Source organism: Bifidobacterium sp. LCP19S3_E9 (assembly GCF_052121135.1).
Taxonomy (GTDB): Bacteria; Actinomycetota; Actinomycetes; order Actinomycetales; family Bifidobacteriaceae; genus Bifidobacterium; species Bifidobacterium thermacidophilum.
Genome location: NZ_JBQKEV010000012.1, coordinates 1 through 57,671, shown reverse-complemented (window position 1 = coordinate 57,671; position 57,671 = coordinate 1). Strand labels below are relative to the sequence as shown.

General features: G+C 60.4%; 40 protein-coding genes, 3 tRNA genes and 1 pseudogene (1 of these 44 running past the window's edge). 19 read left to right on the top strand and 25 right to left on the bottom strand.

Translation table 11 applies throughout. From position 1 onward, the window contains the following. The 5 genes from ACTQYB_RS07140 to ACTQYB_RS07120 all read left to right on the top strand — a co-directional run. Window positions 1-1,079, top strand: partial view of an ABC transporter substrate-binding protein gene (locus ACTQYB_RS07140; RefSeq protein ID WP_033507516.1) — the 3' portion only. 538 nt of this gene lie to the left of the window's left edge; only the last 1,079 of its 1,617 coding nucleotides appear in the window; the start codon falls outside the window, past its left edge; its stop codon occupies window positions 1,077-1,079. Window positions 1,080-1,231: 152 nt separating this feature from the next. Continuing rightward, the gene (locus tag ACTQYB_RS07135) at window positions 1,232-2,245 is read left to right on the top strand and encodes an ABC transporter permease (protein WP_015449596.1); all 1,014 of its coding nucleotides are present in this window, start codon (window positions 1,232-1,234) and stop codon (window positions 2,243-2,245) included. Further along, window positions 2,245-3,204, top strand: a complete 960-nt coding sequence (locus ACTQYB_RS07130; RefSeq protein ID WP_321047048.1) for an ABC transporter permease — start codon at window positions 2,245-2,247, stop codon at window positions 3,202-3,204. Before ACTQYB_RS07135 ends, ACTQYB_RS07130 begins: the two co-directional genes overlap by 1 nt. Then, the gene (locus ACTQYB_RS07125) at window positions 3,201-4,946 is read left to right on the top strand and encodes an ABC transporter ATP-binding protein (RefSeq protein WP_441482281.1); all 1,746 of its coding nucleotides are present in this window, start codon (window positions 3,201-3,203) and stop codon (window positions 4,944-4,946) included. Before ACTQYB_RS07130 ends, ACTQYB_RS07125 begins: the two co-directional genes overlap by 4 nt. Continuing rightward, the gene (locus ACTQYB_RS07120; RefSeq protein WP_441482282.1) at window positions 4,943-6,061 is read left to right on the top strand and encodes a peptidase C39 family protein; all 1,119 of its coding nucleotides are present in this window, start codon (window positions 4,943-4,945) and stop codon (window positions 6,059-6,061) included. The genes ACTQYB_RS07125 and ACTQYB_RS07120 overlap by 4 nt, the downstream gene beginning before the upstream one ends. 282 nt (window positions 6,062-6,343) lie before the next feature. Here ACTQYB_RS07120 and ACTQYB_RS07115 read toward each other — a convergent pair whose 3' ends face one another. The 5 genes from ACTQYB_RS07115 to ACTQYB_RS07095 form a co-directional block, all read right to left on the bottom strand. Further along, complete coding sequence (locus tag ACTQYB_RS07115) at window positions 6,344-8,119, bottom strand: trypsin-like peptidase domain-containing protein (RefSeq protein ID WP_441482283.1); 1,776 nt, start codon at window positions 8,117-8,119, stop codon at window positions 6,344-6,346. Window positions 8,120-8,409: 290 nt separating this feature from the next. Further along, entirely contained in the window at window positions 8,410-9,435 is a 1,026-nt protein-coding gene (locus ACTQYB_RS07110; RefSeq protein WP_441482284.1) for a threonine aldolase family protein, read from the bottom strand. 580 nt (window positions 9,436-10,015) lie between these two features. Beyond that, window positions 10,016-10,098: transfer RNA gene (locus ACTQYB_RS07105), tRNA-Leu, on the bottom strand. A gap of 340 nt (window positions 10,099-10,438) precedes the next feature. Next, window positions 10,439-11,740: a tRNA guanosine(34) transglycosylase Tgt gene (gene tgt / locus ACTQYB_RS07100; protein ID WP_033507002.1), complete on the bottom strand. Its 1,302-nt coding sequence runs from the start codon at window positions 11,738-11,740 to the stop codon at window positions 10,439-10,441. Window positions 11,741-12,325: 585 nt separating this feature from the next. Then, window positions 12,326-12,700 carry a DUF3073 domain-containing protein gene (locus ACTQYB_RS07095; RefSeq protein ID WP_033507000.1) on the bottom strand — a complete coding sequence of 125 codons (375 nt, stop codon included), beginning with the start codon at window positions 12,698-12,700 and terminating at the stop codon, window positions 12,326-12,328. 136 nt (window positions 12,701-12,836) lie between these two features. Between ACTQYB_RS07095 and trpS the strand changes: the two genes are divergently transcribed. After that, window positions 12,837-13,925 carry a tryptophan--tRNA ligase gene (trpS, locus tag ACTQYB_RS07090; protein ID WP_044092729.1) on the top strand — a complete coding sequence of 363 codons (1,089 nt, stop codon included), beginning with the start codon at window positions 12,837-12,839 and terminating at the stop codon, window positions 13,923-13,925. A 177-nt stretch (window positions 13,926-14,102) separates the two neighbouring features. Here trpS and ACTQYB_RS07085 read toward each other — a convergent pair whose 3' ends face one another. From ACTQYB_RS07085 to ACTQYB_RS07075, 3 genes are all read right to left on the bottom strand, one after another. Then, on the bottom strand, window positions 14,103-14,525 hold the full coding sequence (locus tag ACTQYB_RS07085) for a sterol carrier family protein (protein WP_033506998.1): 423 nt from the start codon (window positions 14,523-14,525) through the stop codon (window positions 14,103-14,105). A 447-nt stretch (window positions 14,526-14,972) separates the two neighbouring features. Next, window positions 14,973-17,438, bottom strand: coding sequence for a glycogen/starch/alpha-glucan phosphorylase (locus ACTQYB_RS07080; RefSeq protein ID WP_033506997.1), 2,466 nt, complete (start codon window positions 17,436-17,438; stop codon window positions 14,973-14,975). Between the two features lie 726 nt (window positions 17,439-18,164). Next, complete coding sequence (locus tag ACTQYB_RS07075) at window positions 18,165-18,389, bottom strand: hypothetical protein (protein WP_033506996.1); 225 nt, start codon at window positions 18,387-18,389, stop codon at window positions 18,165-18,167. 160 nt (window positions 18,390-18,549) lie between these two features. Between ACTQYB_RS07075 and ACTQYB_RS07070 the strand changes: the two genes are divergently transcribed. Together ACTQYB_RS07070 and ACTQYB_RS07065 are read left to right on the top strand one after the other, a co-directional pair. Beyond that, window positions 18,550-19,281: a rhomboid family intramembrane serine protease gene (locus ACTQYB_RS07070; protein ID WP_441482285.1), complete on the top strand. Its 732-nt coding sequence runs from the start codon at window positions 18,550-18,552 to the stop codon at window positions 19,279-19,281. Between the two features lie 639 nt (window positions 19,282-19,920). Continuing rightward, on the top strand, window positions 19,921-21,174 hold the full coding sequence (locus tag ACTQYB_RS07065) for a THUMP-like domain-containing protein (RefSeq protein ID WP_441482286.1): 1,254 nt from the start codon (window positions 19,921-19,923) through the stop codon (window positions 21,172-21,174). 189 nt (window positions 21,175-21,363) lie between these two features. Here ACTQYB_RS07065 and crgA read toward each other — a convergent pair whose 3' ends face one another. Further along, window positions 21,364-21,789: a cell division protein CrgA gene (gene crgA / locus ACTQYB_RS07060; protein ID WP_412171267.1), complete on the bottom strand. Its 426-nt coding sequence runs from the start codon at window positions 21,787-21,789 to the stop codon at window positions 21,364-21,366. A gap of 64 nt (window positions 21,790-21,853) precedes the next feature. On the opposite strand from crgA, the pseudogene ACTQYB_RS07055 reads away from it, so the two are divergent. From ACTQYB_RS07055 to ACTQYB_RS07045, 3 genes and pseudogenes are all read left to right on the top strand, one after another. After that, window positions 21,854-22,609 (top strand): annotated as a pseudogene (locus ACTQYB_RS07055) (DUF881 domain-containing protein); the annotation flags it as partial. A 252-nt stretch (window positions 22,610-22,861) separates the two neighbouring features. Continuing rightward, window positions 22,862-24,133, top strand: coding sequence for a class E sortase (locus ACTQYB_RS07050; RefSeq protein WP_152570395.1), 1,272 nt, complete (start codon window positions 22,862-22,864; stop codon window positions 24,131-24,133). A 114-nt stretch (window positions 24,134-24,247) separates the two neighbouring features. After that, entirely contained in the window at window positions 24,248-24,898 is a 651-nt protein-coding gene (locus ACTQYB_RS07045) for an anthranilate synthase component II (RefSeq protein WP_412171265.1), read from the top strand. Window positions 24,899-26,699: 1,801 nt separating this feature from the next. On the opposite strand, the gene pknB is transcribed toward ACTQYB_RS07045, so the two are convergent. Genes pknB through ACTQYB_RS07010 form a run of 7 tightly spaced genes read right to left on the bottom strand, consistent with a single transcriptional unit; the run spans window position 26,700 to window position 35,992 of the window. After that, window positions 26,700-28,763 carry a Stk1 family PASTA domain-containing Ser/Thr kinase gene (gene pknB, locus ACTQYB_RS07040; protein WP_441482287.1) on the bottom strand — a complete coding sequence of 688 codons (2,064 nt, stop codon included), beginning with the start codon at window positions 28,761-28,763 and terminating at the stop codon, window positions 26,700-26,702. Next, on the bottom strand, window positions 28,760-29,791 hold the full coding sequence (locus tag ACTQYB_RS07035) for a serine/threonine-protein kinase (RefSeq protein ID WP_441482288.1): 1,032 nt from the start codon (window positions 29,789-29,791) through the stop codon (window positions 28,760-28,762). Before ACTQYB_RS07035 ends, pknB begins: the two co-directional genes overlap by 4 nt. After that, a complete protein-coding gene (locus tag ACTQYB_RS07030) occupies window positions 29,788-31,260 on the bottom strand; it encodes a peptidoglycan D,D-transpeptidase FtsI family protein (RefSeq protein ID WP_441482289.1) in 1,473 nt (490 codons plus the stop codon). The genes ACTQYB_RS07035 and ACTQYB_RS07030 overlap by 4 nt, the downstream gene beginning before the upstream one ends. Next, window positions 31,257-33,041 (bottom strand): FtsW/RodA/SpoVE family cell cycle protein, encoded by a 1,785-nt coding sequence (locus tag ACTQYB_RS07025; protein ID WP_441482299.1) that lies wholly within the window; start codon window positions 33,039-33,041, stop codon window positions 31,257-31,259. The genes ACTQYB_RS07030 and ACTQYB_RS07025 overlap by 4 nt, the downstream gene beginning before the upstream one ends. Continuing rightward, window positions 33,038-34,735, bottom strand: coding sequence for a BofC C-terminal domain-containing protein (locus ACTQYB_RS07020; RefSeq protein ID WP_441482290.1), 1,698 nt, complete (start codon window positions 34,733-34,735; stop codon window positions 33,038-33,040). The genes ACTQYB_RS07025 and ACTQYB_RS07020 overlap by 4 nt, the downstream gene beginning before the upstream one ends. A gap of 6 nt (window positions 34,736-34,741) precedes the next feature. Beyond that, window positions 34,742-35,266, bottom strand: a complete 525-nt coding sequence (locus ACTQYB_RS07015; protein WP_441482291.1) for an FHA domain-containing protein FhaB/FipA — start codon at window positions 35,264-35,266, stop codon at window positions 34,742-34,744. A gap of 24 nt (window positions 35,267-35,290) precedes the next feature. After that, the gene (locus ACTQYB_RS07010; protein ID WP_015449566.1) at window positions 35,291-35,992 is read right to left on the bottom strand and encodes an FhaA domain-containing protein; all 702 of its coding nucleotides are present in this window, start codon (window positions 35,990-35,992) and stop codon (window positions 35,291-35,293) included. Window positions 35,993-36,713: 721 nt separating this feature from the next. Here ACTQYB_RS07010 and ACTQYB_RS07005 point away from each other — a divergent pair. The 3 genes from ACTQYB_RS07005 to ACTQYB_RS06995 all read left to right on the top strand — a co-directional run bounded on the left by ACTQYB_RS07005 (window position 36,714) and on the right by ACTQYB_RS06995 (window position 40,807). Further along, window positions 36,714-37,004, top strand: coding sequence for a hypothetical protein (locus tag ACTQYB_RS07005; RefSeq protein WP_033506976.1), 291 nt, complete (start codon window positions 36,714-36,716; stop codon window positions 37,002-37,004). Next, entirely contained in the window at window positions 37,001-39,634 is a 2,634-nt protein-coding gene (locus ACTQYB_RS07000; protein ID WP_441482292.1) for an alpha/beta fold hydrolase, read from the top strand. The genes ACTQYB_RS07005 and ACTQYB_RS07000 overlap by 4 nt, the downstream gene beginning before the upstream one ends. Window positions 39,635-39,751: 117 nt before the next feature. Then, window positions 39,752-40,807, top strand: a complete 1,056-nt coding sequence (locus tag ACTQYB_RS06995) for an alpha/beta hydrolase (protein ID WP_321046432.1) — start codon at window positions 39,752-39,754, stop codon at window positions 40,805-40,807. A 213-nt stretch (window positions 40,808-41,020) separates the two neighbouring features. Here ACTQYB_RS06995 and ACTQYB_RS06990 read toward each other — a convergent pair whose 3' ends face one another. The 5 genes from ACTQYB_RS06990 to ACTQYB_RS06970 all read right to left on the bottom strand — a co-directional run bounded on the left by ACTQYB_RS06990 (window position 41,021) and on the right by ACTQYB_RS06970 (window position 46,036). Further along, window positions 41,021-41,191, bottom strand: coding sequence for a hypothetical protein (locus ACTQYB_RS06990; protein WP_239646933.1), 171 nt, complete (start codon window positions 41,189-41,191; stop codon window positions 41,021-41,023). 65 nt (window positions 41,192-41,256) lie between these two features. Beyond that, window positions 41,257-42,459 carry a MalY/PatB family protein gene (locus ACTQYB_RS06985; RefSeq protein ID WP_441482293.1) on the bottom strand — a complete coding sequence of 401 codons (1,203 nt, stop codon included), beginning with the start codon at window positions 42,457-42,459 and terminating at the stop codon, window positions 41,257-41,259. A 370-nt stretch (window positions 42,460-42,829) separates the two neighbouring features. Continuing rightward, entirely contained in the window at window positions 42,830-43,411 is a 582-nt protein-coding gene (dcd, locus tag ACTQYB_RS06980) for a dCTP deaminase (protein ID WP_015449560.1), read from the bottom strand. A 137-nt stretch (window positions 43,412-43,548) separates the two neighbouring features. Further along, window positions 43,549-43,890: a hypothetical protein gene (locus ACTQYB_RS06975; protein WP_441482294.1), complete on the bottom strand. Its 342-nt coding sequence runs from the start codon at window positions 43,888-43,890 to the stop codon at window positions 43,549-43,551. Between the two features lie 346 nt (window positions 43,891-44,236). Further along, window positions 44,237-46,036: a threonine/serine ThrE exporter family protein gene (locus ACTQYB_RS06970; protein WP_441482300.1), complete on the bottom strand. Its 1,800-nt coding sequence runs from the start codon at window positions 46,034-46,036 to the stop codon at window positions 44,237-44,239. 411 nt (window positions 46,037-46,447) lie between these two features. On the opposite strand from ACTQYB_RS06970, the gene ACTQYB_RS06965 reads away from it, so the two are divergent. Then, entirely contained in the window at window positions 46,448-49,204 is a 2,757-nt protein-coding gene (locus tag ACTQYB_RS06965) for a phosphoenolpyruvate carboxylase (protein WP_441482295.1), read from the top strand. Between the two features lie 1,178 nt (window positions 49,205-50,382). On the opposite strand, the gene ACTQYB_RS06960 is transcribed toward ACTQYB_RS06965, so the two are convergent. Both ACTQYB_RS06960 and ahpC read right to left on the bottom strand, forming a co-directional pair. Continuing rightward, window positions 50,383-52,146 carry an FAD-dependent oxidoreductase gene (locus tag ACTQYB_RS06960; protein ID WP_441482296.1) on the bottom strand — a complete coding sequence of 588 codons (1,764 nt, stop codon included), beginning with the start codon at window positions 52,144-52,146 and terminating at the stop codon, window positions 50,383-50,385. 151 nt (window positions 52,147-52,297) lie between these two features. After that, on the bottom strand, window positions 52,298-52,861 hold the full coding sequence (gene ahpC / locus ACTQYB_RS06955; protein WP_029576242.1) for an alkyl hydroperoxide reductase subunit C: 564 nt from the start codon (window positions 52,859-52,861) through the stop codon (window positions 52,298-52,300). 291 nt (window positions 52,862-53,152) lie between these two features. Here ahpC and ACTQYB_RS06950 point away from each other — a divergent pair, with 291 nt between their 5' ends. Continuing rightward, complete coding sequence (locus ACTQYB_RS06950; protein ID WP_412171177.1) at window positions 53,153-53,920, top strand: carbonic anhydrase; 768 nt, start codon at window positions 53,153-53,155, stop codon at window positions 53,918-53,920. Window positions 53,921-54,020: 100 nt separating this feature from the next. After that, window positions 54,021-55,400, top strand: a complete 1,380-nt coding sequence (locus ACTQYB_RS06945; RefSeq protein WP_412171176.1) for a hemolysin family protein — start codon at window positions 54,021-54,023, stop codon at window positions 55,398-55,400. Between the two features lie 52 nt (window positions 55,401-55,452). Here ACTQYB_RS06945 and ACTQYB_RS06940 read toward each other — a convergent pair whose 3' ends face one another. Continuing rightward, entirely contained in the window at window positions 55,453-56,208 is a 756-nt protein-coding gene (locus ACTQYB_RS06940) for a M48 family metallopeptidase (protein ID WP_441482297.1), read from the bottom strand. 62 nt (window positions 56,209-56,270) lie between these two features. Continuing rightward, window positions 56,271-56,957, bottom strand: a complete 687-nt coding sequence (locus tag ACTQYB_RS06935) for an SOS response-associated peptidase (protein ID WP_441482298.1) — start codon at window positions 56,955-56,957, stop codon at window positions 56,271-56,273. A 137-nt stretch (window positions 56,958-57,094) separates the two neighbouring features. Here ACTQYB_RS06935 and ACTQYB_RS06930 point away from each other — a divergent pair. Both ACTQYB_RS06930 and ACTQYB_RS06925 read left to right on the top strand, forming a co-directional pair. Beyond that, a tRNA-Ile gene (locus tag ACTQYB_RS06930) sits at window positions 57,095-57,168 on the top strand. Between the two features lie 44 nt (window positions 57,169-57,212). Further along, a tRNA-Ala gene (locus tag ACTQYB_RS06925) sits at window positions 57,213-57,285 on the top strand. Window positions 57,286-57,671: the final 386 nt, after the last annotated feature.

Genomic DNA, 57,671 nt, shown 5'->3' with positions numbered 1-57,671 from the left:
TGTTCGTCACGTCGAAGAAGTTCTTTGATTCGGCGGGCTCGAATTACGGCTCATCCAAGAAGCTCATCGTCGGCACCGGCCCGTACAAAGTCACCGAATTCGACCCGTCCAGCCATGTGACGCTCACGAAGTTCAAGGATTATTGGGGCAAGAACAATGGTCCGCAGACGGTCCGCATCGATTTCGTGACCGAGGATTCAACCCGTCAGCTGGCGTTCACCAGCGGCAAGGTTGACGTGTCGTTCAACGTGCCGGTGACGAGTGTCGCCCAGTGGAAGACGAACGGCGGCTCGACCACCGCGTATTCCGACCGCTCCTACTACGGTCTGACTTTCGACCCGAATGTCGCTCCGTTCAACGACATCCACGTGCGTAAGGCCGTCTCGTACGCGGTGGACAAGAAATCCATTGTTTCCGGCATTCTCAAGGGCTACGGCGAGGTCGCCACGGGCATCGATTCCCCGGAGCAGCTCGCCGGCTGGACCGACAACGATGCGAGCAAGGCGTCCAAGCAGACAGCCAAGCTTCCCGCCATCAGCTACGACCTGAAGAAAGCGAAGTCCGAACTCAAGCAGTCTTCCAAACCGAACGGCTTCACCGCGACACTCACCTACCCGACCGGCTACGCGCAGGTTGGCAAGGCGTCGCTCGCCATCGCGCAGAATCTCAAGAGTCTAGGCATTACGCTCAACGTGAAGGAAATCCCGCTTGAGCAGTGGCTGAGCGAAATCGGCAACGGCAAGCAGGGCGTCGGCTGGATGATTTACAACCCGACCACCCCGCAGCCGAACGAAATCACGTCCTGGCTGCTCGCGGCGGGCGGTTCCGGCACGAACCCGGCAAACTGGAACAACGCCGAAGTCGCAGCGGAAACCGAGAAAGTCGGCACGCTGGATCAGGAGTCCGACAAGCTGGCGCTCGTGCTCAAGAGCACCACCACCGCACTGGACGAGGACATCTACTCGCCGATTTACTGGGGCAAGTCGGTGGTCGCCACGGCAAAGGGCGTGAAGCTCGCGAAAATCGGCACGTATTGGCTCGGCACGAATTGGGCAGCGGATTTCAGCAAGAACGCGTAGCCTGATACTGGCATCCGCATCCGCAGGCCCCTGCGATCGAGCAGTCCGGCGATTGACGTCTTGTCGCCCGTGGCGGATTCCATCACGGGCGACAAGCCGTTCGCATCGCACCGGCACACCGGCGCTTCGGCGGGCCCAGCCCAGATGCGTATATGACGAAAGGCGGATTTGTGAAAGTCGCGAAGTTCATAGGCAGACGCCTCGCCAATCTGGTGATTCTGCTATTCGTGCTGTCGCTGGTCACGTTCGGTCTGCTGTACCTGACGAACAGCGACCCGGCACGCACATTGGCCGGCGCGAAAAAAGTCAGCGCTGCACAGCTTGCGGCGATCCGCCACCAGTATCACCTTGACGAACCGTTGTGGAAGCAGTACATGATCTGGCTCAGCAACGCGGTTCACGGGGATTTCGGCACGTCAATCCGCACGCAACTGCCGGTGTCTCAGATGATCGGGCAGCGCGCATGGGTCACGTTGACGTTGGCCTTGCTGGCTCTCGCGATTGCGCTACTCATCGGCTTGCCGCTTGGTGTGGTCGCCGCAAAACGACATGGCACATGGCGTGACGGGCTGATCACCGCGCTGGCCGTCGTCGGGCTGAGCGCACCGAGTTTCGCGGTCGGCCTGCTGTTACTGTACGTGTTCGCGGTCAAGCTGGGCTGGTTCCCCGTGTACGGGCTGGGCGACGGGAGTTTCGCCGACGCCTTGCCGCATCTGCTGTTGCCGGCGATCACGCTTGCGGTCGGCTTATTCGCCGCGGTAATCAAGGTGTCGCGCGCTTCGCTGCTCGAACAAGTGGAGTCAGATTACACGTTGTTCGCCCAGTCGCGCGGCGTTCCCCGCGGCACAATTACCCGCTGGCAGTTGCGCAATGCGGCGTTGCCGATTATGACGTCGTCGGGCTTGCTGATCGCCTCGCTGATTTCCGGCACGGTGATCGTGGAAACGACCTTCTCGATTGGCGGGTTGGGCACGTTGCTGCAGGAATCGGTGACGTTCAAGGATATTCCGGTCGTGCAGGCGGTGACGCTGCTGCTGGCGACCGTCATCTGTGTGACGACGGCAATCATCGACGCGTTGTATGCGCTGGTTGATCCACGGTTGCGTCCGAATGGCGGACACCGTAATTCCGCAGACACGCCGACGAACAAGGAGGGTGAGGCGTGATGTCCGATACGACACAAACTTCGGCACCGGGTCAAACCCCGCAGGACCCGCAGGTGTCAGTGCCTCAACCGGCATCCCAGCCCGCAACACTGCAACCCGCCACAGCACCACGGCACCCGCGACTGCTACCGCTGCCCGCCCGCATCCGCCGCGCGATGAGCGGCTCGTGGGCCATGCTGATCGCCACACTGATTCTTCTGGCCACCGCTGTTATCGGCTTGATTCCATCGTTCAATTCGCAGGCGTTGAAGCAAGATATCGTGCTCGGTACCGTTCCTGCCGGCACGGATGGCCACATATGGGGTACTGACGCGCTGGGCCGTGACGTATTCATGCTGACCATCGCCGGCGCCCGCACAGCCATCGCCGGCCCGGTAGTGATCGCCGTCGGCGCGATGGCGATCGGCCTCGTATTCGGCCTGCTCGCCGCATATACGGGCGGCTGGGTGGATTGGCTGATCTCCCGCGTAGTGGAACTCATGCTTTCCCTGCCGACGCTGCTGCTCGCCATTGTGCTCGCCGGTCTGATTGGCGGCGGCTACTGGGTGAACGTGCTCGTGTTCATGCTGCTGTACGCGCCCTACGAAATCCGCCTGGTGCGGTCCGCCGCGCTCTCGCACCTGCACGACCCGTTCCTCGATGCCGCGCGACTGTTGGAACTCAGCCCGGCGCATATCCTCGCACGCCACGTATTCCCGGTGATCCGGCCGGTGGTCGGGGCAGCCATGTTCCTCGACATGAGCAATGCGCTGGTATCGTTGTCGTCGCTGTCGTTCCTCGGCCTCGGCATCTCCCCACAGGCCGCCGATTGGGGCCGACAGCTTTCGGATGCGCGCGACCAGCTGTTCAACAATCCGATGACCGCAATCGCGCCAGGCATCGCAATCATCGTGGTCTCGGTAGCAATGAACATCGTGGGTGACTGGATCACCGCTCGTGCGGATAGGGGTGAACGATGAGCATCATGAACAACAGCCTGCAATCGACCTCGAAGCAAGGCCAGAATCCGCGGAACCCCGCCATCACGCTTCGTGGTCTCAAGGTGCGCATCGGCGACACTGAACTGTTGCACGGCGTCGATTTGGATATTCCGCGCGGCGATACCACGGCAATCGTCGGCGAATCCGGCTCGGGCAAATCGTTGACCGCGAAAGCCCTCGCCGGCCTGCTGCCGCGATATGCGACTGTACAGGGTTTATACAGCCTACTTGACGACACCGTGGATTTGGCTGGCGGCGAGCGCTCATGGCGTGCGTTGCGCGGCGGCGCGATTGTGTGGCTTCCGCAGGACCCGTTCTCCTCGCTTGACCCGCTGCATACGTGCGGAACCCAGATTGCCGCCGGTATGCGCAGCGGCTCCCGTGCCGAGCGTCGCAATCGCGCGCGCCAGCTGCTGACGGATGTAGGGCTTGACGCTGGTATCGCCGACCGCTACCCGCATGAGCTGTCAGGCGGTATGCGCCAGCGTGTGGCTATCGCCGCCGCACTCGCACCGAAACCGCAAGTCCTGATCGCCGACGAGCCGACCACCGCGTTGGACGCGCAGATGCAAAGCGGCGTCTTGGATTTGCTGGGCAGTTTGCGCGATGAACGCCAGCTGACGCTTGTGCTAATCACGCATGATTTGGCACTTGCCGCACAGCGCGCCGACCATCTGGTGGTGTTCCGCGACGGCAGGGTGGTCGAAACGGGGAGTCGCGATGATATCATCCGGCACCCGCGAACCGCGTATACGCGCGAACTGCTTGCCGCCCACACCGGCATCGGCGAAACAGCACGTCCAGCCATCGGCAAGACCGTGGTCCGGGCCGAACATCTGGTGAAGCGTTTCGCCGGCGCTCCCCGACCTGCGGTCGACGACGTTTCATTCGAGGTGCATGCCGGCGAAATCCTCGGTCTGGTGGGCGCCTCCGGTTCCGGCAAGTCCACGATCGCGCGCTGCCTGGTCCATCTGGAACGCCCGGATTCCGGCGATGTGCGGTATGCGGACGGCAAGGGCGGCACGACCGGCTGGTCGATGCATGTGGCGCAACTCGTGTTCCAGAACCCGTATCAGTCGTTGAATCCGACGATGACGGTCCGGCAGACGCTTGCCGAGGCGCTGCACGCGTCCGGGGAGACAGCCGATGACACGCATATCCGCCGGCTATTGGATGTTGTCGGGCTGGAAACCGAGTATCTGGACCGCAAACCGGGCACCTTGTCCGGCGGGCAATGCCAACGTGTGGCCATCGCGCGCGCCCTTGCGCCGCAGCCGAAACTGCTGGTGGCCGATGAAGCGGTGACCGCGCTGGACGCGAATGTGCAACGGCATGTGCTCGAAACCCTGCTTTCGCTGCGGGAACACACAGATCTGGCGATTCTGTTCATTTCGCACGACCTTGACACCGTTCGTCGTATCGCTGACCGGATCGCGGTCATGGTCGACGGCCGGATCATCGAAGAGGGCGCCACCGCCGAAGTCATGAATCATCCGAAACACGAATACACACGCAAGCTCATCGCCTCAGTGCCGCGGGCGCTGCCCCTCGACACGGCAAATACAGCTGATACTGCTGATATAACCCGCGAAGGTAGCACCGTGAACGCCGACGCCACCAACGCTGCAGCCGCCACCGACACCACGGCCACTGCCGGCACTGCGACCGTCGCCAATGCCAACCGCACCGCCAACTCCGCCGCAGCAAAGGAATCCCGATGACCACCGGACCAGACCCACATCAGCAGGCCACAAGCGACCGTTCAACTGCGTCCGGCGACGCAAGTGTACAGTACCGCGCGATTGCCGTTCCGCAATCGGTAAGCGGCCGGACGCAAGATATTCCCCGCGAAACCGAACACATGGGCACAATCTGCGCTGCCAGTCCCAAGGCGTGTGACGATATCCGCTCAATCTATCTCAAACTGCCGGAAACCACGCGCGCCGCACTGGTCCAGGCGCAGGGCGCACTGGAGCGCACGGTGTACACGGCGAACGACGGCCACGACACCGCATTCCTACTGGGATTTCACCGCCCTCACACCGCCCAAGAGAAGCTGTGTGCGTTCAGCGGTTGCGAACGCCTGCGGAATGGGCTTGTCGAATATGCGGCACTGCACGCGATTCATGATTCGCACACGATCACAGTCAAAACAGAGCCGGGAGTCTATGCCGAACAGGCAATGATGACATACGACGGGCAATCCTGGCGTGTGCTGGGCGAGCATGACCACTACCGCCAGACCACGGAATTCACCTGCGGTCCGGTTTCGCTGCTCAACGCGATGCACCGGCTGCATCCGCAGATGACGGCGAACCGGGTGGACGAGCTGCATATCTGGCGCGAGGCGACAATCGCCGTGGCATGCGAACCATATGGCCTGGCGTTGAGTGCGGCGAAACGCGGTGAGAATCCACGCATCGTCGTTTCCAAAACCGGGCCGGTGCTCAATCCGGCGGATGGCGCGATGGGTATGATCGATGCCGCGATGTCACGCGACGTGCAGGAGCATTTTGCTGCTGAGGCGCGGAAAATCGGCATTCCCATCGATATCGCGTCGTTCACCGCAACGAATGTCGCGCGGCGGTTGGATGGCGGGCATGTGGCACTGGCACTGATTGACGAGCATGTCATGCACGGGGTAACCTGCCCGCATTGGGTGACTGTGACCGGCGAACTGGCCGACGGCACGCTGCTGGTTGACGACCCGTGGATTGACGAGCCCTACGGCGAAACGCTGGTGGACGCCTACCAGCTGCCAATCCGACAGGCTGATTTCAATCTGATGATCCACTACGACGAGCCGGCGAGCGCCCAAGCAATGGTCATCCTGTAGTCACCCTCCCAGCCCCCCCACACACAAACCAGTTACGCTCACACGCCTCCCAGCGTAACCAGTTTGGGTAACTGCTAACCCGGTTACGGCGGGAGTACGAGCGCGCGCACCAGCACAACCCACAAACACACCAGCACAACCCACAAACACACGCGCAAACGAAAGACCCGGCAGGACTCGTAAGTCCGTACCGGGTCTTCGTTATCCGGGGCGCCTAGTCAGCGGGTTTTCCGCAAACCGTGGGTTTCCCCGCAGTCAGCAGCTTTCCGCAGACCGTGGGATTTACCACAGGCCGAACGGATCGAACACGCCGCCGCCGTCATCGTTGGAACCGTTGCCGCTTCCATTGCTGCCGCTGCCGTCGCCGTTCCCGCTGTTGCCGCTATTGCCGTTGCTGCTGCCAGAACCGTTCGAGCTATTGGAGCTCGTGGCGGTTTCTGCCTGGTCGAGGGTCACGTCCACATCCATCGTCTTGCCGTCGCGCACGATGGTGAGTGTCACTTTCTCGTTCAACGTCGCAGCCCGCACGTAGCCGAGCAACGAGTAGCTGTTGGTCACTGCATTGCCGTTGAAGGCGACGATGGTGTCACCAGACTTCAAGCCGGCCTTGTCCGCCGCGCTGCCGGAGGTGACTGCGGAGTTGGTTCCGGAGGAGGTGATTTCGGCGCCGCCGCGGGTTACGCCGTCGGCTTCCACAGTCGCGCTCTTGACGGTCACGCCGAGTACGACGTGCGTCGCCTTGCCATCCTTGATGATTTCGTCGGAGATGGTCTTAACCACGTTGGACGGGATGGCGAAGCCGATGCCGATCGAACCGCTGGAATCGGAGCTCGAGGAGCTGGAGGACGCCGTGGCGATCGAGGAGTTGATGCCGATGACCTCACCGGCCGCGTTGAAGGTCGGGCCGCCGGAGTTGCCGGGGTTGATGGCCGCGTCGATCTGCACCGCGTTGGTGACGACCTCGTTGTTGTTGTCGTCGGTCACGGACACCGGACGGTTGATGGCGGACACGATGCCGGTGGTGGCGGTGTTCTCGTAGCCGAGCGGGTTGCCAATCGCCATGATGGACTCGCCGACGGCCAGCTTGTCGGAATCGGCGAAGCTTACCGCGGTCAGGTCGCTCGGCGGGTTGTCGAGCTTGATAACCGCCAGATCAGTGGTGCTGTCGGTGCCGACAACCTTCGCAGAGTAGATATCCCCGTTGGCGAGGGTTACCTGGATGTCGGAAGCGCCGGAAATCACGTGGTTATTGGTAACGATATAGCCCTTGGTATCCACAATCGCACCGGAGCCCTTGGCGACACCGCCGCTGATGGTCGACTGGATGGATACCACGGATGCCGAAACCTTCTTCTCGACCGTAGTCCAGTCGGTGCTGGTGGTCTTGCTGTTGGTGCTGCCCGAGCCGGACGTGTTCGAGGACACGCCGCTGAGCGAGCTGGCGGTCGGGACGGTGACCCAGCCGTTGGTGATGGCCGCATAGCCGATGCCGAGGCACAGGACCGCCGCGACCAGTGCCGCGACGACGGCGACGACCACGTTGTTCGCGGTCTTGTGCGCTGCCGGGCGTCCGTTCGGGCCCACCGGAGGCATGGCACCCGGATCCTGCGGACGATTCGGATCTTGCGGGCCTTGTGGCGGGAACGCCGGGGCCTGCGGACCGTTGGCCTGCGGCGCGTTCGACGCTTCGCCGTTCACAGGCGAGCCGACGGGCTGCTGGGCGTTCGCATTGTTGACGTTGTTCGCATTGTCACCGTAATACCCTCCGTAGTAGGCGCCGTACGGATTCTGCTGGTGTTGCGGCGGAATCTGCTGGGTCTCCGGCGTCTGCTGGGCGGGCTGCGTTGGGACCGGGCCGTATGCTCCGTATTCCGGCGCCGGGGTGTACGCTGTCGGTTGCTCATCGCTATGTTGCGCGGTATCTGCCGCGTTCTGGCCCGCGTTCCAGCCCGTTTCGTTGTCTGTCGTATGGTCGGTTGGGGGCAGCGGCGCGGTCCGCTGGACGTCGTCCTGCGGCTGGTCGGCCTGGTTTTCCCAACCATTATTGGTATCAGCCATAATCACTCCTTGCCTGACTCACGGCCGGCCCCATATGGCATGTCCGGCCTTGTTCACTAGTTATGAGTAAAGCCGCAGCTTCTCCACGTTTCCTGAATGTTCTTTGGAAATGGATTCAAAATCGTCTCCGGATATCCAAAAAACGCGAAAAATCAAGGATATCGGCTGATTCATCGCGGCTTTATCCACCATACGAATCAGCTGAGAGCGATGGCTGCACGTACACGTCACGCCGACAGCACACGTCACACCACCCCGCATCAACCCGCGACGCACAGCAGAACACCGTGTCACAGCAAGTCAATCAACCGGCCCACCGATTCGGCGGTCGTCGCCCAACTGGTGCAGATTCGCATCACCGTATGATTGTCGTCATACCGCTCCATGAAGCCGAGGCGAACCTCACGTTCCAGCCGGTCGATGGTCGCATGGTCCAGAACCACAAAAATCTGGTTGGTCGTGTTCTCGTACACCATCCGGTAGCCCTTGGCGCGCAAGGCTTCGCGGATGCGGTCGGCCATCTCGTCCGCGTTGCGGGCGATCCGCGTGTACAGCCCGTCGGTGAACAGCGTGTCGAATTGCAGGCCCATAAGCCAGCCTTTCGCCATCAGCGCGCCATGCTGCTTGATTTGCGCGGTGATGTGCTTGGGCATGTTGCCTTTGGTGAACACCACGGCCTCACCGAACAGCGCGCCCACCTTCGTGCCACCGATATAGAACACGTCGGCGATCCGGGCGATATCAGGCAGTGTCACGTCAGTGCCGGACGCAACCAGCCCATAGCCGAGGCGGGCGCCGTCAATGAACAGCGGCATGTGATACTCATGGCAGACACCCGCGATGGCTTCGAGCTGCGCCTTCGTGTACAACGTGCCGTATTCGGTGGGGTACGAGATGTACACCATGCCGGGGAAGACCATATGCTCATGGTTGCCGTCGGCGTAGAAGGTCTCGCAATACTCGCGTAGCTCGCCGGCGTCAATCAGCCCGTCGTGTTGCGGGAGGGTGAGCACCTTGTGCCCGGTCGCCTCGATCGCGCCCGCCTCATGCACGTTCACATGGCCGGACTCCGCGGCGACCACGCCCTCATACGGCTGCAGCATCGTGTCAATGACCAGCTGATTGGTCTGCGTGCCACCGGAGATGAAGCGGACCTGCGCCTGCGGACAAGCGCACGCCTGGCGGATCTTCTCCTGGGCGGCCTCGCAGTAGTGATCGGTGCCGTAGCCCGGCAGCTGCTCCATATTCGTCTCGGCGAGACGTTTCAGGATCGCGGGATGAGCGCCTTCACTGTAATCGTTCTGGAACACGAGCATGGGACACGCCTCGAATCGTAGGTAGGACAACGGCTGAATACCAGTGACATCGTATCATTGGTGCCCTGCGCACGGCGAGCGCCCGGCACGACGAATCTGTCTTGTGCAAGCCGAATGAATCCGCGAGATATCGACACCGGCGACACGGGAGACTACGACGCAATAGCCCATATCCACGCAATCTCCTACCGCCGACGCGGGAGATTACTCGCGCATCGGCCGCTCACGGGCAAAGTCCCGTGTTTCCACGGAAGTTTATCGCCGATACGCAGATTCGGCACCGTTCTCCCGGTACTGCTTCCCAGGGCGATGTTCAAGAACCGCGGATTTCCAACGTTCCCGTTGGGAGATCTGTTGCGAAGCCACCGGAATCCGGTAAACTCCCGCACCACGCACGGGAGAACAGACACGAATCACAACAATCCACTATTTCTCCCGCACCGACCACAAATCGTTGGTCTGTCTAACTCCACCGCCTTCGCCGACACTGAGACTCCCGTAGCGTCGGTAGACGGTCGAAAATTCACACGGGCGACAGCCGGAAAACAAAAAACCGGAGCCGAAGCTCCGGTTTTGTTCGTGCGAGCGGAGGGAGTTGAACCCTCACGAGCATTCGCTCACTGCCACCTGAAGACAGCGCGTCTACCATTCCGCCACGCTCGCAGACAAATAGACAAGATACCATGATTGACTATCTGTTGCAAGCTAGCATCATCGGCGTGTCGCGAGCATAGATACCAGCCGACTACTGCCAACACGCAGAAGGGCGCCGCGAAGCAACCATAATGAGGCACCCCAAAAAGCACCCGCCGGCCGGCGCTGCTCCTGTTGTCATACGCAGCATACACCAATCAGCATCAACGCCAACGCCGTCTCCAGCGTCACCAACGCAAATATCAGCAGGCTGCCGGCTTGAGGCGTCATCAGGTCACCACACGGCCCGCTCAATCGCCCGCGCGGCTAGCTCACCCGCGCGCCAACAGTCACCCGCACACCCAGATGTTCACCCGCGCGACCCGTTCGCGTAGAATCGCGCCAGCGTCTCGTCGCGGAACTCGTCGAAATACCCACCGTCAATCGACGCGCGAATATCGTCAAGCAGCTTCACGAAGAAATGCTCGTTGTGAATCGTCGCCAGTGTGAAGCCGTTGAACTCCCTCGCGCGCAGCAGATGGTCGACATACGCCCGCGAATAATGCGTGCACGTGTAGCAGTCGCAGCCCTGTTCGAGCGGTTCGAAATCGAACTTGTTGGCGGCGCGCTTGATGTTGTATCGTCCATCGCGTGTGAAAATGGCGCCGTTTCGCCCGCAACGCGCGGGGGCCACGCAGTCGAAGGTGTCGCCGCCGTTTTCCACGCATGCGAAGATGTCGTCCACCGCCGCGATACCGAGCACATGGCGCGGCCGGCTCTCCGGCATTGCGTCGCAGATCCACGCGCACGTGTCGCCGATAATCCGCTTCTCGATCGCGCCTCCGATACCGACACCGTCGAAGTCCAGCGAGGCGATTTCCTCGGCCGCATGCCGCCGCAAATCCTCGTAATTCGCGCCTTGGACCACGCCATACAGCGCCTGGTACGGCTTGCCGAGCCGCTCCCGGGTGAGCCGCTCATGCTCGGCGACGCACCGTTTCGCCCACCGGAACGTGCGTTCCACCGAGCGTTCCTGATATCCGCGCGTATTCATGAGCGTGGTCAGCTCGTCGAACGCGAACATGATGTCGGCGCCGATCTTATGCTGAATCCCCATGCTGATTTCCGCGCTGAACCGGTGTTTCGCGCCGTTGAGCGGCGATTTGAACGTCACGCCGTCCTCGTCCACGAAAGCGAGGCGCTGCTTGCCTTCGGCAATCACGTCGTCCGACTTCATGCCGGTCACGTCCATGGCGAGCGTCTTCTTGAAGCCCGCACCCAGCGACAGCACCTGGAATCCACCGGAATCCGTGAAGGTCGGGCCGTCCCAGTTCATGAACTTCGCCAGCCCGCCGGCTGCATCAAGCACATCCTCACCCGGGCGTTCGAACAGGTGGAACGCGTTCGACAGCAGGCATTGCGCGCCAAGCTGCTTCATGGATTCCGGCAGAACGGCTTTCATCGCCCCCTGCGTGGCGACTGGCACGAACGCGGGCGTACGAATGTCGCCGTGCGGGGTGTGGATGATACCGGTGCGCCCGTACCGCGCGCCGCCACGCCCTTTGCCGTTCGCGGCATCCGGCAGGCGGGTGATGGTTTCAAACCAGAACGCGCTACGGTCGCCGGGTTTGCCGGGCTCGGCGCCACGGGGGTGTTCAAGCAGACTAGTCATAGCCGCTACTTTAGGCGGAACCTAGGGAAAAGGCAGTTCGCGGCAGAGTTCGCGCGCTGTCCGTTCGCGCGCATATGCCCCGATAACGCCCTGATGATGCCCGGCGTCCCGTCGCATGACTGCGCAGAACTTTACGCTCATAAGGGCCGTCAGCGAGTAACTTCCCGGATTTCACGGGAATTTATGCGAGATTCCATGATTCGCGGATAAACTCCCACGCAAAACCCGGGAGTTTGGCGCGATTCCTCGACACAGACGATAACCTCCCAATCAAAACGTTGGAATTCCGCGATTCAGAAAAATCGGGCCCGGAGCCTTCAGCGGGAGTTTATTCACGAAACGCCGTATCCGCGATGATCTCCCACGCAAATCCGGGAGTTCATCCGCTGGCGGGCGGTTCCGGCACAAAGTCCCGCCCACAACACAATTGACCGCGCCCGGCATATCAACCGGACGCGGTCAGATCGCGTAGTGCTGAGCTGGTGTATCGCCGCCAGCCTTCTGACTCGGCTCACAACACCGGCACAATCGCAAGCAACCGCCAGAACCACCAGCGGCCGCTGCCAGCTGCCGATGCGGTTACAGCTACTTCGCCGACTCGTCGCTCGGATGCGGCTTCGGCTTCATAGCACTCGGCAGCGGCATGTGAATCGGCTTATGCGGCTTGACTGGCGTATGCTGTGCCGGTGGCTCGTCGCTCGCGGCCTTCGCCGCCGCTTCCGCCGCCCACTTGGCGTATTCGTCTAGATCGTCATCAACTGGTGATGACTCGCTCTTTGTGCCCTCGCCCGACTCATGCGCATACTGCTCTTCGACGTCGGCGAACGGATCGAACGAACCGGTACCCGGCTCCTGGGAATTGAGCTCCTTGGCGAGCTCATCGTAGTCGGTATCGGTAGTCAGGTACTTGAGCTTACGGGCTATTTTCTGCTGTTTTGCCTTCTGACGTCCGCGGCCCATCTGACCCCCTGCAATACTTATAGTTGTTGAATCATCATATAAGAGAGTACCACTTATTATGCACGTGGTGGTTGTCTGCTGAGACTTTTACGATAAAAGCAAGTTTTACTTGGGCTTTCAAGGCAAAGGAATGGTCATGGCAGATGAGCAAGTGACTGCTGTAGGCAACGAGATGAGCGCGAGTTTCCTCGCCGCGAAGAAGCGTTCGGACGAGACGCAGGCTGCGCTCAAAGAGAATCCGGGCAAGTTCACCATGCTGACCGGCGACCGGCCGACCGGACGACTGCACCTTGGCCATTACTTCGGCTCGATTCGCGAGCGTGTCGCCATGCAGAACATGGGCGTGAACACGAATATCATCATCGCTGATTATCAGGTGATCACCGACCGCGACACCACCGAGCACATCCAAGACAACGTGCTCAACCTGGTGCTTGACTATGTGGCCGCCGGCATCGACCCGAACAAGACCATGATTTACACGCATTCCGCGGTTCCCGCGGAGAACCAGCTCATGCTGCCGTTCCTGTCGCTGGTCACCGAGGCCGAGCTGCACCGCAACCCGACCGTGAAGTCCGAAATGGAGGCTTCCGGCCACGCGCTGACCGGCCTGCTACTCACCTACCCGGTGCATCAGGCATGCGACATCCTGTTCTGCAAGGCCAATGTCGTGCCGATCGGCAAGGACAACCTGCCGCACGTGGAAATCACGCGCACCATCGCGCGTCGATTCAACGAGCGGTATGCGAAGAAGCACCCGGTGTTCCCCGAGCCGAGCGCGATTCTGTCCGAAGCCCCGGAAATCCCAGGTCTTGACGGCCGCAAGATGAGCAAGTCCTACGGCAATTCGATTATGCTGGGCGCCACCGCCGAAGAGACCGCGAAGCTCATCAAGAAGAGCCGCACCGATTCCGAACGCAAAGTGACGTATGACCCGGTGAACCGCCCGGAGGTGTCCGCGCTGCTGACCACCGCCGGCCTGGTGACCGGCCGCGACCCGAAGGATATCGCCGAGGAGATCGGCGACGCCGGCGCCGGCGCCCTGAAGGCGTATGTCACCAAGTCGGTCAACGAGTTCCTAGCCCCGCATCGCGAGCGTCGCGCTGAACTTGCCAAGGACATGGATTCGATCCGCGACATTCTGCATGACGGCAACAAGCGCGCCAACGAAATCGCCGAACAGACCCTGGACGAGGTCCGCGAGGCCATGGGTATGAAGTACTGACCCGGGGTCAGGTAGCTCTCGCTGCCCCTCACAAACTGGCTACGCTAAGAAGGCCCTTAGCGTAGCCAGTTTGTGTATGGTGAGCAGAGGAAGGTCTTGGCGTGAGCGTATTGCGAACCGATCGCGAGTATCACACAATAGCACCGTACTTCGCGCGCAATTCTCACGCACGCACGCTCAGACGAGCGGTAGTAGGCCGCTCAGATCGTCACGTTCGCCGACTGCGCTGATGCGGCCGGCCTGCTTCTCCTCGGCCCACGTAGTAATGCCGCATGCCAGACGCAGCCACACGTCCGGCTTGAGTTCAATCACATCAGGCGGCGTGAGATTATGCGGGTCAGACGCCGGTCCGTCCAGGATCTTGATGGCGCCCCACGGTGCCACGCGCACTTCGACGCCCTCCCCCGGCGCCTTGCGCTCCAACAGATACAGTGAGTACCGCACGGCCCACGCCCACACCGGACGTGGCAGATTGTTCGGGGACACGGTCAGACGCCCCGCCTCACTGTCATCCTGCGCGGCGAGCTCCCGCGCCTTGTCACGCCACTGTTGCAGCCCGTCGCGGCCCTTATCAATATCCTGTTCCCTGATTACCGGCATACCCCCATTGTGCCACGGCAGGCCCGCAACATGGCGTGATGCATGGCGTATGGGCGGTTCGAATGTACTGCACCGCGTATGTTCGGGCATACGTCGCGCTACGGATGGGAAGCGTCCCACACCACCCGGGAACCACCATGCCGGTTTGTGTATGTCCAGACATACGTCATGCGACGGATGGAAGGCATTCCGCTCTACCTAGGGCCACAATGTCGGCATTACGTATGCCCCGGCATACAGGACGGCGCGGAAACCGGAACAGCAATCCAGACTCCCCCACGCCCCGCCACCGGACACGCATGCTCACCAAAACGCAAGAGGCGGAAGCCTGCACCACACATCACACATGCAGTGCAAAACTTCCGCCTCTTTGGTCGACCGGTGTAGACCAGCGCTAACTGGCCTACCGGTTCAGGCGTTCACGCCCATACCGGCCGGCATTGGCGCTTACTTGAGGGCGCCGGTGTGCCAGATACGCTCGAGGTAGTCCTCGATGGAGCGATCGGAGCTGAAGTAGCCGGAGTTGGCCACGTTGAGCACAGCCATACGAGCCCACTTCATCGGGTCGCGGTAGGTCTCCTCGATCTCGGCCTGGATGTCCATGTACGCGCGGAAGTCCGCGAGCGTCATGAAGTAATCCTTGTTCAGCCAGTCGTTGACGAGGTCCTTATAGGTGTCCTTGTCGCCGTCGGAGAAGGTGCCGTCCGCGACCATGTCGATGGCCTGCTTGAGCTGCGGATCCTTCTCGTAGTACTCGCGGGACAGGCCCTTGGTGTCGTAGCCCTTGGCGTACAGGGCGGAGACTTCCGGCTCGGTCATGCCGAAGAGGAAGAAGTTCTCAGCGCCGACGCGCTCACGGATCTCGACGTTCGCACCGTCGAGCGTGCCGACGGTCAGGGCGCCGTTGAGGGCGAACTTCATGTTGCCGGTGCCGGAAGCTTCCTTGCCGGCCTGCGAGATCTGCTCGTCGAGGTCGGTGGCCGGGATGAGGTTCTGGGCCAGCTCGATGTTGTAGTTCCACGGGAAGTAGACGTGCAGCTTGCCCTTGGTGGCCGGGTCGTTGTTGATGACGCGGGCCACATTGTTGATCAGCTGGATGGTCTGCTTGGCCAGGTAGTAACCCGGGGCGGCCTTCGCACCGAAGAACACGGTGCGCGGAACCAGGGTATCCGGATCAACCTTGCCGGACTTGATGTCGGCGTAGGTGGCGATGACCGCGAGGATCTTCAGGGCCTGGCGCTTGTACTCGTGCAGACGCTTGATCATCGTGTTGAACATGGTGTTCGGGTCGATGTCGAAGCCGTACTTGCGCTTGGCGAACGCAGCGAAGTCGTTCTTGTTGGCCTGCTTGACGGCGGCGAACTTCTTGACGAACTCCGGATCGTCAGCCAGCGGGATGAGGCCCTTGAGCTGCTCGAGGTCGGACAGCCACGCATCGGTGCCCAGGCCCTCGGTGATGAGGTCGGACATGCGCGGGTTGGCGAGCTTGATGAAGCGGCGAGGAGTGACGCCGTTGGTGACGTTGGTGAACTTGTCCGGGTACACGGAGGAGAAGTCCTTGAGGGTGACGTCCTTGAGCAGCTCGGAGTGCAGCTCGGCCACACCGTTGACGTAGGAGCCGCCGTAGGTGGCGAGGTACGCCATGCGGACGGAAGCATCCTTGCCGTCGGTGTAGATGCGCATGCGCTCGATCTGGTCGTCGGCAACGCCCTTGGCCTTCAGCTCGGCCATGAACTGCTCGTTGATCTTCTTGATGATCTCAAGGTGACGCGGCAGCAGCTCACCGATCAGGGAGGCCGGCCACACTTCCAGAGCTTCCGGAAGCAGGGTGTGGCAGGTGTAGTTGAAGGTCTTGTTGGTGATGGACCAAGCGGTATCCCAGTCGTAGCCGTACTCGTCGATCAGGACGCGCATGAGCTCCGGGATGCCGATCACCGGGTGGGTGTCGTTGAGCTGGAACACGATCTTGTTCGGCAGCGTGGTCAGGTCAGGGTTCTTCTCGCCCGGGTAGAACACGCGGATCGCGTCGTGGATGGACGCGGAGACGAAGAAGTACTGCTGCTCGAGGCGCAGCTTCTTGCCCTGCGGGGTGGAATCCTCCGGGTAGAGGATCTTGGAGATGTTCTCAGCCTCGACCTTCGGGATCACGGCGTCGAGGTAATCGCTCTTGTTGAAGGTGAGCAGGTCGAACTCGTCGTAGGACTTCGCGGTCCACAGGCGCAGCGTGTTCACACGGCCGGACTTGTAACCCGGAACCATGTAGTCGCACGGGACGGCGCGGACAGCCCACGCCGGCTTCCACACGCGCTTGCCGTTCTCCTCGACGACTTCGCCGCCGAAGTTCACGCGCTGGTCGCGGTTGTAATCGACGTGGCCCCACGGCTCCTCGTTGACGAGCCAGTAGTCAGGGGTCTCAATCTGCTTGCCGTTCTCGTCGAACTCCTGCTTGAAGATGCCGTACTGGTAGCGGATGCCGTAGCCGAAGGCCGGCACGCCGATGGAGGCGAGAGAATCGATGTAGCAGGCGGCGAGACGGCCAAGACCGCCGTTGCCCAGGCCCGGCTCGTACTCGGCGTCGATGACGTCCTTGGTGTCGAAGCCCAGCTCCTTCATAGCGCCTTCGAACTGCTCGGTCAGGCCGGCGTTCAGCAGCGCGTTCTCCAGCTGCTTGCCCATGAGGAACTCAGCGCTCAGGTACCCAACGGCCTTGGTGTCGCCGTTGACCATGTCGTGCTGGGTCTTCATCCAGGAATCCACGAGGTGGCGGCGCACGGCAGCAGCGGTGGCCACATACACATCAGCGGCGGTCGCCTGCTCCGGCGTCACGCCCTGGGTGTACTTGAGCTGCTCGCGAATCTCGTCGGTGAACTCACCGGAAGTAAGCGAAGACTTCGGTGCAGTGATTTCGGTCATTATCTGACTCCCTTTGACGGAACCTATTCCAAGAACCATTATGCCTGAAAGTCTCGGCATTGGCACGGCCTGACAAGCGCGGTGCGCCCCTTTCTGCATACGTTCTCAGAGGTTGATATTAACATCACCCCCTCAACCACGTGCAATCGCCCCGCATCAGGGAGCCGAGCCATCTTTGTCTTTACTGAATTAATCAATGCATGAAGCCCATGCTCGCGCGGTTCACGCGCAGGACGACAAAATGAAAGCAATCGTTTGCAGAAGCGACACGCCCATCATGTGACCGCCATCATGCGACCGCGAAGAGCGCCGTTACCGGAGCGCTTTTCTTGATTTTGCCCTCATCGATATATGCAACGACGACAGACAACACGTCATTCTGAGAGGCAGAGATTACTAAGCAAGCGATTAATCACCCCACGATACGACTAATCCCGCAATGGCTCAGTCACATCATTAGCACCACGATTTTTCCGATACGTCCTCTTTGAAGCCATCGGAAGCAAGTCGGAAGGAAAGTCCCCCAGAAAAGTCCACCGAAACAGTCCTCAATAACGCAAACAGGGGCGCCCCGAACGGGACGTCCCTGTACAGTGCGGCACGCTCAAAGCATGCGGAACCCTTGATGGATGACGGTGACGCTGAGGTTGGATACGTCAATCCGCCAAAATATAGAAGGCGACGAATGCGCCAGACGGATGCTCCGAATGAATGGGCGGCAGCCGATCAGGCCTGCTCAGGCTCGGCGGCGTCATCCGCCTCGCCTTCAGCCTCGTCGTCATCCTTGTTCAGGCCCAAATCAACCGGCGAGGAGCTGTTCTCCCACGGCTCCTCCCACGGATCGTAATCCGGGTTCTGCTGCTTGTAGATGTACATACCCGCAACAGCGGCGAGCAGCGCTCCGAAAAGCAGCGCAAGGAACTTCCAACCGTTAGAAGACTTCTGCTCCATGACGGCTCCTTTCAGGTACCAGGTGACCTGCCCATCCAAGTCAACTCTAGCTACCATAGTACGGCCTCGATTGTGACGATTGAGTGGAAGAGCGGCAAGAGTCCACCTGCCAGGGGCGTATTCCCGCCGTCAGCGCGCCGGCGGGCGTTACAGTGGGACCATGCGAATTGGCAGCTTTACCCTCGATCGTCGGTCCGTGACAGCTCAGTGGCGTGGCGGAGGACCTGTCGTCACCGCGGCGATTTGTGTGGTCTGCGTCACCGTGTGGCTGCTGGAGGTCCTGCTTCAGCACGCGTCCCCCAGCTTGTTCACGGCGATGCTGGGACAGGGAATGTTCATGCCCATCGCGGCAGTGGAGCATCCGTGGACTTGGCTGACCTCGATGTTTCTGCATTCCCCATCCATCCTGCATGTTGCGTTCAACATGATGGCGCTGTGGTCAGTAGGGCCGGCATTGGAGCGGATGTTCGGCCATTGGCGGTATCTGGCGTTCTACTTGATCTGCGGATTGGGCGGCGCCACCGCACTCACCCTGTGGTGCCGGGTGACCGGGAATTGGCTGATGGCGGCATACGGGGCATCTGGCGCGATTTTCGGTCTGTTCGCAGCGCTGCTGGTGGTCTTTATGAAAAGTGGCGCCGATCTTCGATCGATGCTGGTGTGCATGGTCATCAACTTCGCGCTGCCGGTGATTATGCCGAATGTCGCATGGCAGGCGCATGTCGGCGGTTTCGTGGTCGGCGGGCTGCTGACGTGGCTGCTGGTGGACGGGGTGCCTGCGATGCGAGGGCAATCCGCCAGTCGTCGGATGTGGATATATGGCTCGGCTGTGACGGTTGTGCTTGTGGTTGCGTTGATCTTGTGCGTGCCGCCGATTGGGAGGGTCGCGTAAACGGTTGCTGGACAGCTGACGGATTCAGGCCGGCGTGATGGCTGGCAGCTGTCGCATCTCGCCGCAGTGCGTTTTCGCGGCCACACGCCACGGGATACCACCAACCAGAAGCGTTCAGCGACCGGCACCAAACCGCGGTGCGACAGCTGTGCTGCATACGGGCAGTTGGGCCAATGAAGGAATCCCACCTCCGTCGATTGCTGATTCTCAGGCTTGTACCGCAGCGACGTAACAGTGCGCAATAGTCACAATACGGAATTACAACGGTGTAGTTTTCCACATCTGTGGACAAGATGGTGGATAACTTGGGTATAAGTGGGGTATAAGTCGTGGAAAACTGTACAAGTTATCCACATACATATCCACAAATTGTGCATTCCCAAGGATTTTCAGGTGTGGACGATGTGCACAAATAGTTATCCACAATTTCAAAATCTATCGATAGTCGATAGATTTCTCTAGTGGTCCCCCAACGCCAAGACCCCTAGATGTGGTGTTGCCCACAGATTATCCACCGAGTTGTCCACTTATCCACATTTGGTGGATAATCGCCAGCCTTCCCCGACTAATGCCAACCAGCCCACCCAACCGTCACCGCCACAACAACCATCCGCCGTGTCACCCACGTATGATGGCGGCATGGATATCAACGAGCAGACACGACGCTTCATCGCCGCCCACCGCACAGAGCAGGTGCGTGATATCGCACTTCACGCGCATCCCGAGGACGGAACCGACCTCGCCGTCGCGCTCGACTGCATCGAAGGCTGGCAACGCGCGCGCACCAAACTCCCACAATGGGCGGCATGCGAGGACATCATCTATCCCCCGCATCTGGCCATGGAACAATGCTCATCCCAGTCCACCGCGCAATACAAGGCAGACCTCGCGCAACGCCTCTCATCCGGAGCGCCACACCCCACCACGCTGATCGACATCACCGGCGGATTCGGCGTCGACTTCTCATACATGTCCCGCGTATTCGACCGCGCCGTCTACATCGAACGCCAACAGCACCTGTGTGAGCTCGCAGAACACAATATGCACGCGCTCGGCATCGGCAACGCCAAGATCACGAACGCCGACGCAGCCGCAATCCTAGACGAACTGTCCCCGGCCACGCTCATAATGGCGGATCCCGCCCGCCGGGACGCCCACGGCTCCCGCACCTATGCAATCGCGGATTGCACACCCGACATGCTTGCGATACTGCCGAAACTGGCCGGCATCGCGCCCACCATCATCATCAAACTCTCCCCGATGCTGGATTGGCATCAAGCCGCTCAGGACTGCAATCGCGCGCTCGACGACGCAGCGACGCCAGCCGCGGTATCAGAAATCCACATCGTCTCCGTGCACAACGAGTGCAAGGAGCTGCTGCTCGTCATCACCCGCCACGGCGCCGAAGACAGCGAAACCAACACCTTCCCGCTAGTCACCTGCGTCGACGACGACACCGTATTCAGCTTCCACGCCCAAGACACAGCCGGCACAAGGGCCCAGGAACGCAAACAGCTGCGACACAACGCCCAGCAGACGGCCCCGAACCAGCCTGCATACCTCTACGAGCCGAACGCATCGCTGATGAAAGCCGGTTGCTTTGACCTACTCGCGCAGCGTTTCGGCGTCACGCAAATCGACAGCAACAGCCACTTGTTCGTGTCGGACAAGCAGGTTGATGCGTTTCCGGGACGAGCATTCGCCATCAACGCATATGGACCGGTCAAGCACACGCTGCGAGGCATCAAGCAAGCGAATATCGCGGTACGGAATTATCCCGCGAGCGTGGCGCAGGTGCGCAAACGTTATCACATCGCCGATGGGGGAGATACCTTCGTATTTCTGACGACCATGTCAGGGAAGAAAACGGCATTCATGTGCGTGAAAGCGTAGATAATCTGCCGTAACTGTTGTAGATGATCTCTGAGTTGGCGGTTGTCCCCCGACTGCCCCATCGCACCGCGCCGCCTGTCTACCCACACTCCGGCGCGGGAGGCGGGATTGCGGCGTTCGCCGACCACACATGTCTCTCGGCGGCCACCGCCGTGCGTTACGCGGTGGCCGCCGAGAAACCAACAGCGGTCAGTGCCACCCCATGGTCATCAGGAAGCCGATCATAATCAGCGCGCCGCCGATAGCGAGATTCCACATGCCGATGGCGGGAATCGGATACTTGCCGGTCAGGTAGTACACCACCGCCCAAACCAAGCCGATAATCATCAGCGCGCAGAACAGCGGCACGAACCAACGCGGGTTCGACTTGGTGCTCTTGATGCTTTCCTCGACGCGCTTCGTGTTCTCAGCCTGACGCTTCATCATGCGCTGCATCTGCGGAGTCATCGATGATTTGTCGGCGGTGGCATTCAGCACGGCTTCGACTTCATCCATCGGGATGCCGTAATCGTCGTCATTCGCTCCATCATTGGACGCGGTGGCGTCCGACACGTTGTCGACCGACTGCTCGTCGGTTTCGTGCAGCTCTTCGTCAGCCATGTGCATAGTCTCCATTCGAATAGGCTAAAAAGTCATCATAGCGGCTACACTCGAAAGCAGCGAACACGGCGGAGGCGAAATGAGCAGACACACCGGAAAACATGGGGTCAAGCACTCCATGCTGGGCGGCATTGCCGTGTTCGTCGTCGTCGCCCTCACCGGGTTCCTGCTCGCCACCAACATCCGCGTGAACCGCACCGCAACCGTCACCTCCGATACGGCGCAGATGGTTGAACAGCGTGTCGAACAAGCCAACAAGCTGCGCAGTGAAGTCAGCAAACTCAACTCGCAGATCAACACGTTGAACAAACTCGCCGGCACGGGCAGCAGCGACTCCTCCAACAGCGAGGACGCCGGCTCAAGCACCGTCCTTTCTGCCGTTCAGGGGCCGGGCGTCACCGTCACGCTTGACGATTCGCCGTTGTGGAAAACGATGGTGAACAGCTCGGGTTCTGCTTCGAATATCAACGATTATGTGATTCATCAGCAGGATATCGAGGCGGTGGTCAACGCGCTCTGGGCCGGTGGGGCAGAGGCGATGATGATTCAGGATCAGCGCGTGTTGTTCAACTCCGCTGTGATTTGCGTCGGCAATGTCCTGATGTTGCAGGGCAAGCAGTATTCGCCGCCGTACACGATTTCCGCAATCGGGCCGACCGAGGACATGATCGACGCGCTGGCGGACTCCCAGGCCGTGCAGGTGTATCAAGAGTATGTGAGCGCTTTTGGCCTCGGCTGGAATGTCGAGACGAAGGATACGTTGAAATTCCCGGAAACGCCGCTGGTGATGCAGCCGCTGAAATACGCCACAGCGACCGGCAACGGGAATGCCGAGACTGAGAATTCCGGCGGTTCCAGCTCCGGTTCCGAAGGGGCCGGCACCGGCAGTTCCGAAGGCGCATCGGGCGATTCGTCCGATGCCGGAACAAGCGGCAACAACGCAACAGGCAACAATACAAGCAACTCCGGTAATACCGACGCCTCTGGTTCCGCCGGAACGACCACGTCAAACCCATCTTCGGCCAGCACACAAGGGGACTGACCGCATGACACCCAATTCCACCATCACCCATTAGGACAATCAATCATGAGCGACCCGACATCACCGTCATACGAATCCGCACAGCCGCGTCAGCACAACGCCGCGCCGGCGCAAGCCGATGCCGATTACACCGCACAATCAGTGCCTGACGCCGCGCAATCCGGGCAGGCTCTACGCTCCAGGCGTGCCGCGCAATCCGAATCTTCCTCACAATCCAATCGCACCGCTCATTCCGAGCCTGCCAAGCGTCTCGGCATCGGCTGGCAAATCATCGGTATCATCGCCGAACTCCTCATCACCGCGGCGGTTATTTGCGCGCTGTACATCGTATGGCTGTTCTGGTGGACCGGCGTGCAATCAGAACACACCCAGGCTGAAACCCGCGAATCGATCACCAGCACGTGGACACAGCCCGCAACAAACGGATCTGGCACGGCAATCGCCAAAGAACAGGCGGGCGACCCCCCAGTACAGCCGGCCAGCGCAAACGAGGGCGAGCTCGTCGCGGAAGTCTACATTCCGCGGTTCGGCAACCAATGGGTGCGCAACATTGTGCAGGGAACCAGTCTCGAACAGCTCAACAAGCATGGTATGGGGCATTACGACAACAGTCAGATGCCGGGCGCGATCGGCAATTTCGCGTTCGCGGGCCACCGCGCTGGCTACGGATCGCCGCTGGCAGACATCGATAAACTGCAGACGGGCGACGCCATCATCATCCGCACCCAGGATTACTGGTACGTGTACCGGTATACCAGGCATCTTGTCGTACTACCGACCGAAACGCAAGTGGTCGCCGCCAATCCGGACAACCCGGGCAGCGCACCCACCAAGCGCATGCTCACCATGACGACATGCACACCGCGGTATTCCACGCCGACACATCGCTGGATTGCCTACGCCGAATTCGCGTACTGGGCGAAAGTCTCCGACGGCGTCCCCGCAGAACTCGCTTCGGACGCTTCCGGGGCAGTCAGCTTCTCCAGCGCGCCGACACCATCAGCGGCTTCGAAGCTCGATTCCCTCACGCCGGTTGTACAGTGGGCGCTCATCATCTACGCCGTGCTGTTCATCGCAGCCGCCATCGTGTGGCGCTGGCCGGTGCTCAAAGCCATCCACGAGGGACGTCGGCAGCGCCCGGACGCAAGCATTTACGGCACGATTCTTCGGCTTCAGCCGGGCGTGCTGCCGATTCGCATCTTGCTGATGGCATTACTCGCCGTCGCCGCGGCCGCCGCCCTGCTCCAATGGGTGTACCCGTGGGCGGCGTCCACAATCCCGATACTCCAGCAGATGTCGAACTATGTCGCTGTGTAATATGGCTTGCAATACTGGCGGCTTGCTGCTGGCTGATGATACGGCTGATGACGTGCCTTCTGACACAACACAGTCGACACGACACAGTTGACACAGAACGGTAAAGGAGAGGCAATGACGGATTCAGCGCATATCCTGGTCATCGACAACTACGATTCCTTCGTCTACACGATTGTAGGGTATCTGCGCACCTTGGGCGCCACCGTGGATGTCGTGCGCAATGACGCCATCGACCCGTCGACGCCGGGTGTCATCGACGGATACGATGGCGTGCTCATCTCACCTGGGCCGGGGACCCCGTCGGAATCCGGGGCGAGCGAAGGCATGATTCGACTGTGCGCGACCACCAAGAAGCCGATGTTCGGGGTCTGCCTCGGATTGCAAGCACTTGCCGAGACTTTCGGGGCCACCGTAGACCATGCACCGACCATCATGCACGGCAAAACCAGCCAGGTCGAGCATATCGACGATGAAATCTTCGCCGGTGTCGCAAACCCGATGACCGCGACCCGCTACCACTCGCTCGCTATTGAGCCGGATTCGCTGCCGGACGAGCTGGTTGTCACTGCGCGTGCGCTCGACGATCACACGATTCAGGGCATCAAACACCGCGAACTGCCGATGTATGCCGTGCAATTCCATCCCGAATCAGTCATGACGCAGGACGGTTACCGGCTGCTGGCGAACTGGCTCGCCGTGTGCGGACAGACGAACGCCGTGGACAAGGCTCAGGGGCGTCAACCGAAAATCATGAAGACCCGCTGATTTCTTCGCGTACCTATTGGGTCGCGGCGGGCCGCTGCCGGCGCGGTGGGCGCGGTAGTCGCGGTGCATATAGGCGAGTGCGATTCGAGCGTACGTGCGATATGAGACACGCGCAGAAGGGCGAAACGGCAGTTATCAGCCGCAGTCAAGGCAGGCACGCGCCAAGAGAGCCATGCTCCCGCAAACTGGTTACGCTGGTTAAGCTGAGGCGGCTGATCATGCCGGTTACGCTGAGCGCGGCGCCAGTGCGACCAGATTAAGCGGTCGAGAGCGGCGGGAACGACCGTTCCTCAGCGTGTTCTGTTCATTTGAGTTGTTCGGTGTCATCACTTTTTCTGGACAGTTTCGTCGTTCAATCTGGACGGGTTGAGTGGCGGGTTGCTCGAGTATCAATCCAGGGGAGTGGGATTTCGGCGGATGACCGGGCACTCCGGCACTGAATCCGAAAACGGCAGGCGGAATCGGAATCAGTCTCTGCATCCCATAGGGCCCAGCATCAGGGATTTGCCATGGCAACACCACAGAACCGCGAAATTCCAATGATTTGCCCGTACCATGCACGGGTGGATGACGCCAGACCATGTGTACAAGTCGACCGGACCACGGACCGAATCAGAAAACGCTACTCGAAACCCAATCCAGTCCACAACATGCCCGACCGCAACATGCCCGCCAATCACGGCACCACCACGAACCCGCAGAATACCAAGGAACACACCAACACCTCAAGACCAGCAACCGGCACACCGGACACGCAACCGCCCGAATCCACGGACCAAACCGCGAATCACACCACGACATCGGAACCAGTCCACGCCGACACCCACCCAACACGCTCCCGACAACCGCGGCACCACCACAAAACCGCGGAATACCAATGTTCTGCTTGTTGCACAGCAATCAGACGATCACGCCCGCCTCGCAGCGGCCCGAACCTGCGGACCAAATCCGAGATTGAGAGCCGAAGACCGATCCAGTCCACACCGACACCGGGCCACCGACCACGACACCACCACGAAACCGCAGAATACCAACAATCCAACACACAACGACAATCAACCACCATCAGACGAGCCACTCAGGCCACCCGAATCCACGGACCAAATCGGACAATGAAGGCCGAAAAAGCGATTCAGTCCACAACAGGGGACCAACCACCATCCACCGGCGGCCGCGGTCACATCGGAAAACCACGAATTTCCAACGAACCGACCGCATCATCACTATCACATACCCTCAGCTCAGTCGCCCATGCTGACTGAACCACGGACCGAATCAGAAAACGACACCCGAAACCCAATCCAGTCCGTGACAGACCCGACTGCGACGCGCCGGCCAGCCACGATACTCCCGCAAAACCGCAGAATACCAACAATCCCATAAACACACGGAGAACAGCCACCGGCACACCGGTCACGCAACCGACCAATTCCGCGGACTAAACCGCGAATCACACCACGACACCGGAACCAGTCCTCACCGACGCCCACCGACACCGGGCCACCAACCACGACACCACCACGAAACCGCAGAATACCAATAATCCGCACACACCACGATAATTAATCATTGCCAAGCGAGCCGCTTGAACCACCCGAACCACGGACCGAATCGGACAACGACGCCTGAAACCCGATCCAGTCCGCACCGGCACCGGACTGTACCCGGCCGCCAGCGTAACCGGCTGGGCACAGAAGCAGGAGACCCACAACGGTTAACGCAACACCCACAACAACGTGATGGCCCGGAACACCACCGATGCAGTGTTCCGGGCCATCACGCGTTTGCTAGCAGATAGCTGTCAGCCGTTATTGCTGCTCTGACCGCTTCCCTGCTGGTTATCCGTTCCCTGCGACGTCGAGCCCGAGGATGAGGACGTTGACGACGACGGGGACGACGACGCAGACTTGGTGGTCAGCGTAATCGAGGCGCCCTTATCCGCCTGCGTTCCGGCAGTCGGGTTCTGCGCGGTCACCAGATCAGTGTCCTTCGCGCCCTGCGTGGAGTTGGACACCGTGAAGCCGAGGCCTTCGAGCGTGGACTTCGCCGACGCATACGTTGCCCCGACAACCGAGGGGACAGTCACCTGTTCCTTGCCCTTGGACACGTACACGTTAATCGTGGATCCCTGCTCGATCGAGGTGCCGGGCACCGGGTCGAGTCGCGTCACCGCGCCGGAAGGCACCGTATCGGAGTTCTCCTCCTCGACGGACGTGTTGAATCCGCGCTCCTGCAAGGTCTTGAGGACCGTATCCTTCGACTGGCCGACCAAGCCGTCAGGCACCTTGGTCATGCCCGAGGAGATGTACAGCAAAATCGTCGTACCCTTCGACTGCTTGGACCCGGCAGCCGGGCTAGTACGCGTCACATTGTCCTTGGCCACCGTGTCGCTGTCTTCGGTCTGCGTGCTCGCGGCTACCTTGAATCCAGCCGCCTCCAGCGCCGAACGCGCGTCATCCTGCGATTTGCCGCTCACATCAGGAACCGTTCCCGTTGACGGGCCGGCCGAGAACCACACTTTGACCGTCGAGCCGGCGGCCACCTTCTTGCCGCCCGCCGGGGACTGCTTGGTGAACGTGCCCTTCGGCTCGGTGGAATTCGTATCTGTTTCCACCTTGATCTTCAGCCCTGCCGCCTCAAGCTTCGCCTCGGCACCCGCTTCGGTGGTGGAAGAGGAGAAGGTCGGGACCGTGACCATCTGCGTTTTCTTGGAATGCATAAGAGCGAACACGATACCGCAGATTGCGGCGATCGCAACGATGGCACAAACCACAGCGATGATGATGCGCTTCTTCTTGCGCTGCTGTTCCGCCTCACGCTGCTGCGCACGCGTTTCACCATCTCCCGTCTCCACGAAAGGATTCGTGGTCACCGGCATCACCGGATTGGTCTGCGTGGTGACTTGCGGAGGGGGCATCACCTGGGTCGCAGTCTCACCGCCGCCGCGCGCTACGGGGTTCGCCAAATCGGTCAACTGGTTGAACGTCGCCGCAATCGGCACGCCGCCGTTCATGAAGGTCAGAATGTCGTTCTTGAACTCGGTTGCGGTCGCATACCGGTTCTGACGGTCCTTCGCCATGGCTTTCGCGCAGATGTTGTCCCACATCTTCGGCAGGCCTGGAATCACCGCGCTCGGGGGCGTCGCAGCCTCAGAGACGTGCTGGTAGGCGATGGCGACCGCGGAATCGCCGGTGAACGGCGGACGGCCGGTCAGCATCTCATATAGCACGCAACCGGCGGAATACAGGTCGGAGCGCATATCTACGGTCTCACCACGCGCCTGCTCGGGGGAGAGATACTGCGCGGTGCCGACCACACCCTGCGACTGGGTCATCGTGGCGGCGGAATCGTCCAAGGCACGCGCGATGCCGAAATCCATGACCTTGACGACACCCTGGTCGGAAATCATGATGTTGCCGGGCTTGATATCGCGGTGGATGATACCCATGCGGTGCGAGTATTCGAGCGCGTTGAGCACCCCAAGCATCACCTGCTCGGCGTCACGCTGGCTGAGCGGGCCGTTGGCTTTGATGATGTCGCGCAGGGTCTGCCCCTTGACGTATTCCATCACCAGATATGGCACCCGCTCGGTCTGCCCGCTGTCGTTGACGATGGTCTCCTCGCCCGAATCGTAGATGTTCACGATGTTCGGGTTGTTCATCTGCGCAACCGAATGGGCCTCACGGCGGAACCTCGTGAGGAAGATCTCGTCATTGGCGAGATCGGAGCGCATGATCTTGATGGCGACAGTACGCCCCAGACGCTTGTCGAGCGCCACACGCACCTCCGCCATGCCGCCCCGGCCAACGAGCTGACCGAGCTGATATCGGCCGTTCGCCAACGAAGTGGGTACACTGCTGCTCATTGCTGCTCCTTCCATTGCGGGCGGAATGTCGAACTCACTGTCCGCGGCTCCGCAGTCCCGCTAATGAATACTTGTTTCGGCTGCTGCCCGTCCGACATACCTGCCGTGGCCGCTGCGCCGACATGCGGCGTACTGCTCACCCTTCGGGGCAGACGCCCGTGGGACGCCACGATGGTCGTGTCATCGCTCAGTTTGGTTTCCTGGTCCATCAGCCGCCGATCAATACGTGACAGCGTGCGCGACACCACGAGAGCGTCTTTCGGACGATCCCGCGGGTCCTTGGCCAGCATGGACATCACAAATTGCCGCAACTGCAAATCAACCGTGTCAGGCAACGGAGGAACAGCCTCATTCACATGGGCTGCCGCAATATCAACCGGGGTCGCTCCCGTAAACGGGCGATGTCCGCACAGCCCCTCGTACGCCACGACTCCCAGCGAATAAATGTCCGACTGGGCCGTCGCCTGCTTACCCTGTGCCTGCTCGGGAGAAATGTATTGTGCCGTACCGACCACCATGCCATCTTGGGTGATTTGTTCCTGATTTGTGGAGTACGACACGCCGAAATCCGTAATTTTCACTTCTCCATCATCGGAAACCATGATGTTCGCCGGTTTGACGTCGCGGTGAATCACGCCATGCGAATGCGCCACGAACAGTCCGCGCGCCACCTGAATCAGGATCGGCAGCAACTCGGTGGGATCCATCGCACCTTTTTCGTGATAGATATCCGCCAAGGATTTGCTCGGCACGTATTCCATGATAAGGAAGCCGATGCCGTCATGCTCGTAGTATTCGAACAGCGCGGCGATATTGGGGTGGGCGAGGTTCGCGGAATTATGGGCCTCGGCACGCAAACGACGCAGCTTCGCCTCGCTGTTGGCCGCATCACTGCGCAGCGCCTTGATGGCGACAGGGCGCCCAAGCTGGATATCGTAGCCCTTCCAGACTTCGCCCATACCACCTTGCGCGAGTCTGCGGTCCAGGCGATAGCGGCGATGAATCAGCTGTCCTTCAATCAGTTTCACTGCTTCAACGCCTCCTCCATCACCTGCTTCATAATCGGCCCGGCAGCGGTAACACCGAATGTATTGACATTATGTACCACAACAGCGACCGCAATCTGCGGGTTGTCTGCGGGAGCGAAGCCCATCATCCACGCGTCAGTCGATTGGTTGTCTGCGCCAATCTGCGCGGTGCCGGTTTTCGCGGCCACTTTGACGCCGTCGATGGCGAGCGTCGGGCTTTCCTTGGTGACCACGTCCTCCATCATGCCGGTCAGAGCGGAAGCGGTGTTCGAGCTCATGGTTTGGGACATGACCGTAGGGCCGGTTTCCGAGATGGTCGACAAATCGCTGGCACGCACACGGTCGACCAACGTCGGCTGCATCAGGGTGCCGCCATTGGCGATGGCCGCCGCGATCATCGCATTCTGCAGCGGGGTTTCGAGCGTATCACCCTGGCCGATGGACGCGAGGGCGAGCTTGTCCGAAGGCAGATTCGATGGGAAGGTGGAGGCGACTGCCTTCATCGGACTGCCGGTGGAAGCGGAACCATCTACGGTGATTGACTGGCCGAATCCGAATTTCTTCGCCTGCTCGGCGATGGCGTCCCCACCGAGCGCGACACCAAGCTGGGCGAATGCGGTGTTGGACGAGTAGGCGAGGGCGTCGGACAGGGTCAACTGCCCATTGGTGCCGTTCGCCGCCGGGGTGGCGTTCGTCAGCTGGGTTGCCGTGTTCGGCAAGGTATACGCACTGCCGGCAGGAATCTGCGTGTCCGCCTGATATTTGCCGCTTTCCAACGCCGCCGCCGCGACGACCGTCTTGAACGTGGACCCGGGCGGATACAGTTCGGAAGTCGCGCGGTTGAGCATTGGATTGGTTGAGTTCGATGTCAGCTGGGCGTAAGCGTTGTTGACTTTCGTTGTATCATGCTGCGCGAGCACGTTCGGATCGTAACTGGGCGTGCTCACCATCGCGACGATTCTGCCGGTCTTCGGCACGATGGCGACGACCGCGCCGTCATAGCCTTGGCTGGAGAGCGCCTGATAGGCGACATCCTGAAGTTTTGTGCTGATGGATGTCTCGATGGATGCGCCCTTGTTCTCGGTTCCGGTGAGCAGCGCCTTGAATTTCTGTACCGCCAGCGCGTTTGACGTACCGCTAAGCAACGCGGCCCTCGACGCTTCGATGCCGCGGTCGGCGTTCTGGCTGATGGAGAAGAAGCCGGTGACGGGCGCGTATTCCTCACCGCTCGAGTAGGAACGCTGGTAGGAGAACGCGTCGTTCGACGGGTCGGACTTCGCGAGGACAGTGCCGTCGGACGCGAGAATCGACCCTCGCGGGGCACCGAACTGGTAGTACAGCGCACGACGATTACGCGGATCGGAATTCAGTTCGTTCGCGCGGAATGCGGTGAATATCGTGGTGGAGCACCCCAGAATCACGAACAATATGACGACGACAGTGAAAATCTGCCTGAGACTCTTGTTCATCGGGCTCCTCCTTTCACCGTTCGCGGCGTGGATTGCGGCGGCGCCGGGGGAGTCGGGGGAGTGCCGCCGTTCCCGTCTTGCGCGGCCTGGTTCTGCGCGTCTTCTACCTGTTCTGTCTGGGTCCCGCGCATCGGCCAATGGCTGGTCGTAGTGGCCGGAGAATCATCATCATCGGCGAAATCACGCCAATCGGCCCAATCGCCTTGTTCATCGCGATTGTCTTGTTCTTCGGCATCATACAGCCCTTCCGGCTGCGATGCGTCGTCGACCATAATGGTCGGGGCATCCTCGATTTGGGTTGCCTGCACGGCGTCTTCTGTGTCGTCGGCGTGGGCCGCATGACTTGCATGGCTTGCGTGAGCGCCGTGCCTAGGCTGATTTTCATCGTCCTTGGCGGCCTGCGCGGCTGATTTTGCGCGTTCCTTGAGCTCATGGTCGCGCAGCACGGCCAAAGCCTCATACTGGAAGGTGTCAGAAGTCAGCTCGGGTTCGGGCTTGTTCGCAGCATTCGAAATGATCAGCAGCAAGGTGATCAGAATGTAATTCGCAATCAGCGAAGAACCGCCGGCAGCCATGAACGGCATGGTCAGACCGGTCAGCGGAATCACCAATGTAATACCGCCCACGACGGTGAACACCTGCACGGCCATCGTGAACACCAGTCCCGAGGCGAGCAGCTTGCCGAATCCATCCTTGATTTTCATCGCGGTAATCAAACCGGAGGCGATGATCACCAGATACAGGGCGAGCACGGCCAGCAAACCGGTCAAACCGAGTTCCTCGCCCACGGACGAGTAGATGAAATCAGAATTCGCCAATGGCGTCAGGCTCGGATGCCCCTGCCCGAGCCCGGTACCCATCAAACCGCCGGACGCAAGGCCGAACAGGCCGGTCACCAACTGCTCGGAGCCGCCCTGGCGGTTGTACACCTTCGCGTCGAAGGGGTGCAGCCAAGCGTCGATACGGTTGTCCACATGCGCGAACATGCGGCTGGCGATGACCGCACCCGCAGCGAATGCAAGAATGCCGATGACGATCCAGCTCTTCCGGCCGGTCGCCACATACAGCATGCACACGAACATCGCGAAGAACATGAGCGACGTACCCAAATCACGCTGAATCACCAACACACCCATTGACATGGCCCAGACCACCATAATCGGACCCAAATCCTTGATGCGCGGCAACTGCAGACCCAGCACCTTCTTGCCGCCGACAGCGAGCTGGTCACGGTGGTCGAACAGGTACGCGGCGAAGAAGAACGCGATGAACAGTTTGGCGAATTCGCCCGGCTGCAACGAATACGAGCCGATACCAATCCAGATGCGTGCGCCGCCGATGGTCCTGCCCAAGCCAGGGATCATCGGGGACAGCAACAGTACGATACCGGCCACCATGCTCACGTACGAGAACCGTCTGAGCACGCGATAATCACGCAGGCAGATCACGAGAATGCAGCACAGCACCAACGCCAAGCACAGCCAAATCAACTGTCTCGTGCCGACATGCGTACCTTTCTGCTGGTCGATGCGAGAGATGAGCGTGATGCCGATGCCCGTCAGCAGCAGCACGCACGGCAGAATTGACTGGCTGGCGTACGGCTGGAATTTGAGCAACAGCGACCACAAGATGATGAACAGCACCGCGACAACGCCCAGCAGCATCATGTATTCGCTTGGGAACGACCCGGCGGTGCGTTCAAACATCTGGAAGAAGCCGATGAAGCTGACTGCCATCGCGAACAGCATCAACGACATCTGGCGCAGACGAGTGACGATCATCCAATCACCGCCCATGCATCGGCGGACCATGCGGCCACGCCTGATATGGGGACTAGGGGAACACGCAGCGCAGCCGGGCTGGATGCGGCGGACGGGCTTGCCGATCCGCTTGCCGAGGGACTCGCGGAAGAGCTGGCCGACGGACTAGCCGAGGGGCTCGCCGACTTGGAATCGCTGGAATCCGTAGACCCCTTGTTGTTTGCTCGTTCGGTCGCCTTGAAGTTCTTCATCTCCTGCTCAATCAGCTTGACATGGCTGCGCGCCTCGTCCAAACTGTCCACGGAGATTCCGTCATGCAGCTGGTCGCGCCAAGACTGCGGCAGGGACGACACCTTGATGTCGGTGTCCTGGATGGCGTGGGACAGCTCAACACCGAACACATTCGTCGGAACGCCCTGATAAATCGACACTACGCCGTCATGCTCGCCAACGTAATACTTGGTCTGGCTCCACCGGTAGCCGGCGAAAGCCATGCCGACCAACGCGGCGATGATCACAACGATGCCGACGATGATGCCAAGACGTGACAAATGGACGCGCTTGCGGTGCGCCCGCTTCTGCTGTGCCTGCTCACGCTGGATGGCCTTCGCCACCTCCGGATCGTTGGGATCGGCGGATATACGGCCGTCACGCTTCTTGACGACAGGGATTTCACCGGTGTCGGTATTGGGAATCTCGCCGTTTTCCTCACGCACTTGCGAAGGCTGTGCGACACGGGATTTCGGGCCTTGCTCCTCCTCCTTGGCCGCTTTATCTTTTCCTGCGTGCACCGCGCCTTGGATCAGCGCGGCCGCACGCTGCGCAGGTGAGTTCTTGCCCGCCCGCAGAACCGGAGCCGAAGCGACCGGCTTATGCATGATATCGGCGATCGTTTCAAGGCTGGCGCTTGCCGCTCCACCAACCAACGGGGTCTGATGAGGCAAATCGAAGGCATCGGCGTCAAGAGCGAGCGTGGCATCGCCAATCACAGCAGTCACGTTATCCGTACTACCGGCCTTCAATGCCATGGATACCAAGCGCTGTGCGCATTCCTCCTGGTCGGAGACCGTGCTGAGCATTTCTTCGATAGTCGAATCCTCCAGCACGCCGCACAAGCCGTCCGAACACAAGAGCCAACGGTCGGCGGGATGCGCCTCACAGATGGCGATATCCGGGTGGGGGTCGATATCAAAATCGCCGAGCACACGCATCACGACGTTGCGCTGCGGATGATTGCGCGCCTCGGCTGGACTGATGCGGCCGGTGTCAATCAGATGCTGTACGTAGCTGTGATCGGTGGTCATACGCGACAGTTTCCCGTCACGAAGCAGATACGCGCGGGAATCGCCGATATGCGTCAGCACCCAGTACCCGGAGACCAGAGCGACCGCGACCACCGTCGTGCCCATGCCGGCGAGTTTGCGTTCATGTTTCGCTTTGCCGACAATCGCATCATGCGCAGCCATCACGGAGGTTTCCATCATCTGCGCCACAGTTTCCACACTGCTTTGCTTGTCATCCTGTTCAATATGAGCAAGCGAACGAATGGCGATGGTGGACGCGGTATCGCCGCCAGCATGACCTCCCATGCCGTCGCACATGGCGATCAGGCGTTCCCCGGCGAAGGAGGAATCCTGGTTATTGCTGCGAACCGTACCGACATCGGAAACGGTGGTCGAATAAAGGAACAACGTCTGCTTGGCTGCATTCGGCATCAGGCATCACCTCAGCTCGAACGTCGTGGCGCCGATACGGACAGGGACACGAGCGGGCAACACCGTCGGAGCGCTGATACGGCGCTGATTGACCACCGTACCGTTCGTGGAGCCAAGATCCTCAATCACCCACGAGCCGGCTGCGGGATCAAGATAGACACGGGCGTGATGCGAAGAGACGAATTCGTCATCAAGCACGACGGTATTGGACGCCGCACGGCCGAGGGTAATCGGCGCGTTCCCCAGAGGAACGGAACTTCCGGCGAGCGGGCCGTCGATGACGACCAGCAAGGTCGGCTGAGCGGATTGACGCGGCGTTGGCGCGGATGATCTGCCCGCAGACGGCGCTGCGGGTGTGGGACTCTTTGACGCCTTGCGCGCTTTACGATCACGGCGACGACGCGACAATGATTTGTGGGGACTGAACGTCTCGATATCACGACGCAAGGAACGCACGACAAGCCAGAGAAACACCCACAACAGGATGAGATACCCGTACTTGAGGATTGCGAAGGTAAGTTCGGTGGGCATAACGAAACTCGCTCTCAGGCTGGGTCAGTCCTGATCCTGCGACGAAGCCCAATACAGGATGCGGGTACGGCCGATGGTAATGGTGTTGCCGTCAAGCAACGTGGCCGCGGGAATCTGATGCCCTTCGACGAATGTGCCGTTCGTCGAGCCGAGATCGCGTGCGATCACGCCGTTATCGGTGATGTCGATTTCAAGATGCTTGCGGGAGATGCCCGGGTCGTCAATGACGATGTCGCAGCCGGAACCACGGCCGATTACCGTCTTCGGCTTGGTCAGCAGATACTGGCTGCCGTTGATTTCGAGCATCGGGCTGTCCTGCGACTGGTTGTCGGTTGTGACGGGTACTGCGTTGCCCTGCACGGATTCCGAACTCAGCTTGAAGTTGCCTTTGCTCAGGTCAAGATCCTCTTCGAAAATCACCACAACCGGACCGACAAAAGCGTAATTCTGGCTCTTGGCATACTGGGTGAGATTATCCGCAAGCTCATTGGCAAGCGCCTCGCTGCCCCACTGCTCAATCCGATCGAAATCAGGGGTGCTCAGCTTAAAACGGTACTCATTCGGGGCCACCGTGCGATCGCGGCCGACCGGCATGGCTTCGGCGTCGATCTCACGCTCGAGAGCGCTTGACAGGTCGACGGGCTGCAGGTCCTTGGACCCGAACTTCGAAAACACACCGTTGACGGCGCCTTCCACGCTCTTTTCAAAACGGTCGAGAACGCTCATAGTGATCCCTTTCTATATCCTCGTCCATCCTACGCTGTGTCACCACCACGACCAAAATCAGACGCCAATACTTGCAATTTCTTCATTCAATGGTGCGCGGATGGTGATGCCGCCCAGAAAGAGGGCGGGAATTGCGTTTGTGGGAATTTGGGGGAAGGACGGGCGAGGTGGGGTGGGGATGTGGGGTTTGGGGGAGGCAGGGTTTGAGGAGGTGGGGATTGAGAGGCGGGGTTGAGAGGTGGGGTTGAGAGGTGGGGTTGAGAGGTGGGGTTGAGAGGTGGGTTGGGTTTAGAGAGGATTGGAAGAGATGGGTTGAGGTGGGAGGAGTGAGGTTCGGGGAGGCGGGGTTGAGGTGAGGTGAGGTTGTGGTGGAAGAGATGGGTCGGGAGAGATGGATTGAGTTGAGGTGGGGGAGATGAAAGTGGTTCACCGGGCTCGCGCGGGCGGCATGTTCGGTTATTGCGTTTGCGGGCGGAGGGCGGGGCCGGGATTGCGAGAGGATTCTTCAGGTCATCAGGAGAAGGGCGGAATTGTTGAGGAAACCGGACACTCCGGCACCGAATCGGGAATCACACGCCGAAATCGGAGCCAGTCCGAGCAGGAGCAGGACCGCACCCGGCCACTGACCACGGCAACACCGCAAAACCTTGGAATTCCAACGTTTAGGCCACATCACAACAATCAACCATTGCTGGCCTCTACAGCCTGAATCCACCAGACCATGGACCAAATCAAAGAACAAGACCCCAATACCGATTCAGTCCACAATTGCACCGACCTTCATGCACACCACCAACCACAGCCGCATCACGAAACCGTGGAATATCAACAATCCATCCGCGCCGGTCATCAAACCGCAAGCCCGCAACCCGTCAACATGCCCGAATCCATGGACCAAATCGGAAAACACGGGACGAAATCGGAACCGGTCCTCAACAGCGACGGACTGCACTCGGCCTTCAATCGCGGTACCTTCCTCACAAGCCCGCACCAGAGTAGGCTGAAAGCATGAGTGAACTCCATACGCATACCATCGGTTCCGTCAGCGGCAAGCTGGAGCGGGCAGCCGGCGACAAGCCTTCCGCAGACACGTCAGCAATCACTGCATCGACGGTCACGACACCAGTGACGACATCTGCCGCCGCGGCAACCATCCAATCCGCCATCGAACAGTTCCCGGAACATAAAGCCCGCACCCTGCGGTTCACCTGCGGGGCACCGCGTTCGGCAACCGTAATCGGGGACGGTTCCCGGGCGTTGTTCCTGCGCTCCGACGGCCCAGAGGACAGCGTCACATCCCTGTGGCTGAGTACATTCGACACCGCCACCGGCACACACGAGGAAATCCTGCTCGCCGACCCGCGCGAATTGCTCCCCAACGCCGACGCCGAAGAAGTTCCCGCCGCCGAACGGGCCCGTCGCGAACGCGCACGCGAAGGCGGGCAAGGCATCGTGTCATATTCGGTCGATGCGGCAGGCGACCGCGTGGTCTTCACCATCAACGGTCAGCTGTTCCTCACGCAAATCGACGATAACGGCTGCGGTGCGCGCACACGACAGCTTGCAGTAGATGCTCTGTCTGCGACACCGGACGCTGACGACACCCCGCACATCGATGACGCGCACGTCCATCACACCTGCGCTGACGAGGATGATGCCTTCGACACCGTAGACAACACCGATCCGAACGACTTGCTGCCGGTGCTCAACCCCCGCATCAGCCCGGACGGCCGTCATGTGCTGTACACAACCGGCGAGCATCTGGTCATGGTGGATATCGCGGATTGGCCGCAATCCAACGAATCCAACGAATCCGGCGCGCCCAACACACCCGACAGCCCCAACGCCATCACACCGCTTCACGACGGCATCCGCGCAATCTGGGGCGTCCACAACGGTCCCGACCCCGCGGAACACACGTGGAGCATCGGCCTCGCAGAATTCGCCGCCGGCGAGGAAATGAACCGGTATGACGGATTCTGGTGGTCGCCCGACTCCAACGCCGTCATCTTCGAAACCTTCGACAGCTCCGCGGAACCGACTTGGTATATCAGCGATCCCACGAACCCCGACCGCAACGCGACCTCACGTCGTTATCCACAAGCTCTGACCCGCAACGCGGACGTCTTCCTCACCCTGGTTGACCTTGAATTCGACGGGCACGGCAAGTACAGCGGCATGGACGCCCGGCGCATCGCATGGGACCGCAAGGCGTACGAGTATCTCGCCGTCGTGCGGTGGACGGCAGGGCATCGTCCGCTGCTGCTCGTGCAGAACCGGCTGCAGAATCACGACCAGGTGCTCCAAGTCGAACACAACGGCACCACCACCGTGCTCGAAGAACACACGAACCCCCAGTGGCTCGATTTGATCGCCGGAACGCCGGCATTCACCCCGGATGGGCGCCTGGTGTGCGCGTTTAACGACATGGATACGGACACCAACCGTCTCACTGTCGGCGGCAAGGCGTTCACCCCGGTCGGCTGGCAGATGCGCACGGTTCTGGACATCGGCGACACTGACGTGCTCGCCGTCGTGCAACGTACACCCGATAATCCGCAGGCCACCGATGTTCCGGACGCATGGGCCGACCAGGCGGACGAACACGACGCCCGCAGCTTCGACGTAGTGCGATTCGGCTATGACGGCTCGATCACGCCGGTCACCATGTCGCCAGGCGTGTGGACCGCATCGCGCACAGGACGCGGAATCGTCGTGTCCGGCAGGGATATGGATCATGCGAAATCACAGATGGTCCATCTTTTCGCGCTCGACGCCGACGGTGACCCCACGACCGCGAACCGGTTCCCCGCACTTGACAACCATCTGCGCGCCGACATCGCCAATCATGCTCAAACACCCGGATTCACGCCGAATACGCGGTTCGTCAGATTGGGCGAGCACCGGCTGTATACCGCCATCACCCGGCCGAGCATCGACAGCCCGTACGCAGGCGCACAACGACTGCCCGTCCTACTCAAACCGTACGGTGGCCCGGGCCATCAGGAAGTCACCCTCAGCCAGGCAGCATACTGGGATGCGCAATGGTGGGCGGACCAAGGTTTCCTGGTCGTCACCGCCGACGGGCGCGGCACCACCGGCCGCGGACCGCGATGGGATCGCGAAATCTTCCACGACATGAAGCGTGTCACGCTCGCCGATCAAGTCGAAGCCGTACACGCCTTGCAGGAGGCGGCCCCGGAAGCGGACACCGACCGCGTCGCGATGATCGGCTGGTCATATGGCGGCTTCCTGTCCGCGCTCGCCGTGCTTGACGCGCCACAAACCGTGCAGGCCGCGTGCGCCGGCGCCCCTCCCACCGACTGGACCCTGTACGACACGCATTACACCGAACGGTATCTCGGCCTCGACCCGGAGACCTACCGGTCCAACAGCATCATCGAGGACGCGACCGGGCTGAGCCGTCCGCTCATGCTGATCCACGGGTTCGCGGACGACAACGTGAGCATCGCCAACTCGCTGCGCCTGTCGCAAGCCCTGATGGCCGCCGGCAAGCCGCACACTTTCCTGCCGCTCACCGGCATCACCCACATGACCAACGACCCGACAGTCGCGCGTAACCTGCTCATTTTGCAGCGCGACTTCCTGATGCAGTCGCTGGGTATGGCACCGCGGGCATAGCGGGACAGCGGAAACAGCAGCAATCAACACCAACGCGCTGATGAAGCCGGGGTATTGGTCATTTGGGAGGCGAATGGCCAATACCCCGGCGACCCCGCTTCGACTACAGTAGGTGGCATGACCATTCCGCTCATTGACGAAAGCCATTACCAGGCGCAGATGGACACCGTCGTTATGCCCGCACTCAGGCAGTGCAGCACCGAAGGATGGATGGACCCTGCGCAGGCGCCCGGGCTGGGCAAAGCGGCGAAGGAAGGCAAACTCCATTACGTTTGCTACGACGCCAAGGAATTCGACAAGCTCAATATCGAAGGCGCCACGGCGATGTTCAACGGGGCGATCGTCATATCACACGGTTTCACTGAATTCGCGACGAAATACAGCGAAATGATCTGGTATTTCATGCTCGCCGGATATTCCGTGTGTTTCCTGGAACAACGCGGACACGGCCGTTCCGTACGCGATATCGACAATCCGTCCCTAGTGTGGATTGACGATTGGCATCGATACGTCGCCGACCTCAACAAATTCGCTTTCGAAGTAGGCCGGGAATGCGCGGGCGGACGGCCACTGTTCCTGTACAGCCATTCGATGGGCGGCGGCGTCGGCGCCGCGCTGCTGGAAACATATCCCGACACCTTCGACCGGGCTGTGCTGTCCAGCCCGATGATCGCCCCACAGACAGGAATGCCGAATTGGATCGCGTATCTGCTCTCAAGCCTGATGTGCATACTCGGAATGGACAAGCATATCGTGTTCGGACAGAGCGAGTTCACCCCCGAACTTGATATGAATGATTATCCGGGGGCGTGCGAGGCGCGGGTGCGCTGGTATCAGCAGCAGCGAATCGACGACCCACACAACCAGACGTATGCGGCGACCTTCGAATGGGTGCGGCAGTCGTTGAAACTGTCACATGCCGTGCAGAAACCGCAGGCGTGCGCGAATATCGATACCCCCCTGCTCCTGTTCCAAGCGGGACATGACCAGTGGGTGCTCAACGAAGCGCAGAACCGGTTCATCCATTGGGTGCGCAACGCCGGGGGGAACGCGAAACTCGTGCGCGTCCCCAGCGCGCTGCATGAAATCTTCAGCATGCCGAACGAAATCCTTGGGCCTTATCTTGAGCGGATTCTCGCGTTCTATGCGGATGCGGACGAGCTGGATCACTGACGTGGCACACTGCTGCGGTATCTGTCTGCTATGCGGCACGGTAGTCGCACAGCGGACAGATACCGACCAATCCTCACTCAGACCGACCCTTGTCTGCCCGTCATGCGACAGTCCGATCACACATCGGGCAAATACCAACCGCGTCAATCCCAAACCAAATCGAATCCGCCTGCCGTGCGACGCAGCAGTCGCACCCAGATACCAGCCCGCCGCTCACTCGCCGTCGTCGCCGTCGAGAATCGACTTGAACGGCGTATCCGGAAGGAATCCGTCATAGGAGTGCCAACGACGTTCCAGCTCCTTATTCGCCTCGTCATGCTCACGTTGGCCGCGTTTCGCGTATTCGCGCAACTCGTTCGGCCCCATCATCTTCACGTCTGCCATGCCTCCCATGCTAGCCGCCGCAACACCGGCTTACCCGTCGCCGAGAGCGAACACCCCCTGGGATGTCAGAACACGTATTCCTTCAACCGGCGGATCGCTTCACGCACACGGCTTTCCGGCAGCGCCACGTTCATGCGGATCGAGTCCGGCATGCCGAACATCACACCGTCCTGCCAAGCGACGCCCACATCCCAGCCGCGCTTCTCAAGCTCCTCGATGGTCACGCCGTGCTCCCGACACCAGCGTGAGCAGTCCAGATACAGCATGTACGTACCTTCCGGTCGGGCGAGTTCCACGCCATCCACCGACGAGAGGTAATCGAACATAAGCCCCACGTTACGCGACAACACGGCAAGCAGCTCGTCAAGCCACTGGCGGCCTTCCTGCGTATAGGCGCCGACCAGCGTGTGCATGGCGAGCACATTGGCCTCGTTGTAATGGGACTTTGACGCCTGCGCCTCAACCCGGTCGCGCAGATAGCTGTCGTAGATGATGTGATACGCGCCGACCAAGCCGGACACGTTGAAGGTCTTGCACGGCGCGTACAAGGCGACCGTCCGACGCTTCGCATCCTCGCTCACCGTTTGCGTGGGGATGTGCCGGTGCCCGTCAAGCAAGATATCCGACCAGATTTCATCGGAGACGACCACACAATGGTTGTGGCGGAACACTTCCATCGCTTCTTCGATTTCCCACCGCTCCCATACGCGACCGCAAGGATTGTGTGGGCTGCAAAATACCGCCACATGGATGTGATGCTCTTTGAGACGACGGTCCATATCGTCGAAATCCATGCGCCACACACCGTGCTCGTCAAGCTTGAGCGGACTGTGCTCAATGGCGTATCCTGCGTTCTCAAGTGCCATGGTGAATCCCACGTAAGTGGGGCTGTGCAGCAGAATCTTGTCTCCGGGAGCCGCAAACGCCGCGACGGCGGACATCAATCCGCCGAGCACGCCGTTCTCATAGCCGATCGCCTCCCGCGGAATATCGCTGACGCCGTTGCGGTCGCGCTGCCAGCCGGCGATCGCATCGAAATACTCGTCGCTCATCTGGAAATATCCGAAAGCCGGATGCTTCGCGCGCTTGATAATCGCCTGCGCAATGGTGGGAACCGTGGGGAAGTTCATGTCGGCGATCCACATGGGGATCACGTCGAAGCCGGGTTTTGGCGGATCCGGAGCGAATCCTGGATGGGAACCCAGACCATCGACGGCGAGCGCGTCCTTGCCGTGCCGTTCCATCAGCGACGTGAAATCGTAGGTCATTCCAAACTCTCCTTGGGTGTGGCTTGTGGCGGGGTCCCGGAATTCCAGACATTAGGGAATCCGAATACCCTTGCCGTAGTAGGCGAATCTCGTTTCGCACGCATTGCCGATATGTCACGAGATGACAAGTCATGTGACGACAAGGCACGGGCGGCGGGGCGCATGATGACACGCGTGACGACGATTGACGATGGGCGAGGATAAGTGACGACGACACGCGTGCGAGTGATTTCAAACGGCTTCAAGCATCTGGAAGCGATTACAGGCGGCTCAGTCACCGAAATCAGCTGGCTGCAGGCTTGCAAACCGCAGACACGCAAACGTGCCGTCGGAATACCAACGGCACGTGAGAACCAAGGACTACCGAGGCTCAGTCGTCGACTTTCGCGCGGTAGAAGTTGATATACGAACGTGACGGGGTCGGCCCGCGCTGTCCTTGATAGTGCGAGCCGGTACCCTTCGACCCGTATGGATGTTCGGCAGGGGAACTCAGCTGGAAGAAGCACATCTGGCCGATTTTCATGCCCGGCCACAGTTTGACCGGCAAGGTGCTCACATTCGACAGCTCGAGCGTGATATGCCCTTCGAAACCGGGATCGATGAAACCGGCGGTGGAATGGGTGAGGATACCCAAGCGGCCAAGCGAACTCTTGCCTTCCAGGCGGGCGGCGATGGTTGGGTCGAGTTTCACATACTCCCATGTGGAGGCGAGCGCGAATTCGCCGGGGTGCAGGATCCACGGCTCGTCAGGCTGGACTTCAAACTGTTCGGTCAGTGCACCCTGGTTTTCAGCTGGGTCGACATAGGTGTAGGCGTGATTGTTGAACAGTCGGAAGAAACGATCCAAACGCACGTCGATGGAAGCGGGCTGCACCATCTCGGGCGTCCACGGGTCGAGCGAGATATGACCGTCGGCCTGTGCGGCGAGGATGTCACGGTCGGACAGCAGCATGAGATTCTCCTTGGCAAGTACGATGTGCTCTCATCGCGGCCGCCGGCTTGCGGGCACGGCCGCGGATTCACTGTATGCCAGTGTACGCGGCGGCGCGGCCATCGCGGATTGCGTCCGCTTCGGTACGATTGCGGCGCTTATGTCGGTCCGCTCAGTCGTTTGGATCCGATTTCGCTTGATTGCACCCACATCAGCACGATTTCAACACGGTATTGGCAGAATACTTTCAGGAAAACATCGGGTTGCCCACAGCATCGTGAGTTCTCATAGAACATGTCAGCAAACAGCTGATCAGGAACACCAGTTCCCGATAATTCAACCCCTTTTTCTTCTTCTCTCTCCTTTCTCTCCTCCCCGGCGGCACCCACCGCCGGGGTTTCTTTTTCGGATGCGGGGATTGTCCTTATCGGCCGCATTCCCCCATTGCCCACCCGCACGCCACTCACCCGCAGCCTATTGCCGACTTCCAATGCCGACATCTGAAAAACTCGCGTCCAAAGGCAAAACGTGCGAGATATTGAGAGAAAAGTCAGAAAAACTCGCATGAAACCGGCAATCGCGGGAGAAATGAAGATCCAGCGGGTCACACACCATACCAGCCGTGTCGCAGAAATCCTGGAATATCAACGATTCGTAGGTTTCCAACATCGACAGGACGAACCGCGAAGTCTGAAAATCTCGCGAATTCGACGCCCACATCGAGATATTGAGAGATTCTTCCCGATATCTCCGTTTTCGGGGCGTCGTGTCCGAGAAATCACGACATCGGAATCACGAAATAAAAATCACAGCATCGCGAGACTGAGAGCTCAACGCGAACACGCCTCACACGTCGTACCGCCAGCTCTTGTCAGTGAGTACGCGAGCCATCACCAGCCCGATCGGCAGGCAGATGATCACCATGAACGCACGGAACGCCCAGTCCAACGCATGCAGCGTGTCGAAAGCCCCAAGGTAGAACATCGCGCGATACATATACATGCCGGGCACCATGATCACAATGGACGGCACGGTCAAACAGATGCGCGGATACCCCAAGTGTGGCGGCAGCAATCCGCGCCGGACCGACGACCGCCACGCGGAGGCGAGCAGCCCGGCAAGCAGAGCGCCGATGAACGCACCGGCTTCGGCCGGCACACCCATATCCACGATTTCCAGACGCAGTGTATCGGTGATCATGCCGATCACGGCTGCGACCAGGCACATACGTTGCGGGGAGTTGAACATCACGGAGAAGCCCCACACGCCAATGAACGCGAACACCATGCGCAGCAAGCACTCAATCACCGGGTTGAGCCCCAAGGGCTCGAATCCCTGCGGGTTGAGATGTACAATCGAGGCGACCATCCAGCCGGCGAGTGTGGCAATCAGCACGATGCACAGCACGTATGCCACTCGTTGGATGCCTGATGGGAAGTCGATCTTCGCCATATCCAGTCCGCCCGTGATCATCGGGAAGCCCGGAATGACGAACAGCATCGCCCCGATATACGCGGTGTCATGTTGTAAAGCAACGGGGTCGAACAAGCCGATCAGACGCAGCATACCCGTGCAGGCCAGCGCCGCCACGCTCACGCATATGAAGGTCACGAAGAACTGGTTGAGATGGTGGACGAACATCCGCCGACGAAGCCAATGGCCAAGCCCTGCGCCTACGAAAGCGCCGATCATGTCATACGGGCCGCCGCCAAGCAGGAACACGAAGGCCGCGCATGCGCACGCCGAGGCAAGACCTGCAAACGCCGGGGAATACAAGGGTTTGCGGTGTTCAATCATGTCAAGCCGTTCATGTGCCTGCCGTACGGTGACTTCGCGCCGATGCTCGGGACGTTGGCCGACATGGTCGAAATGACTTGCGTACTCGCCTTTCGGGGGGCGCTGGGTACGTTCGAGCCGCCGCGCAATTCGGCGCTCCCGGGCATCATCGTAACGCTCACCGCGGGACTGCGCGTTCTGTCCGCGTTCGGCGCGGTATTCGGCCTCGCGCCCCGCCTGGCCACCCTGTTCACGTTCCGCACGGTCGATACCCCGCATATCCAGCGGCGTCGCCGTCTGGGCATCCTGAGTGCCGGGACGGGCCTGCTCGGCGTGTTCGAGCGCGTCGAGCACCGGGTCGTCATCGGCTTCGGTCGCCTGATCCCACAGTTCGCGCTGGGCCTCGCTGCCCATGTTTTCCTTGATTCCCTTGCGTTCTTTGCGCAGCTGCTTGGACAGGTCGGCGGACACCTGGGAGGCATCGCGCTGGTCGAGATGCTGCATCAGGCCTTCGGACACTTCGGTGCGGCTGTGATACATCGATCCAGTGCCGAGATTGACGTTAAACCAGTCAGCGAAATGCTCAAGTAGCCAGATCCGCTCGGTATTGACACCGGTGGTAGGCAGGTCCACCACTTCGGTGATCCGGTCGTGTCCGTCCGTGCAGGCCGCTTCGATATCGGTCAGATTCACGTCGGCGCGCACATGCACACCCAACGGGTACGCGATGCGGTGCATCATTTCGCGCACACGGAAGCTGCCGGTGCCCGCCCCCAAATCCAGCATGCCGACGCGCACAATCACACTGGCTTTCGCCGCGATCCCAGCCTCGGTGATCGGCTTGTCCCAGTCACGCTCGATATCCTCCATGTCGAGTGGAATGGAATGCGTATGGTATTTCCTCACCGCAGCCGCGGCATTTTTGACGCCGCCTGTCTGCGCGTTGTCCCGCAGTCCGGTTCCCTGATGTTCTTGTTGTGAAGGATGCTGTGAAGGCTGTTGTGAAGTCACGGTTCCATTACTATCGCAAGCCATACCCCGTACGGTCCGCAACACCGGCAGAATGCCCGGAAAACAGCCGATTCACCATCCTGTCCATCATTCGGTCAATCTGCGGACAGATTTCGGACATGTTACACGCCCGTCGAAAACACGGTCGTATAATGCCACTGCAACCGCTGAACCGACGGCTTTGGGTTCGCAACGGCCGGCACCACAACCGTGGAGGAGCCACGGAAGACCGGCAGACCGAACAACCGAAGGTTTGGAAAAGGAGGTTCAATGACAACAGAAAATCAGCAAATCACGCCAGCCGACGCCGGTATCGTGACGTCCGGCACGGGCACCAAAGGCCCGGAAGAGCGTGCTCTCCCTGATTCGCTGAAGCACGACATGGATCTGTGTCTGCAGATCGTGCGCGAAGTGCTTGGCGAATTCGATCCCAAACTGCTCGAAACATTCGATACCGTCCGCCAATATGTGGCCGACGCCAGCGCCGAGCATTTCACCAGTGTTCACACCGACCCGAGTGAGGGGCAGCGCGAGCTGGACAAGGCCGTTGAAACCATCGATGCGATGAATCTGCATGATGCGCAGCTGCTCGCGCGCGCGTTCACCACCTACTTCCATCTGGCGAACCTGTGCGAAGAGAACTACCGCGTATCCGTGCTGCATCAGCGCGAAGCGGCAGTCAGCGATGACGAGGTGGTCGACCCGGTCAATGAGATGACCAACGCCTATCACAAGCTCATTGTTGAAATGGGCCCGGCGAAGGCGAAGGAGCTGCTCAACAAGCTCGAGTTCCACCCCGTGTTCACCGCGCATCCGACCGAAGCCCGCCGTAAGGCTGTCGAAGGCAAGATCCGCCGTATCGCCCAGCTGCTGGAAAGCAGCAAGATGCTCGGCGGCTCCGACAAGAAGGAAAGCTACCGTCGTCTGTACAACGAGATCGACGCGCTGTTCCGCACCTCGCCGATTGCCCTGAAGAAGCCGACGCCTGTTGAAGAAGCCGACACCATCCTCGATATCTTCGACAACACGCTGTTCCACACGATTCCGCTCGTCTACCGTCGTTTCGACGATTGGATCCTCGGCGACAAGGCGGGTCTCGTCCCACCGGTGTGCCCCGCGTTCTTCCATCCGGGCAGCTGGATCGGCTCCGACCGTGATGGCAACCCGAACGTCACTGCGAAGGTCAGCCGCCAGGTCGCCCGCAAGTTCAGCGACCATGTAATTGCCGCTCTTGAAGAGGCCTGCCGCACCGTCGGCCGCAACCTCACCATGGAAGCGGGAACCACGCCGCCGAGCGCCGAGCTGAAGAACCTGTGGAATCACCAGAAGGAAATGAGCGAACGGCTCACGTCCAAGGCCGCGCTGATTTCCACCAAGGAAATGCATCGCGCCGTCATGCTGGTGATGGCCGATCGTCTGCACTACACCATCGAGCGCGACGCCGATCTCATGTACAAGTCCTGCGATGATTTCATCGCGGATTTGAAGATTGTGCAGCGTTCCCTCGCCGCCGCAGGCGACCCGCGCGCCGCGTATGGCCCGCTGCAGGATCTCATCTGGCAGGCGCAGACCTTCGGATTCCACATGGTGGAGATGGAGTTCCGCCAGCATTCAGTCGTGCATTCGCGCGCGCTCGAGGACATCCGCGAGCATGGTTTGCACGGCGAACGCGGCGAACTGCAGCCGATGACCCATGAGGTGCTCGACACCTTCCGCGCTCTGGGTGCCATCCAGAAGCGCAATGGCATCAAGGCCGCCCGCCGCTACATCATCTCCTTCACGAAGTCCGCGCAGAACGTGCGCGACGTGTACGAGCTCAACCGTCTCGCCTTCGCCCATCCGGAGGACGTGCCGACCATCGATGTGATCCCGCTGTTCGAACAGCTTGAGGATCTCGAGAACTCGGTGGATGTGCTCGACGAAATCATTAAGATCCCGGAGGTGCAGGCACGTCTCAAGGCAACCGGCGGCAAGATGGAGGTCATGCTCGGCTACTCGGATTCCTCCAAGGACGCCGGCCCGACCACATCCATCCTCGCGCTGCATGAGACTGAAGGCCGTATCGCCAAGTGGGCCAAGGAACACGATATCGATCTGACGCTGTTCCACGGTCGTGGCGGCGCTGTCGGTCGTGGCGGCGGCCCGGCGAACCGCGCGGTGCTCGCGCAGCCTGCCGGCTCGGTCAATTGCCGTTTCAAGCTCACCGAGCAGGGCGAGGTCATCTTCGCCCGGTACGGCAACCCGGTGCTTGGCATCCGCCACATCGAGTCTGTCGCCGCGGCAACGCTTCTGCAGTCCGCTCCGAGCATTGACAAGATCAACACGGAGATGACCGCGAAATACAAGTCGATGGCTGATGAGCTCAACGAGACCTCGCACGAGCGCTTCCTCGACCTGCTGCACACGCCGGACTTCGCCGAATGGTTCTCGACCGTCACCCCGCTCGCCGAGGTGGGTCTGCTGCCTATCGGCTCCCGTCCTGCCAAGCGTGGTCTGGGCGCCAAGTCGCTGGACGATTTGCGCACCATCCCGTGGGTGTTCGCATGGTCGCAGGCGCGCATCAACCTCGCCGCATGGTACGGCCTGGGCACGGCGTGCGAGAAGTTCGGCGACCTGGATACGCTGCGTAAGGCGTATGAGGAATGGCCGCTGTTCTCCACCTTCATCGACAACATCGAAATGTCGATTGCGAAAACCGACGAGCGTATCGCCAAGATGTATCTGGCGCTCGGCGACCGTGACGACCTGCGTGACAAGGTGCTCGACGAGATGCGTCTGACCCGCAAGTGGGTGCTGCGCATCGTCGGCGACGCGTGGCCGCTGCAGCATCGTCATGTGCTCGGCCAGGCCATCAGGGTGCGTTCCCCGTACGTGGACGCCCTGTCCGTCACCCAGGTGCTGGCGCTGCGTTCGCTGCGTCGCAAGGTGGACAAGGAAGAACTCAGCCAAAGCCAACAGGCAGAGTTCATCTACCTTATCCTGTGCACCGTTTCGGGTGTCGCTGCAGGCCTGCAGAACACGGGCTGATTTCAATTTCCGACCAGTGCAACGGGAAGGTCTCGTACCCTGCGGGGTGCGGGGCCTTCTCGCGTTTTGGGGTGACTTGTGAGACACCTCTGCGCGACTTGTCTGCGCCGGCATACACAACTCATCAAAGCCCATGACGATTCGAATGAATCATCAGGAAATGTTGCGCCGCGTATCTGACGACATACACAACATGCCAGTTTCCCTGACGCTTCGGCAACGACGACCGGGAAACCACCCGCTGCGTATCTGACGACATACGCGATCCGTCACATGCCTTGACTATCAAGTGACGTTGGCCACGAATAGTCACGTTGCGCATGCACCTGCATACGCAACCCGTCAGATACCTTGGCGATCCGGTAACAATGAACCGGAAGCGCACGTTGCGTATGTCCAGACATACACAACCCGCAAGTTATCCCGCTGATTCGGTCTCCGAGCGCACAATCCGCCTCACCGCGCATGCGATGACACACAACCTGTCAGATACCGCAACGATTCGAAGACGATACTGCGAACGTGGTCCGCTCAGCATACGATGACATACTCAACTCATCACATGTCATGACGATATGACTTCACTCATCAGCATTTGACTACTCGGGAATGTCATCGTCCAGCCCCGCCTGCCGGGAGATCACCACCACCCCACGAGTCCGCCCAAAACTCCCCGGAAATCCCCCACAAATCACCCAGAACTCCCGCATCCCCGCCCCATCCGAGCTGATCTGACCCTACCGGGAGTTTGCGGGTATGAGGATTCGATTCTCGCCCAACGCCTGTCCACCCTATCCTCCGAGAGGTTGCATGATATCCACCGATGGCAGCGCGTTCTCCCGCATTTGCGCGGGACTTCTCGCAACATGCGCGATTCAGGCCATAATCTCCCATCGGGCCGATTCGAGTCGCATTGGTATATCAACGATTTCCTTGGCACAATATCGCCGAACCCGGCCATCACAGCCAAACTCCCGGGAGATCACCACCACCCCACGAGTCCGCCCAAAACTCCCGGGAGATCTCCACCGCCCCACAAATCCATCCAAAACTCCCGCGCTCTCGCCCCCATCAGCAACTGCCGGAAAAGCAAGCGCCCGTCGCGCGGGATGATATCCACACGACGGGCGCGATTTCAAAACGGGTACGATGCCGGCCCAACAGCCGCACGAAAGAAATCAGGCTCCCAGCAGATCAAGCATCTGCGGCACCGATTTCTTGCCGAATTCGATGGTCTGCTGCGCACCGGGCCGGGTGATGACCATGCACGGCACGCTCATCACGTTGAACTTGTCCTTGAGCTCGGGGAAGTGCGCAATATCGTAAGCTTCCGCCCGCACCTTCGGGTTCGCCGCGGCGATGCGCTGGGTCGCGAGCACGGTTTCCGGGCACATCGTGCACGTGAGGGAGACGAGCAGCATGACATCGACCGGTTGGCCAATCGAGGCGATCCGTTCGGCGGTGTCCTGGTCGAGCGCCTGCCCCGGACCGGCCACGTTGTACAGGGCGAGTACGAAGGAGTTGAACTCGTGCCCGCTCGGAACGCCATGGAAGGCAATGCCGGTTTCCTGCGGTTCACCGTTAGCTCCAATCGTGCACAACCGCACATTCGGCCGCGCATCCGGCAGCGGATCATCTAGCGAGACATCGCCGCCGGTCGCCGGAGCCGTATCGACCACCGTGCTCAACTTGCCGTCGCTCAGCGAGGTCATCTCGCCGATGAACGCCTGCAATTCCTTGGACATCGGGGAATCGTCAAGCTCAAGCTTCAATACCAGCGGACACGCCATCCGCGAGAACACGACCGCAAGCTGCTGGCGAATCGCGTCATCGAAAAATGCATGATTGCCAGCGGTCGGCGCGGCAGAAGCAACACCGGGGCGCTGCGGCGCCGGTGCCGGGGACGTGCCCGATGCACTGGCGGCCTTCGCGGCCTTGGCTTCCTGCTGCTCGTAGGTGGATGAGGTCGGGCGCGGCGGCAGCAACCCGGTTTTCTCACTGAGCTGCTTGGCATACCGTTCCAGTTCAACGGCGGCGATGGCGCCATCCGCGGTCGCCGTGACCACCTGGCGCAGATTCTTGACGCGCAAATCGCCGGCCGCATACACTCCGGGGACCGAAGTCTCCAGATAACCGTGCGTGACCACATACCCGTGGTCGTCAAGTTCCACCACGCCACGGACCAGTTCGGTCTGCGGCACATAGCCAGCGAACACGAACACGCCGAAGGTACCGCCATCAGCCGGCTTCCACACGCTCGTCTCACCGGTGCGCGTATCGCGCAACGTCGCTTCGGTCAGCCCGCCGGAACCGGCTGCGACCCCGTCGAGCTGCGTATGGTACCGCACCTCGATCTTCGGGTGGTTCTTGGCTTCGGCGGCAACGGCGGCATCGCAAGTGAAATCGCCTTCGCGCACAAGAATGGTGACTTTGCTGGCATATTTCGTCAGGAACACCGATTCCTCGGCCGCCGCGAATCCGCCGCCGACCACGATGACTTCACGTCCGTTGAAGAATTCACCATCACAGGTGGCGCAGTAGGCCACGCCTCGGCCTGCATACTCCAGTTCGCCGGTGAAGCCGATTTTGCGTGGGGAGGCTCCGGTGGCGATGAGAATGCCGAAGCAGCGGATATCACCACGATTGGTGTGCACGACCTTGATATCGCCATCCACGTCCAGTCCTGTCGCCTCGGCGACTTTGAATTCCGCCCCGAAATTCTGCGCCTGCTTGCGCATGGTCGCGGTGAGTTTGCGGCCATCGGTGCGTTCGACACCCGGATAGTTGACTACTTCGGACGTGATGGTGATCTGTCCACCGAAATCCGCCTTTTCCAAGATCAATACGCGGTATCGCGCACGCGCCAGATATAGTCCTGCGGTCAGGCCCGCCGGGCCGCCGCCGATCACCACGACATCATACAAATCATCTTGCTGTTGCATTGTCAGCTCCTCGTCATCGAAACGATTACGGGTTCACATGACGGATGCCGCCACCCGACGCGGCCACAACCTTCACTGATTGCGGTGTGCTGCGACCGGTGACGGCATCCGTGATAGGGAATGAAAACCGTTTCAGCCAATCAGCCGAAGGTCACAGCTCGCCGACGAGATCCAGCGACGGCGCGATGGTCGCCTCACCGGGCTCCCACTTGGCCGGGCAGACCTGGTCGCCGTGCTCGTAGACGAACTGGGACGCCTGCACGCGACGCAGCAGCTCTTCGGCGTTGCGGCCGACGTTGGAGGAAATCACCTCGTAGGCCACAACCTTGCCTTCCGGGTTGATGATGAAGTCGCCGCGTTCGGCCTGGCCCAGCTCCTCGTTGTAGGTGTCGAGGTCGCGGGCGAGCAGCGCCGTCGGATCAGCGAGCATCGGATACTGGATCTTCGCGATCTTCTCGTTCGCGTCATGCCATGCCTTGTGCACAAAGTGCGTGTCATGGGAGACGGAGTAGATTTCGCAGCCGATCTTCTTGAACTCCTCGTAATGGTCCGCGAGGTCTTCAAGCTCGGTCGGGCATACGAAGGTGAAATCAGCCGGATAGAAGAAGAACAGCGACCAGTGACCGAGCACATCAGCCTTGGTCACTTCATGAAAATCGTTGTTCTGGAACGCCTGAACAGTGAAGTCGGTGAGTTCGTGTTGCAGTAGTGTCATGGTGCACCTCGTCGTCTCGTTGTTCGATTCCGGCGGGCTTCGCGCACGGCCCGCCTTATGTACGGGCCCGGAGGCTCCGACCCCGCGTGGCTCTCATGCTAGACCATGACGGATGGAAAAACTCGGATTTCCGCTGTGGTAATCATCACAGTGTGTTGTCTGTCACATTGGGTTGCGCGGCACCCGTGTTGTGCCGGCATCCGCCCGGCTGTACCGCGCCGAAACCGCTCAGCCCACGGCATAGCGCAATCCGCGATACGATGGCAACGCACATCACAGGCAGGAGGCCACATGGCAGACCAGACATTCAATGACGACGACGCCCAACACGAACCGACCGCAACCTCCACGTGGAGCCGTCTGCTGGCCGGCAACCGGCGTTTCGCCCAAGGCAAGATGACACACACCTGGCAGGACCGTGAAACCCGCGAATCCCTCATCGATTCTCAGCGTCCCGACGCGGCCGTACTGTCTTGCTCGGATTCCCGGGTGCCGCCGGAAATCATCTTCGACGCCGGTCTCGGCGACATGTTCACCGTTCGCACCGCAGGGCAAATCATTGACGACAGCGTGCTCGCATCGCTGGAATACGCCGTGGACAAGCTGCATGTCAGTCTGCTGGTCATTCTCGGGCATCAGCATTGTGGCGCCATCCAAGCCGCGGATCAACAGCTTGGCGTGTTGGCGTCGCGCGTGAGGCACGGCGATGATTCGTCTGAAACCGCGCAATCGCTGGCTTCCGTCATCGATGACATCGAAGCGATGGGTGATGCCCAAGCGGCACAGGACGCACAAAACCAGCTTGAAGAATCCTTGGAAAATCTGCTTCCCGAGGCGCAATCCCCGATTGTGCGGTCGGTCGGTCCGTCTGTATTGCAGGCGTATGAGGCGCAATTGCGCGAACACGAGGATATCGAGCGCGTGCATATCGCCCACACCATCGAGGAATTGGTGGACCGCTCGCAACCGATTCAGCAGGCGTTGGCGGATGAGCGACTGATAATCGTCGGCGCACGCTACTGCATGGACACCGGGCTCGTGGAGGTATTGAGCTTCTAAGCCCGCCTGCAGGCGGGCCTGCACACACCACCGGTTTTCCGCGTCGGCAACGCACCCGATCCCGTATCACCTTGACCGGCGCATCTTCTACAGTGGAAGTATGTCGTCATTGTGGTTGAACGTCCTGCTGATCTTCATCTTCCTCGTGCTCGGGGCGGTGTTCTCGGGCACTGAGCTGGCCTTGGTGAGCCTACGCGGTTCACAGCTCGACCAGATGGAGCAGGAGGACGCGCGAGGGGCACGTGTCGCACGCATCGCACGCGACCCAAACACCTTCCTGTCCACTGTGCAGCTCGGCGTCACCCTATCCGGATTTCTGTCGGCATCGTTCGGCGAATCGGCGATTTCCCCGATGATCGTGCCTGTTGTGGTCAGCTGGGGCATTCCGCAACATATCGCCGCTCCGGTGACCACTATCGTGTTGACGCTGATTATTTCGTACTGCTCGATTGTCATCTCTGAAATGGTGCCGAAACGCATCGCCATGCAACGCACTGAGCAGATCGCCCGCGCGGTGGTGCCGGCGATTGACGTGTTCGCGAAGGTCTGTAAGCCGATTATCTGGTTGATTGGCAAGAACACGAACGGCCTGGTCCGTCTGCTCGGCTTCGACCCGAACGAGACGGAAAGCGAGGTTTCTGATGAGGAGCTGCGCGTGTTGGTCAACACCAATACGCGGCTTGGCAAGGACGAGCGCACAATCCTGGACGATGTGTTCGACGCCTCCGAAACGATTGTGGCCGAGGTGATGCGGCCGCGCGCCGATGTCGTCTTCCTCGAGGGCGATATGACCATCGAGGATGCCGCCGCCTACGTGCGCGAAATGCCATATTCGCGTTACCCGGTCACCGGCAAGGATTTCGACGACGTGCTTGGCTTCGTGCACGTGCGCGACCTGCTGGATGTACGCAACCCGCATGCGAAAACCGTGGCGGATATCACCCGTGAAGGCATCTCGCTGCCGGGCACGTCGAAGCTGCTGCCCAGCCTTGAGCTGCTGCGCAAGAGCGGTATCCACCTCGCTGTGGTCATTGATGAATACGGCGGTACGGACGGCATCGTGACCCTTGAGGATATGACCGAGGAGCTGGTCGGCGATATCCACGATGAATATGATCTGCCGGAAACCAAGGACGGCAAGACCGCGCCGGACACCGCGTTCGTCAACGGCGTGGCGACGATCGACGGCGGAATGACCATTGAGGATTTCGCCGATCTGACCGGTATCGAACTTGAAGACGGCCCGTATGAGACGGTCGCCGGGTATTTCCTCGCGCACACCGGAAAAATGGGCGCTGTGGGTGATGTTCTGCACTCTGATGATGGCTACGACATGATCGTCACAAAAGTCGACGGGCGGCGGATTGAGACCATCGCCGTACGCAAAAGCGGCTCGCCCAACCATGTGGATATTGCCGATAGTGGAAAGGCCACGGCGGATACCGGCGAATCACACGACAGCGATACGGCGGCCCACTGACCATTTCGAGAACGACCGGTCCGGAGAACACCACCTCAGGCAATCGTCGACATCACAGCACGGCGTAACGGTTGAGTTCACGGCGCAGATCGCGCCAGCCAGGCAGGAACCGGTCCATCAACTGCTGGAACCGTGGCCCGTGGCCGCCCGCCCACAGGTGGGTCATCTCATGAACCAGCACATACTCAAGGAACCGCGGTTCCATGAGTCCCAACTGAAGATTGAGCCGAATCCGCCCTGTCGCCGGGGTGCATGACCCCCATCGCGACCGCATGATGCGGAAGGTGATCCGTGTCGGCGAGCGCCCAATCACACGCGTCCAATGGTCCAGCAGCGCCGGGAGCTGCCATTCGAGCGATTGGCGGGCACGTCGCTGCACATCGGCAGTCCACACGGTCACGGAGTCACGGCTACCGATGTTGCGGTTGTCGGTATCACGACTACCGATTCCGGATGAATCTGGCTCACCCACGCTTGGTTGTCTTCCCGCCTGGTCGTTCAAGTGCTGCAGCTGGCTTTCCGGATGTTCCTCGCCCGTCGCCCCACCGACAAGCCGCATCGTATCGCGTTGCATCCGCTGGATTTTGCGTTGCTGGGCGCGAATCCACGTCTTGCGCGTGCTGACGAATGTCTCGATGGCCTCCGTGGATATCCGCGTGGGCGCCGTCACCCGAATGTCGCCGTTCGGCGGCTGGACGCGCAGATACATGTTGCGAATCGGCTTGCGGATCACCGTGACCGTCATCCCGCCGATATCGATGATGTCCGTCGAAGTAAGGCGTCTTGATGTGCGGCGTCGGTAGGTCACGGCATGGTCCTTTCTGTTCCCTGTATGCGGCCACAGAGCCGGTGGACGCTATGGCCCGGCAATCAGAAGCGCAGCATCATCTCATCATACGGCTCGGTGAGTTCCGGCCCATCGCCATGCAATGGCGCAACCTCGTGACTTGCGAGCAATGACTGCGACAGCCGCGCCCCATACGCGGACGCCTCGGGGAGAATCTTGTCTCCGGAAACGCTGCGATTGAGCCATTCCTGTGCGTGTTGCGGATTGCAGAGCACCGGCATCCGGTCGTGGACTTGGGCGGCGATACCGACCGAGTCACGCGTCAAAATGGTTGCGGTGAGCAGCCAGGTGGCGTTCGCCCGTTCCCGCGACAGCCACCAGGAGTATAGCCCCAGCAGTAGCAACGGCCGATTGTCTTTGGCGTGGAAGTAGTAGGGTTTGCGTTCCGCCGTCCACTCGTAGTAGCCGGATACGGGGATGATCGCACGATTATGCCGCGCGGCCTGCGCGAAGGTCGGCCTGTCGAGCGCTGATTCAATGCGGGCGTTGAACGTGGGGTAGGGGAGTTTCTTCGATTCGGCGGTGGGTGGAATGAGCGACCAGTAGGCGGATGCGAGATGATTGACCCCACGCGCGTCCTGCCCGATGACGGCGATGGTCTGCGTGGGGCTGACATTCCATGATTTCCCGGGCAATCCGGCGGATGGTTGCGCGTGCAGTATCTGCGCAATCTCTGGGTAATCAAGCTCCGCGGCGAATCGTCCACACATGTCCATCAGCGTAGTCGACACCGAAGAAGTGCGAGCGGTACTGCATTCCGCATACAACGACACGCCGGATACCCATGGGTTGACGGAAGTCTCAAATATGGTACTATATCTGCTTGTGCGCTTTTAGCGTACGGATCGGGCCCGTAGCTCAGGTGGTTAGAGCGCATCCCTGATAAGGATGAGGTCGGAGGTTCAAGTCCTCCCGGGCCCACGTCGAAAAATCAAGCGGCTCGTGAGCCGCTCTTTTTTTCACATGGGGCTATAGCGCAGCTGGTAGCGCATCTGCTTTGCAAGCAGAGGGTCGCCGGTTCGAACCCGGCTAGCTCCACCCCTTACCCCTTGGAAACGTTGAGTTTCTGAGGGTTTTTCTTTTCCTTGGTTTCCTTGTGCTGCACACGATTAGACACGATGTCAGCCGGCCTAGCTTGATCGACAGCACTTGCGACCTCGCCCAACCGTTCCGGCCACAACGCACTGTAGGTGTTCAATGTCTCGGTTGCACTGGCATGCCCCAACTATGATTGCAGAGTCTTGACATCGGCACCGTTGGCTATGGCTATACTCGCATAGGTGTGTCGTAGTGGATACGAAGCCCTGCGATGTGGCCTATAGGAACTAAACGTGGTGTTTATGATGCCGGTCAGGCCAAGTGGCTGTAGGCGTGTCGGCGTGCGTTTAACGTGACGTGTCGTTAAAAAGGCCGTCCGAGTGCCG

Bases quoted from the DNA above. Each gene is read 5' to 3' on its own strand.
- ACTQYB_RS07110 (WP_441482284.1), bottom strand. From the start codon at position 9,435: ATGCTCGTGTTCCAGAACGATTACAGTGAAGGCGCTCATCCCGCGATC.
- ACTQYB_RS07130 (WP_321047048.1), top strand. From the start codon at position 2,245: ATGTCCGATACGACACAAACTTCGGCACCGGGTCAAACCCCGCAGGAC.
- ACTQYB_RS06960 (WP_441482296.1), bottom strand. From the start codon at position 52,146: ATGCAACAGCAAGATGATTTGTATGATGTCGTGGTGATCGGCGGCGGC.
- ACTQYB_RS07005 (WP_033506976.1), top strand. From the start codon at position 36,714: ATGGACCAAATCAAAGAACAAGACCCCAATACCGATTCAGTCCACAAT.
- ACTQYB_RS07070 (WP_441482285.1), top strand. From the start codon at position 18,550: ATGCGAATTGGCAGCTTTACCCTCGATCGTCGGTCCGTGACAGCTCAG.
- ACTQYB_RS07045 (WP_412171265.1), top strand. From the start codon at position 24,248: ATGACGGATTCAGCGCATATCCTGGTCATCGACAACTACGATTCCTTC.
- ahpC (WP_029576242.1), bottom strand. From the start codon at position 52,861: ATGACACTACTGCAACACGAACTCACCGACTTCACTGTTCAGGCGTTC.
- ACTQYB_RS06995 (WP_321046432.1), top strand. From the start codon at position 39,752: ATGACCATTCCGCTCATTGACGAAAGCCATTACCAGGCGCAGATGGAC.
- ACTQYB_RS07135 (WP_015449596.1), top strand. From the start codon at position 1,232: ATGACGAAAGGCGGATTTGTGAAAGTCGCGAAGTTCATAGGCAGACGC.
- ACTQYB_RS07030 (WP_441482289.1), bottom strand. From the start codon at position 31,260: ATGAACAAGAGTCTCAGGCAGATTTTCACTGTCGTCGTCATATTGTTC.
- dcd (WP_015449560.1), bottom strand. From the start codon at position 43,411: ATGCTGCTGTCCGACCGTGACATCCTCGCCGCACAGGCCGACGGTCAT.
- ACTQYB_RS06990 (WP_239646933.1), bottom strand. From the start codon at position 41,191: ATGGCAGACGTGAAGATGATGGGGCCGAACGAGTTGCGCGAATACGCG.
- tgt (WP_033507002.1), bottom strand. From the start codon at position 11,740: ATGACTAGTCTGCTTGAACACCCCCGTGGCGCCGAGCCCGGCAAACCC.
- ACTQYB_RS07075 (WP_033506996.1), bottom strand. From the start codon at position 18,389: ATGGAGCAGAAGTCTTCTAACGGTTGGAAGTTCCTTGCGCTGCTTTTC.
- ACTQYB_RS06985 (WP_441482293.1), bottom strand. From the start codon at position 42,459: ATGACCTACGATTTCACGTCGCTGATGGAACGGCACGGCAAGGACGCG.
- pknB (WP_441482287.1), bottom strand. From the start codon at position 28,763: ATGAGCAGCAGTGTACCCACTTCGTTGGCGAACGGCCGATATCAGCTC.
- ACTQYB_RS06965 (WP_441482295.1), top strand. From the start codon at position 46,448: ATGACAACAGAAAATCAGCAAATCACGCCAGCCGACGCCGGTATCGTG.
- ACTQYB_RS07025 (WP_441482299.1), bottom strand. From the start codon at position 33,041: ATGATCGTCACTCGTCTGCGCCAGATGTCGTTGATGCTGTTCGCGATG.
- ACTQYB_RS07000 (WP_441482292.1), top strand. From the start codon at position 37,001: ATGAGTGAACTCCATACGCATACCATCGGTTCCGTCAGCGGCAAGCTG.
- ACTQYB_RS07020 (WP_441482290.1), bottom strand. From the start codon at position 34,735: ATGCCGAATGCAGCCAAGCAGACGTTGTTCCTTTATTCGACCACCGTT.
- ACTQYB_RS07050 (WP_152570395.1), top strand. From the start codon at position 22,862: ATGAGCGACCCGACATCACCGTCATACGAATCCGCACAGCCGCGTCAG.
- ACTQYB_RS07120 (WP_441482282.1), top strand. From the start codon at position 4,943: ATGACCACCGGACCAGACCCACATCAGCAGGCCACAAGCGACCGTTCA.
- ACTQYB_RS06975 (WP_441482294.1), bottom strand. From the start codon at position 43,890: ATGTCGGCATTGGAAGTCGGCAATAGGCTGCGGGTGAGTGGCGTGCGG.
- ACTQYB_RS07115 (WP_441482283.1), bottom strand. From the start codon at position 8,119: ATGGCTGATACCAATAATGGTTGGGAAAACCAGGCCGACCAGCCGCAG.
- ACTQYB_RS07125 (WP_441482281.1), top strand. From the start codon at position 3,201: ATGAGCATCATGAACAACAGCCTGCAATCGACCTCGAAGCAAGGCCAG.
- ACTQYB_RS07015 (WP_441482291.1), bottom strand. From the start codon at position 35,266: ATGCCCACCGAACTTACCTTCGCAATCCTCAAGTACGGGTATCTCATC.
- ACTQYB_RS07095 (WP_033507000.1), bottom strand. From the start codon at position 12,700: ATGGGCCGCGGACGTCAGAAGGCAAAACAGCAGAAAATAGCCCGTAAG.
- ACTQYB_RS06950 (WP_412171177.1), top strand. From the start codon at position 53,153: ATGGCAGACCAGACATTCAATGACGACGACGCCCAACACGAACCGACC.
- ACTQYB_RS06970 (WP_441482300.1), bottom strand. From the start codon at position 46,036: ATGGAGGATATCGAGCGTGACTGGGACAAGCCGATCACCGAGGCTGGG.
- ACTQYB_RS06935 (WP_441482298.1), bottom strand. From the start codon at position 56,957: ATGTGTGGACGATTCGCCGCGGAGCTTGATTACCCAGAGATTGCGCAG.
- trpS (WP_044092729.1), top strand. From the start codon at position 12,837: ATGGCAGATGAGCAAGTGACTGCTGTAGGCAACGAGATGAGCGCGAGT.
- ACTQYB_RS07085 (WP_033506998.1), bottom strand. From the start codon at position 14,525: ATGCCGGTAATCAGGGAACAGGATATTGATAAGGGCCGCGACGGGCTG.
- crgA (WP_412171267.1), bottom strand. From the start codon at position 21,789: ATGGAGACTATGCACATGGCTGACGAAGAGCTGCACGAAACCGACGAG.
- ACTQYB_RS07065 (WP_441482286.1), top strand. From the start codon at position 19,921: ATGGATATCAACGAGCAGACACGACGCTTCATCGCCGCCCACCGCACA.
- ACTQYB_RS06945 (WP_412171176.1), top strand. From the start codon at position 54,021: ATGTCGTCATTGTGGTTGAACGTCCTGCTGATCTTCATCTTCCTCGTG.
- ACTQYB_RS07010 (WP_015449566.1), bottom strand. From the start codon at position 35,992: ATGAGCGTTCTCGACCGTTTTGAAAAGAGCGTGGAAGGCGCCGTCAAC.
- ACTQYB_RS07080 (WP_033506997.1), bottom strand. From the start codon at position 17,438: ATGACCGAAATCACTGCACCGAAGTCTTCGCTTACTTCCGGTGAGTTC.